The organism is Streptomyces sp. NPDC093089 (genome assembly GCF_044754405.1).
Classification (GTDB): Bacteria; Actinomycetota; Actinomycetes; order Streptomycetales; family Streptomycetaceae; genus Streptomyces.
Window position 1 is genome coordinate 458,437 of sequence record NZ_JBIVPA010000004.1, and the last position, 57,146, is coordinate 515,582.

At 71.3% G+C, this 57,146-nt stretch carries 52 protein-coding genes (2 of these 52 only partly in view); 29 read left to right on the top strand and 23 right to left on the bottom strand.

All coding sequences use genetic code 11. From position 1 onward, the window contains the following. Together pglZ and brxL are read left to right on the top strand one after the other, a co-directional pair. Window positions 1–1,497: the 3' portion of a BREX-1 system phosphatase PglZ type A gene (pglZ, locus tag ACIQFX_RS12045; RefSeq protein WP_402461306.1), read on the top strand. The gene continues 999 nt to the left of window position 1, outside the view; 1,497 of the gene's 2,496 nt are visible here — the last part of the coding sequence; the start codon falls outside the window, past its left edge; its stop codon occupies window positions 1,495–1,497. A 13-nt stretch (window positions 1,498–1,510) separates the two neighbouring features. Continuing rightward, window positions 1,511–3,655 carry a BREX system Lon protease-like protein BrxL gene (brxL, locus tag ACIQFX_RS12050; protein ID WP_402461308.1) on the top strand — a complete coding sequence of 715 codons (2,145 nt, stop codon included), beginning with the start codon at window positions 1,511–1,513 and terminating at the stop codon, window positions 3,653–3,655. A 732-nt stretch (window positions 3,656–4,387) separates the two neighbouring features. Here the strand turns inward: brxL and ACIQFX_RS12055 are convergent. From ACIQFX_RS12055 to ACIQFX_RS12070, 4 genes are all read right to left on the bottom strand, one after another. Beyond that, entirely contained in the window at window positions 4,388–5,056 is a 669-nt protein-coding gene (locus ACIQFX_RS12055; protein ID WP_402461310.1) for a DUF998 domain-containing protein, read from the bottom strand. A 238-nt stretch (window positions 5,057–5,294) separates the two neighbouring features. Next, a complete protein-coding gene (locus tag ACIQFX_RS12060) occupies window positions 5,295–5,447 on the bottom strand; it encodes a hypothetical protein (RefSeq protein WP_402461312.1) in 153 nt (50 codons plus the stop codon). Continuing rightward, window positions 5,448–6,401 carry a hypothetical protein gene (locus ACIQFX_RS12065; protein ID WP_402461313.1) on the bottom strand — a complete coding sequence of 318 codons (954 nt, stop codon included), beginning with the start codon at window positions 6,399–6,401 and terminating at the stop codon, window positions 5,448–5,450. A gap of 461 nt (window positions 6,402–6,862) precedes the next feature. Next, window positions 6,863–7,702 (bottom strand): hypothetical protein, encoded by an 840-nt coding sequence (locus tag ACIQFX_RS12070; protein ID WP_402461315.1) that lies wholly within the window; start codon window positions 7,700–7,702, stop codon window positions 6,863–6,865. Window positions 7,703–8,005: 303 nt separating this feature from the next. Here ACIQFX_RS12070 and ACIQFX_RS12075 point away from each other — a divergent pair, with 303 nt between their 5' ends. Beyond that, window positions 8,006–8,677, top strand: a complete 672-nt coding sequence (locus tag ACIQFX_RS12075) for a hypothetical protein (protein ID WP_402461317.1) — start codon at window positions 8,006–8,008, stop codon at window positions 8,675–8,677. Between the two features lie 255 nt (window positions 8,678–8,932). Next, complete coding sequence (locus tag ACIQFX_RS12080; protein WP_402461318.1) at window positions 8,933–10,465, top strand: long-chain fatty acid--CoA ligase; 1,533 nt, start codon at window positions 8,933–8,935, stop codon at window positions 10,463–10,465. 186 nt (window positions 10,466–10,651) lie between these two features. On the opposite strand, the gene ACIQFX_RS12085 is transcribed toward ACIQFX_RS12080, so the two are convergent. Continuing rightward, window positions 10,652–11,536: a BTAD domain-containing putative transcriptional regulator gene (locus tag ACIQFX_RS12085; protein ID WP_402461320.1), complete on the bottom strand. Its 885-nt coding sequence runs from the start codon at window positions 11,534–11,536 to the stop codon at window positions 10,652–10,654. 340 nt (window positions 11,537–11,876) lie between these two features. On the opposite strand from ACIQFX_RS12085, the gene ACIQFX_RS12090 reads away from it, so the two are divergent. The 15 genes from ACIQFX_RS12090 to ACIQFX_RS12160 all read left to right on the top strand — a co-directional run bounded on the left by ACIQFX_RS12090 (window position 11,877) and on the right by ACIQFX_RS12160 (window position 30,787). After that, window positions 11,877–14,081, top strand: a complete 2,205-nt coding sequence (locus tag ACIQFX_RS12090; protein WP_402461322.1) for a TOMM precursor leader peptide-binding protein — start codon at window positions 11,877–11,879, stop codon at window positions 14,079–14,081. Window positions 14,082–14,305: 224 nt separating this feature from the next. Beyond that, window positions 14,306–16,279, top strand: a complete 1,974-nt coding sequence (locus ACIQFX_RS12095) for a histidine kinase (RefSeq protein WP_402461323.1) — start codon at window positions 14,306–14,308, stop codon at window positions 16,277–16,279. Window positions 16,280–16,350: 71 nt separating this feature from the next. After that, entirely contained in the window at window positions 16,351–16,959 is a 609-nt protein-coding gene (locus ACIQFX_RS12100) for a DNA-binding response regulator (protein WP_367828037.1), read from the top strand. Window positions 16,960–17,075: 116 nt separating this feature from the next. Beyond that, window positions 17,076–17,852: an alpha/beta fold hydrolase gene (locus ACIQFX_RS12105; RefSeq protein WP_402461325.1), complete on the top strand. Its 777-nt coding sequence runs from the start codon at window positions 17,076–17,078 to the stop codon at window positions 17,850–17,852. A gap of 98 nt (window positions 17,853–17,950) precedes the next feature. Next, entirely contained in the window at window positions 17,951–18,532 is a 582-nt protein-coding gene (gene cysC, locus ACIQFX_RS12110; protein ID WP_402461328.1) for an adenylyl-sulfate kinase, read from the top strand. Further along, on the top strand, window positions 18,529–19,467 hold the full coding sequence (gene cysD / locus ACIQFX_RS12115) for a sulfate adenylyltransferase subunit CysD (RefSeq protein WP_402461329.1): 939 nt from the start codon (window positions 18,529–18,531) through the stop codon (window positions 19,465–19,467). The genes cysC and cysD overlap by 4 nt, the downstream gene beginning before the upstream one ends. Before the next feature lie 2 nt (window positions 19,468–19,469). After that, a complete protein-coding gene (locus tag ACIQFX_RS12120) occupies window positions 19,470–20,810 on the top strand; it encodes a sulfate adenylyltransferase subunit 1 (RefSeq protein ID WP_402461331.1) in 1,341 nt (446 codons plus the stop codon). Beyond that, a complete protein-coding gene (locus ACIQFX_RS12125) occupies window positions 20,807–21,910 on the top strand; it encodes an aliphatic sulfonate ABC transporter substrate-binding protein (protein ID WP_402461333.1) in 1,104 nt (367 codons plus the stop codon). Before ACIQFX_RS12120 ends, ACIQFX_RS12125 begins: the two co-directional genes overlap by 4 nt. Window positions 21,911–21,949: 39 nt before the next feature. Beyond that, window positions 21,950–22,831, top strand: a complete 882-nt coding sequence (locus ACIQFX_RS12130; RefSeq protein ID WP_402461335.1) for an ABC transporter ATP-binding protein — start codon at window positions 21,950–21,952, stop codon at window positions 22,829–22,831. Then, entirely contained in the window at window positions 22,818–23,714 is an 897-nt protein-coding gene (locus tag ACIQFX_RS12135; RefSeq protein ID WP_402461337.1) for an ABC transporter permease, read from the top strand. Before ACIQFX_RS12130 ends, ACIQFX_RS12135 begins: the two co-directional genes overlap by 14 nt. 395 nt (window positions 23,715–24,109) lie before the next feature. Continuing rightward, window positions 24,110–24,436 carry a TcmI family type II polyketide cyclase gene (locus ACIQFX_RS12140; protein ID WP_366310151.1) on the top strand — a complete coding sequence of 109 codons (327 nt, stop codon included), beginning with the start codon at window positions 24,110–24,112 and terminating at the stop codon, window positions 24,434–24,436. Beyond that, window positions 24,433–25,707: a beta-ketoacyl-[acyl-carrier-protein] synthase family protein gene (locus ACIQFX_RS12145; RefSeq protein WP_402461340.1), complete on the top strand. Its 1,275-nt coding sequence runs from the start codon at window positions 24,433–24,435 to the stop codon at window positions 25,705–25,707. Before ACIQFX_RS12140 ends, ACIQFX_RS12145 begins: the two co-directional genes overlap by 4 nt. Continuing rightward, window positions 25,704–26,924, top strand: a complete 1,221-nt coding sequence (locus tag ACIQFX_RS12150; RefSeq protein WP_402461342.1) for a ketosynthase chain-length factor — start codon at window positions 25,704–25,706, stop codon at window positions 26,922–26,924. Before ACIQFX_RS12145 ends, ACIQFX_RS12150 begins: the two co-directional genes overlap by 4 nt. 49 nt (window positions 26,925–26,973) lie before the next feature. Beyond that, window positions 26,974–28,758, top strand: a complete 1,785-nt coding sequence (locus tag ACIQFX_RS12155) for an ABC transporter ATP-binding protein (protein ID WP_402461343.1) — start codon at window positions 26,974–26,976, stop codon at window positions 28,756–28,758. Window positions 28,759–28,849: 91 nt separating this feature from the next. After that, the gene (locus ACIQFX_RS12160; RefSeq protein WP_402461345.1) at window positions 28,850–30,787 is read left to right on the top strand and encodes a multicopper oxidase family protein; all 1,938 of its coding nucleotides are present in this window, start codon (window positions 28,850–28,852) and stop codon (window positions 30,785–30,787) included. A gap of 77 nt (window positions 30,788–30,864) precedes the next feature. Here ACIQFX_RS12160 and ACIQFX_RS12165 read toward each other — a convergent pair whose 3' ends face one another. The 3 genes from ACIQFX_RS12165 to ACIQFX_RS12175 form a co-directional block, all read right to left on the bottom strand. Then, window positions 30,865–31,266 carry a GNAT family N-acetyltransferase gene (locus ACIQFX_RS12165; protein ID WP_402461347.1) on the bottom strand — a complete coding sequence of 134 codons (402 nt, stop codon included), beginning with the start codon at window positions 31,264–31,266 and terminating at the stop codon, window positions 30,865–30,867. After that, window positions 31,250–32,521 carry an adenylosuccinate lyase gene (gene purB / locus ACIQFX_RS12170; protein ID WP_402461349.1) on the bottom strand — a complete coding sequence of 424 codons (1,272 nt, stop codon included), beginning with the start codon at window positions 32,519–32,521 and terminating at the stop codon, window positions 31,250–31,252. Before purB ends, ACIQFX_RS12165 begins: the two co-directional genes overlap by 17 nt. 65 nt (window positions 32,522–32,586) lie before the next feature. Further along, on the bottom strand, window positions 32,587–32,850 hold the full coding sequence (locus tag ACIQFX_RS12175) for a hypothetical protein (protein WP_402461350.1): 264 nt from the start codon (window positions 32,848–32,850) through the stop codon (window positions 32,587–32,589). A gap of 248 nt (window positions 32,851–33,098) precedes the next feature. Between ACIQFX_RS12175 and ACIQFX_RS12180 the strand changes: the two genes are divergently transcribed. Beyond that, window positions 33,099–34,280: a glycosyltransferase gene (locus ACIQFX_RS12180; RefSeq protein ID WP_402461352.1), complete on the top strand. Its 1,182-nt coding sequence runs from the start codon at window positions 33,099–33,101 to the stop codon at window positions 34,278–34,280. Window positions 34,281–34,577: 297 nt separating this feature from the next. Here the strand turns inward: ACIQFX_RS12180 and ACIQFX_RS12185 are convergent, their stop codons facing one another. Both ACIQFX_RS12185 and rfbA read right to left on the bottom strand, forming a co-directional pair. Continuing rightward, on the bottom strand, window positions 34,578–35,651 hold the full coding sequence (locus ACIQFX_RS12185; RefSeq protein ID WP_402461354.1) for a nucleotide disphospho-sugar-binding domain-containing protein: 1,074 nt from the start codon (window positions 35,649–35,651) through the stop codon (window positions 34,578–34,580). Window positions 35,652–35,751: 100 nt separating this feature from the next. Then, on the bottom strand, window positions 35,752–36,621 hold the full coding sequence (gene rfbA, locus ACIQFX_RS12190; RefSeq protein WP_402461355.1) for a glucose-1-phosphate thymidylyltransferase RfbA: 870 nt from the start codon (window positions 36,619–36,621) through the stop codon (window positions 35,752–35,754). A gap of 206 nt (window positions 36,622–36,827) precedes the next feature. Here rfbA and ACIQFX_RS12195 point away from each other — a divergent pair, with 206 nt between their 5' ends. Beyond that, the gene (locus ACIQFX_RS12195; RefSeq protein ID WP_402461357.1) at window positions 36,828–37,841 is read left to right on the top strand and encodes a Gfo/Idh/MocA family protein; all 1,014 of its coding nucleotides are present in this window, start codon (window positions 36,828–36,830) and stop codon (window positions 37,839–37,841) included. 123 nt (window positions 37,842–37,964) lie between these two features. Here ACIQFX_RS12195 and ACIQFX_RS12200 read toward each other — a convergent pair whose 3' ends face one another. The 4 genes from ACIQFX_RS12200 to ACIQFX_RS12215 all read right to left on the bottom strand — a co-directional run bounded on the left by ACIQFX_RS12200 (window position 37,965) and on the right by ACIQFX_RS12215 (window position 40,240). Then, entirely contained in the window at window positions 37,965–38,417 is a 453-nt protein-coding gene (locus ACIQFX_RS12200) for a nitroreductase/quinone reductase family protein (RefSeq protein WP_402461358.1), read from the bottom strand. An 89-nt stretch (window positions 38,418–38,506) separates the two neighbouring features. Then, window positions 38,507–39,103: a dTDP-4-dehydrorhamnose 3,5-epimerase family protein gene (locus ACIQFX_RS12205; protein WP_402461360.1), complete on the bottom strand. Its 597-nt coding sequence runs from the start codon at window positions 39,101–39,103 to the stop codon at window positions 38,507–38,509. A gap of 18 nt (window positions 39,104–39,121) precedes the next feature. Further along, window positions 39,122–39,784 (bottom strand): sulfotransferase family protein, encoded by a 663-nt coding sequence (locus ACIQFX_RS12210; RefSeq protein ID WP_402461362.1) that lies wholly within the window; start codon window positions 39,782–39,784, stop codon window positions 39,122–39,124. Between the two features lie 18 nt (window positions 39,785–39,802). Continuing rightward, on the bottom strand, window positions 39,803–40,240 hold the full coding sequence (locus ACIQFX_RS12215; RefSeq protein ID WP_376490740.1) for a carboxymuconolactone decarboxylase family protein: 438 nt from the start codon (window positions 40,238–40,240) through the stop codon (window positions 39,803–39,805). A gap of 298 nt (window positions 40,241–40,538) precedes the next feature. Between ACIQFX_RS12215 and ACIQFX_RS12220 the strand changes: the two genes are divergently transcribed. The 6 genes from ACIQFX_RS12220 (at window position 40,539) to ACIQFX_RS12245 (ending at window position 46,758) form a co-directional block, all read left to right on the top strand. Next, the gene (locus ACIQFX_RS12220) at window positions 40,539–41,849 is read left to right on the top strand and encodes an amidase (RefSeq protein ID WP_402461364.1); all 1,311 of its coding nucleotides are present in this window, start codon (window positions 40,539–40,541) and stop codon (window positions 41,847–41,849) included. Further along, entirely contained in the window at window positions 41,846–42,085 is a 240-nt protein-coding gene (locus ACIQFX_RS12225) for a hypothetical protein (protein WP_402461366.1), read from the top strand. The genes ACIQFX_RS12220 and ACIQFX_RS12225 overlap by 4 nt, the downstream gene beginning before the upstream one ends. 2 nt (window positions 42,086–42,087) lie before the next feature. After that, window positions 42,088–43,590, top strand: a complete 1,503-nt coding sequence (locus tag ACIQFX_RS12230; RefSeq protein WP_402461368.1) for a glutamine synthetase family protein — start codon at window positions 42,088–42,090, stop codon at window positions 43,588–43,590. A gap of 127 nt (window positions 43,591–43,717) precedes the next feature. Continuing rightward, window positions 43,718–44,512, top strand: a complete 795-nt coding sequence (locus tag ACIQFX_RS12235; protein WP_402461369.1) for a DUF3050 domain-containing protein — start codon at window positions 43,718–43,720, stop codon at window positions 44,510–44,512. A gap of 57 nt (window positions 44,513–44,569) precedes the next feature. Then, entirely contained in the window at window positions 44,570–44,878 is a 309-nt protein-coding gene (locus ACIQFX_RS12240; protein ID WP_402461371.1) for a 4Fe-4S dicluster-binding protein, read from the top strand. After that, window positions 44,875–46,758 (top strand): hypothetical protein, encoded by a 1,884-nt coding sequence (locus tag ACIQFX_RS12245; protein WP_402461373.1) that lies wholly within the window; start codon window positions 44,875–44,877, stop codon window positions 46,756–46,758. Before ACIQFX_RS12240 ends, ACIQFX_RS12245 begins: the two co-directional genes overlap by 4 nt. A 74-nt stretch (window positions 46,759–46,832) precedes the next feature. On the opposite strand, the gene ACIQFX_RS12250 is transcribed toward ACIQFX_RS12245, so the two are convergent. From ACIQFX_RS12250 to ACIQFX_RS12275, 6 genes are read right to left on the bottom strand one after another with little or no spacing between them, the layout of a single operon-like run. Beyond that, window positions 46,833–47,573: an antibiotic biosynthesis monooxygenase family protein gene (locus tag ACIQFX_RS12250; RefSeq protein ID WP_402461375.1), complete on the bottom strand. Its 741-nt coding sequence runs from the start codon at window positions 47,571–47,573 to the stop codon at window positions 46,833–46,835. A gap of 56 nt (window positions 47,574–47,629) precedes the next feature. Then, window positions 47,630–49,114, bottom strand: coding sequence for an FAD-dependent monooxygenase (locus tag ACIQFX_RS12255; RefSeq protein ID WP_402461376.1), 1,485 nt, complete (start codon window positions 49,112–49,114; stop codon window positions 47,630–47,632). Then, entirely contained in the window at window positions 49,095–50,303 is a 1,209-nt protein-coding gene (locus tag ACIQFX_RS12260; protein ID WP_402461378.1) for an FAD-dependent monooxygenase, read from the bottom strand. The genes ACIQFX_RS12255 and ACIQFX_RS12260 overlap by 20 nt, the downstream gene beginning before the upstream one ends. Next, complete coding sequence (locus tag ACIQFX_RS12265) at window positions 50,300–51,259, bottom strand: aromatase/cyclase (protein ID WP_402461380.1); 960 nt, start codon at window positions 51,257–51,259, stop codon at window positions 50,300–50,302. The genes ACIQFX_RS12260 and ACIQFX_RS12265 overlap by 4 nt, the downstream gene beginning before the upstream one ends. A gap of 27 nt (window positions 51,260–51,286) precedes the next feature. After that, complete coding sequence (locus ACIQFX_RS12270; protein ID WP_402461381.1) at window positions 51,287–52,759, bottom strand: FAD-dependent monooxygenase; 1,473 nt, start codon at window positions 52,757–52,759, stop codon at window positions 51,287–51,289. Between the two features lie 56 nt (window positions 52,760–52,815). Next, window positions 52,816–53,844, bottom strand: coding sequence for a methyltransferase (locus ACIQFX_RS12275; RefSeq protein ID WP_402461383.1), 1,029 nt, complete (start codon window positions 53,842–53,844; stop codon window positions 52,816–52,818). Window positions 53,845–54,064: 220 nt separating this feature from the next. Between ACIQFX_RS12275 and fabG the strand changes: the two genes are divergently transcribed. Together fabG and ACIQFX_RS12285 are read left to right on the top strand one after the other, a co-directional pair. Then, a complete protein-coding gene (gene fabG / locus ACIQFX_RS12280; protein WP_402461385.1) occupies window positions 54,065–54,850 on the top strand; it encodes a 3-oxoacyl-ACP reductase FabG in 786 nt (261 codons plus the stop codon). Window positions 54,851–54,893: 43 nt separating this feature from the next. Then, window positions 54,894–55,511, top strand: a complete 618-nt coding sequence (locus ACIQFX_RS12285) for a DsbA family protein (protein WP_402461387.1) — start codon at window positions 54,894–54,896, stop codon at window positions 55,509–55,511. A gap of 20 nt (window positions 55,512–55,531) precedes the next feature. On the opposite strand, the gene ACIQFX_RS12290 is transcribed toward ACIQFX_RS12285, so the two are convergent. The 3 genes from ACIQFX_RS12290 to ACIQFX_RS12300 all read right to left on the bottom strand — a co-directional run. Beyond that, window positions 55,532–56,410, bottom strand: coding sequence for an NmrA/HSCARG family protein (locus ACIQFX_RS12290; protein ID WP_402461388.1), 879 nt, complete (start codon window positions 56,408–56,410; stop codon window positions 55,532–55,534). A gap of 90 nt (window positions 56,411–56,500) precedes the next feature. Next, on the bottom strand, window positions 56,501–56,770 hold the full coding sequence (locus tag ACIQFX_RS12295) for an acyl carrier protein (protein WP_402461389.1): 270 nt from the start codon (window positions 56,768–56,770) through the stop codon (window positions 56,501–56,503). A 49-nt stretch (window positions 56,771–56,819) separates the two neighbouring features. After that, window positions 56,820–57,146, bottom strand: partial view of an SDR family oxidoreductase gene (locus tag ACIQFX_RS12300; protein ID WP_402461390.1) — the 3' end only. Its footprint extends 402 nt past the window's final position; the window shows 327 of its 729 coding nt (coding positions 403–729); its start codon lies off the right edge, out of view; the stop codon is at window positions 56,820–56,822.

The window sequence follows — 57,146 nt, forward strand, 5'->3', positions numbered from 1 at the left end:
GCCTCCGACCTGCTGACCGCGCTCAGCGTGCTCGACCTGTCGATGCAGTCGTTCGACGAGGGCCTGGACCGTTACCGGAATGACTGGTTCCGTATCGATCAGCTCTACCGGCAGTTCGCCTATGCGGCCCGCACCGCCGAGCACGCCGGACCGCTGGAGAGACTGCGGGAGCAGGTCGAGTCCTTCTACGCGAAAAAATTCCTGTACACACTGGGCACCGCATGGCAGCAGCAGGTCGATGGCGTCGACCGGTGGCGCTCCGCTGTGCTCCGACCGCAGACTTCGTTCTTCGCCGACCACGTCAAGCCCATCACGCGGGACGGTCGGCGTAAGGCCGTCGTCATTATTTCCGACGCCCTGCGCTACGAGATTGCCGACGAGCTCGGTTCGCGTATCCGCCAGGAAGACCGTTTCGACGCGACCCTTGATGCCGTTCTGGGCGTCCTGCCGAGCTATACCCAGCTCGGGATGGCCGCGCTCTTGCCGCACGCCACGATCGGACATTCCGGCAAGGGTGATCGCGTCGCCGTGGACGGCCAGCAGTCCGCAGGAACCGACAACCGCAGCAAGATCCTCGCCGGTGTGCGGGGTGCGGCGGTTCCTGCCGAAAACCTGCTCGGCATGACCCGTGATGAGATTCGCGAGCTGTACCGGCAGCACCAGGTGCTGTACGTCTACCACAACCGCATTGACGCGACCGGCGACAAGCAGGGCACCGAGCGGCAGGTTTTCGAGGCTGCCGAGAAGACGCTGGAGGAGCTCGTCGACCTGGTCAAGCGCCTTGCGAGCGCCGACGCCACCAACATCTTCGTGACTGCCGACCATGGCTTCCTTTTCCAGGACTCCGCGCTCGACGAGGCGGGCTACCTGTCCGTCGCACCGCAGGGCGACAACATCGCCGTGCAGGCGCGCCGCTACGTGCTGGGCACAGGGCTGAAACCTGATCCGGCGTTCAAGACGTACACCTCTGCGCAGCTCGGGCTCGACAGTGACTACGAGGTGCAGATTCCCAAGTCGATCCATCGGCTTCGGCTCAAGGGCTCGGGTGCGAGGTTCGTGCACGGCGGCGCGGCCCTCCAGGAGATCGTCGTGCCGGTGCTCGCCATCAACAAGAAGCGTAGGAGCGACACTCGGCTGGTCAATGTGGAAATCCTGCCTGAGTCGGACAAGATCACCACTGGTCAGCTGGTCGTCAAACTCTTCCAGGCCGAGCCGGTTAGCGAGAAGGTCCAGCCGCGCATCCTGCGAGCCGGCCTGTACTTCGGCGAGACCCTCATCTCCAACCATGCCCCGCTGGTGTTCAACCAGGATTCGGCCGACCGGCGCGACCGGTATCAGAGTGCCGTCATGCTGCTCAGCCAAGATGCGAACGACTACAACAACCGGGCGGTCGAGTTCCGCCTGGAGGAGCTGATTCCCAACACGAACCAGTGGCGCGTCTACGGCAAGGCGATGTATACGCTGAAGCGCTCATTCGCGTCGGACTTCGACTTCTAGGAGGGGTGTGGCGATGAGCGGAGTGAGCGAGGTCAGCCCGGCGGAACCGGTCGGCCTAGACGCGCCGGCCGATGCAGATCCCAGACCGAGCGAGCTGGACAGCAAGATCAACCGACTCTTCCCGGGCGCCGTCGTGCGCAAGGACTTGGTCAAGGCCGTCAAGGGCAACGCCATCGTGCCGTCCTACGTGCTGGAGTACCTGCTCGGGCAGTACGCGGCCTCTGATGACGCGGCCACCATCCAGGCAGGCATCGACACGGTGCGCAGGATCTTGGCCGACCACTACGTGCACCGGAACCAGTCCGAGCTGGTGAAATCCACGATCCGCGAGCGCGGGCGGCACAGGATCATCGACAAGGTCACGGCCACGCTCAACGAGAAGGACGACGTCTACGAGGCCGAGTTCGCGAACCTTGGCATCAAGGGCGTGCTCGTTGAGCCCGCCACGATCAAGGCGCACCCGAAGCTGCTCGTCGGAGGCGTGTGGTGCATCAGCAACATCGAGTACTTCCACAGCGCCGACCCTCGAGTTGTGCCGTGGATTCTCGGCTCGATCAAGCCCATCCAGTTGTCGAACTTCGACGTCGAGGGCTATCTGATGGCCCGGCGCGAGTTCACCACCGACGAGTGGATGGACCTGCTCGTGCAGTCCATCGGGTTCGACCCTGAGCTGTTTGGGAGGAGGGCCAAGCTCATCCAGCTCGTGCGACTCATCCCGTTCGTCGAGCGAAATTACAACCTTGTCGAGCTCGGCCCCAAGGGCACTGGAAAGTCCCACATCTTCTCGGAGTTCTCGCCCCACGGCATGCTCATCTCCGGTGGCGAGGTCACAGTGCCGAAGCTGTTCGTCAATAACGCCAACGGGCGTATCGGCCTGGTCGGCTACTGGGATGTCGTCGCGTTCGATGAGTTCGCTGGCAAGAAGAAGCGTGCCGACAGGGCGCTCGTCGACATCATGAAGAACTATATGGCGAACAAGTCCTTCTCCCGCGGTGTTGAGACGCTCGGGGCTGAGGCGTCGATGGTATTCGTCGGCAACACCTCGCACACTGTGCCGTACATGCTTAAGCACTCCGACCTGTTCGACGAGCTGCCCGAGAGCTACCACGACTCCGCCTACCTCGACCGGCTGCACCACTACATCCCTGGTTGGGAGGTCGACACCATCCGCGGGGAGATGTTCTCGGATGGCTATGGGTTCGTCGTCGACTACATCGCTGAAGTGCTCAAGTCGATGCGGTCCCAGGACTACTCGGACCGCTACCAGCAACACTTCTCGCTCTCATCGGACATCTCAACGCGTGACCGCGACGGGATCCACAAGACATTCTCCGGGCTGATGAAGATCCTCTACCCGCACGGGGAGGCAACGCACGAAGAGATCGAGGAGATCCTGCGGTTCGCGATCGAGGGGCGGAAGCGCGTCAAGGACCAGATCCTGCGGATTGACTCGACGATGGCCGACGTCAAGTTCGGGTACCTGGACAGGAACGGAGCCTGGTACGCGGTCTCGACCCTGGAGGAGGACGAATACCCGGCTTACTACCACCGCGAGCGCCGCGGGCGTTCTGAGGTCGCTGATAGCACGATCGAACCGTCGCCGGGCGCGGCGGTGCCCGCTGTCCAGGGTGGGACTCCGGATGAGCACGCGCATGTGGTGGCTCCGCTGTTCGAGGGGCACCGCGAGTTCCAGGAGAACCAACGCGGCGTATCCTTCGACACGCTGCTCGCCCCCTACCTGCGCGGAGCAGGGCAGATTACGATCACAGACCCCTACATTCGCCAGTTCCACCAGGCCCGCAACCTTATGGAACTCATCGAGGGGATCGCCGTCCTCAAGGACGCCGCCGACGAGGTCAACGTCAAGCTCATCACCTCAGAGAGCAACGGCGGCGAGGACAAGGTCCGCAAGCAACTTGAGCTCCTGCTCAAGGTTAAGCAGGGCGCAGCAGCCGGCGGCGTCAACCTCGACGTCTCGTTCAGCAACACGATCCATGACCGCTCGATTGTCACCGACACTGGCTGGAAGATCGTGCTTGGCCGCGGCCTCGACATCTTCCAGTACGTCACCGGTGACGCGTTCGACCTCGCTACCAGGCTCCAGGGGTATCGCCAGGTCAAGGCGTTCGGTGTGACCTACATTCGCGAGGGCACGTGATTGAGGTGTTGACTGCGCTGGAAACAGCGAGCCTTCGCCCGAACGAAGGAGTGGTCGCCGACCGCTGTGTCTGAGCCCTGACGGACAGCGAGTGATCGCGGACCGGCGGACGTGGGCTCTGGGAGCCGTCTGGGAGCCGACCCGCTCCCCGGCTCCCTTCCATACCCGCCGAGACCAACCGGGACCATGCCTCTGACCAGGGCAAACGCCATCCGCGCTGGCAAGCGCAGCAACCGAACCTCGTTCGGGACAAAGAGGTTGCGGTTTCAAAGCCGCGAAGCACTTTTACTGACTGTCCAGGGAAGCACGCGGCCGGGCATCCCGTCGCATCATCGTCCCGAAAACGCCGGAAGTTTGAGCCGCCGGCCTGCAGCCGAACACGGAGCAGCAGGTCAGAGCCACCCCACTCCCCCATCCATCAAGTGCCTTCTAAGTACTTGGCCGCAGGTTCGAGTCCTGCCGGGGGCGCAAGAAAAGGACCCTCCTCGGGAGGGTCCTTTTTGCTGGTCGGGGTACTTCTCGATCGGGGACGAGGGGGCGCAGGCCGCCGAGCCGCGCGGCTCCGGTGCCGCCTCGACCGACATCGGCCTACGGTGCGCCCGTACGCGAAGTGGATGCGGGGGATTCCCTGCGTCCAGGTCTGGCCGGCGGGTCTCGGCGTCGGCTGCCGCGGCTCGCGCCTGATCCTGGCGGCGGGGAACGGCATCCCCGCCTTCCGTGTACGTGCCGTGTCTAGCGGTTCGTCGGGGTGGTGGACAGGCGGGCCGTCAGCGCGGCCAGCCAGAGCAGGCCGAGGGCCGCGCCGGCGGTGAACGCGGCGACGGTGGCGGCCGAGGCCGTGAAGCCGGCGAGGACGACCGCGGGGACGATGCGGGAGGCGACGGCCCAGTGTCGGTGGCCGCGGGCGGCGAGGGGGCGGGCCAGGACGAGGAACGCGGCGCACAGGGCGAGGTAGCCGACCGTCCCCGCCGGCATGTGCACGGAGCCGTGCCCGCTCATCACGGTCGCGTCGGGGGCGCCGACGGGGAAGCCCGCGCCCGCGTCCGCCGGGAAGGCCGCGGCGGCCCAGAAGGACGCCCCGAAGCCCCCGGTCAGGACCGGGCCCCAGGTGCCGCCCGCACCGCCGCCCAGTATCCGGCGCAGGCCTGCCGCGCCCGCGATCAACAGGGCGCCCGCGACCAGGAAGTTCACGGTCTGAACCCAGCCCGCCTCGCCGAGGGCGAGCTGGCTGATCGCGTTGCGGCCGAAGTCGAAGCCGTCGCGGAGCAGCCCCTGGGCGATTCCCACCCCGAGGAACAGCGGCCCCGCGACGACCGCTCCGGCCGTCAGGGCACGCGCCGCCGACCACGCGGCGGGCGCGGTGCGGACGGTGTGGGAACGGGCGCTGAGCGTCTGGGTCATGGCGGGCCGCCTTCCTCGTTCGGATCCTGTCGCACGTATGACCGGGAGGGGGCGGCGAAGTCATCGCCGCGGGCGGAGTGAACCGCGTCATGTCACGCCAGTCGGTTCGGTGGGGCCGCGGATCACGTAGGGGGTTGGGAGCCTGTACCGCCCGGGTTGTGGCCGGCCGGGCCAGGACGTCGGGGCGTTATGCTCGCCGTCGACGTCCTGGCCGTCGGGGGCGTTGTGCTCGCCGTCGTCAGGCGCGGCTCGCCCCGTACAGCGTGAGCATCAGCGTCACCACGGCGACGCCGACCAGGAGCGCGGCGCCCAGCTGTTCGTCGCGCCGGGCTTCACGTACGACGAAGAAGCCGACGAGGGCGATCAGGGCGAGAGTCGGGAGGTCGGGCACTCACGCCTCCCGCGTTTCCGCGCCGTCCCGGCCGTGGCACGGCCGGCGTCCGAGGCGCTTGAGCTTGCGGCGTACCCGCTCGCCCAAGGCTTCGGCGTCCCCTTGCGCCTGCGCCTGCCGCTGCGCCTGCGTCTGTGTCTGTGTCTGTGTCTGCGAGACAAGGGCCAATACCGTGGCGGCCGCCTCGGTCCAACTCGACGTGCTCGGGTGGGACCAGGCGAGTGCGACGGCCCTCTCGGTGGGGGTCAACTGGTCCAGGACGGCGAGCACGTGCGGGTTGTCGGGGAGTGTTCCCGCGAGGACGTCGGCGGGGTCGGGGCCTCCTGCGACGAGGTCGGCGAGGGTCAGCCCGTTCTCCAGGATCGGCACGTCGAGGCTGAGGAGCCGCTCCCCGGCGCAGCGTCGGCGCCACAGCGGCGTCAACTGTCGGTGGATCTCCCTCACCTCGCGCATCAGTTGGGCGAGGGCCCCGCGGCGGATGGTGCCGTGTGTGTACAAGGTGCTCGCCCAGTCGCCGAGGAGTGCCGTGGTCACCGGTTCCTGCCAGCGGGCACCCCGCCAGAAGCCCAGGTCGACGGCCATGAACTTCTCTACGAGTTCCGTGTTGCCGAGCACGGCCTCGTTGCGCGCTTCCACGGCACGCGCAGCGAGCCTGGCTTCGCGGGCTTCGACACGGGCTTCCGGAGACTTCGACTTCTCGGCGCCCCGCCTGTCGGAGACAGCACGGTGCCGCCCCCAGTCGGCTTCTCCCTCGGTCCAGGTGTGCACGATGTCCCACGGTTCGAGTTTGGAGTTCTCCCGGAACAGTCGCCCCGCGAGCAGACGCCCCCCGTCCTGCTCGTTGCCGAAGTAGAAGTAGGAGCTGTCGCGGACTCCCCCATCGCCGCCGTACGCGAGGAGGTCGTCCTCGCCCAGTGCGGGGAGGCCGTGGACGGACCGCGGATCAACGGGCACGGGCTTCGGCTCGGGAAGGTCCCGCCACCGCCTCACCAGGCCGTATCGGGCCCAGAAGGCGTCAAGGTCCTCCGGGTCTTCCGCATGCTCCGGGTCTTCCGCATGCTCCGTGTGCTCCGTGTGCCCTGCGTGCTCCGTGTGCTCTGCGTGTTCCGTGTGCCCTGCGTGTTCCGTGTGCCCTGCGTGTTCCGTGTGCCCTGCGTGTTCCGTGTGCCCTGCGTCCCCTGTTACCTCGAACGCCTGCGGCTGCGCCTGCGCCTGCGGTTCCTCGGGAGCTTCCGATGTCATGGGTGGTGCCTCCAGCGGGTGGGTGTCGACCCTGTCTCCTCTCGGGCTCGGCAGCACCCTGAACCGGCAGTTCTGACGTCGGGAAGTCGAGTGATCTGCCTCACAGGCCTGGTGGGTCGCGCTGAGGCCGGAAAGGACCCTCCCTTCGGAGGGTCCTTTCCTAGGGGGGCGGGTCAGGCGGGGTGGGGGTAGGTGCGGGTGGGGAGGCGGTGGGGGGAGTGGGGGGAGAGGGCCAGGGTGAAGCCGTGGTTGGCGGCGATGGCGCGGGTGTGGTCGGCGGAGAGGGAGCCGTGGCGTTCGAGGGTGAGGGTGGGCATGCCGGGGCGGCCGTAGCCGGGGGTGTGGTGGAAGGAGAGGACGGTGGTGGAGGTGGTGGCGTGGTGGGGGTGGCGGCGGCGGGCGGCGGCGTCGTCGGCGTGGGCGAGGATGCGGACGTCGGGCTCGTGGCCGAATTCGGCGATGACGCCGTCGGCGGTCCAGTGGGCCGGTTCGTGGTCCGCGCCGGTGGCGTGGCGGGAGCGGTTGACCGAGGTGACGGAGAGGAATCCGGTGCCGGTGCGGTCCAGGGCCTCGGCGAGGAAGGCGTTGGAGGGGCAGGAGTAGCCGGGGACGATCAGCTGGACGGTGCCGACGCCGTGCTCGACGGCCGCGAGGTGGGGCGGGATGTGCGCGGCGGCGGGGCCCCGGACGCCGAACGGGCCGAGGTGGAGCAGCTCGTCGACGAGGTCCTCGACCTGGCGGCGCGGGAGCGGGACGGGGAGCCGGGTCCAGTCGAAGACCGAGCCGACGCGTTCGCGGACGGTGGTGACGCTGCCGACCTGATCGGCCGGGCGCCCCTTCATCCGGTTGACGCGCTCGACGACCTCACGGTCGGGGCGCGCCGTCAGGGCGTAGAAGTTGCCGAAGCCGTGCACCACGGCGGCCCCTTCGGCCAGCGCCTCCGCCGCCCTCCGCACGTCCTCGGCCTCACCCAGGACCAGGCCCCGCGTCGTGCTCGTCCGCTGTTCGCCCATCGCACACCTCCGACTGTTTCCGTTCGTTGATGACCGGGCAACGATCCGGACTCCCGCCGGTCACCGGCGGGGCGGGGCCCGGGGTCGGGACCGAGGAGCGTTCACCATCAGTTCATTGCAATGAACGAGTGGCGGGTTGTTGCATTACCTTCAGAGTCGTTGCAATGAATTTACTGCAACGACCTGCGTTTATTCGGTTTCTACGCAACGAAGTCATTGCCAGATCTTCAAACGCAACGCAGCTTTTCCCTTATCAGAAACAGCGGGCCGATGGGGTGCCCGCTGGACGAGAAGGAGAGAACGATGCAGAACTTCGCCACCGCCGCCGAGATCGTCGCCGTCGTGGACATCGCCGCCGGGAACATCCGGTTCGTCGCGGGTGACAAGGGTGAGGCGACCGTGGAGGTCCGGCCGGCCGACGCCTCCAAGGGCCGCGACGTGAAGGCCGCCGAGGAGGTCGAGGTCGGGTACGCGGACGGCGTGCTGCGGATCGCGACCCCGGCCGCGCGGAACCGGGTGCTGGGCAACTCCGGGGTCGTCGAGGTCGGCGTCCGGCTGCCCGCCGGGTCGCGGGTCGAGGCCAAGACGGCCGCCGGTGAACTGCTGGGTACCGGCCGGCTCGGGAACGTCGTGTTCGAGGGGGCCGCCGGCCCGGTGCGGCTCGACGAGATCGCGGGCGGGCGGATCGTGCTGCAGGCCGGGAGCATCGCGGTGGGCCGGCTCGGCGACACGGCCGAGATCAGGACGCAGAAGGGCGATATCGACGTCGCGGAGGCGGTACGGGGCACGGTCACGCTCCGCACGGAGGCCGGCGGCATCACCGTCGGCGCGGCCCGCGGCACGTCCGCGACCCTCGACGCCCGCACCGCCTTCGGCCGTATCGCCAACGGCCTCGGGAACACCGAGGGAGCCGACGCCGGACTGCGCATCCACGCCGACACGTCGTACGGCGACATCACCGCCCGGTGCGTCTGACGGCGGGCACGTGCCGTCAGGCGATGCGTCCGGCGGCATCCGCACCCCGCCAGCACCCGGGTGCGCCCGACGGCGGGCACGCGCCGCCACCCGGTGCGCCCGACGGCATCCGCACCCCGCCGCACCACTCGCCTGGCGGCGCGCGTGTCCTCGCGGTGCCCCTCTGACCTGCGGAGGGGCGCCGTTGAGGGTGGAATGGGGGTGGCGGACAGCCTGCCCGGGAGCAACGCCCGAATCATCGGAAAGAGGTCGACGGTGACCAATCTGGCCCTGAACCTGGCTCGGACCGCGGCGGAGCGGCCGGACGGTACGGCGATCCGGCTGGACGAGGTGGCGCTCGACTACCGGGCGCTGGAGGAGCGCAGTGCCCGGGTGGCGGGGTGGCTGGCGGGGCAGGGGGTCGGGGCGGGTGACCGGGTGGCGATCCTGCTGCCGAACATCCCGCACTTCGCCGTCGTCTACTACGGCGTGCTGCGGGCCGGCGCGGTCGCGGTGCCGATGAATCCGCTGCTGAAGTCCGGGGAGATCGGCTACGGCGCGGGCGACTGCGGGGCGCGGCTGATCCTGGCGTGGGGTCCGGCCATGACCGAGGCGGGCGCCGCGGCGGCGGAGCTCGGCATCCGGTGCGTCGACGTGACGGACCCCGGTTTCGCGGCCGAGAAGGCCGCGGCCGAGCCCCGCGGGGAGGTCGTGGAGCGGGGCGACGACGACCTCGCGGTGCTGCTCTACACCTCGGGCACGACCGGTCGGCCCAAGGGTGCGCGGCTGACGCACGGCAATCTGGGCTCCAACACGGCGGCCGTGGCACGGGTGCTCGGGATGTCGGCGTCGGACACGGTCTTCGGCGGGCTGCCGTTCTTCCACGTGTTCGGCCAGACCTGCGGGCTGAACGCGGCGGTGCTGACCGGCGCCCGGATCACCCTGCTGCCGCGCTTCGACGCCGCGAAGGCGCTGGAGATCCTCGCCCGGGACCGGGTCACGGTGATGGAGGGGGTGCCCACCATGTTCCTCGGACTGCTGGCCGCCGCCGAGGCCGCCGGTTCCACCGGGCTGACGGGCGAGGAGGGGCTCCGGCTCTGCGTGACCGGCGGGTCGGCGATGCCGGTGGAGGTGCTGTACCGCTTCGAGTCCGCCTTCGGCTGTCCCGTCGTCGAGGGGTACGGCCTGTCGGAGACCGCCCCGGTGGTGACCTTCGGGGCACTGGACGGCCCGCGCAAGCCGGGGTCGATCGGCACCCCGATCGAGGGCGTGCGGGTCCGGCTGCTCGACGACGAGGGCAAGGAGGTCGCGGGGGGCGGGGTCGGCGAGATCGCCGTGAAGGGCCCGAACGTCATGGCCGGCTACTGGAACCGTCCCGAGGCCGACGCCGCCGCCTTCACCGACGGCTGGTTCCGCACCGGGGACCTCGCGCGCCGCGACGAGGACGGCTTCTACTTCATCGTGGACCGCAAGAAGGACCTGGTGATCCGCGGCGGGTACAACGTCTACCCGCGCGAGGTCGAGGAGGTCTTCTACGAGCACCCGGCCGTCGCCGAGGCCGCCGTGGTGGGCGTGCCGCACGAGGTGCACGGCGAGGAGGTCGCGGCCGTCGTGTCCCTGAAGCCGGGCGCCCAGGTCACGGCGGACGAGCTGCGCGCGTTCGTGAAGGCCCGGGTGGCCCCGTACAAGTACCCCCGGATCGTCCGGCTCGTGCCGGGGCTGCCCAAGGGGCCGACGGGCAAGATCCTGAAGCGGGAGATCACGGTCCGGGAGATCACGGTCGAGGACTCGGCGGATCAGCCGGGGTAGGAGTGGCCGGGCCGGAGTGGCGGAGTCCGGAACAACCGGAAGTCAGCTCAACCGAAGCCGGAGTAACGGAGTCCGGAGCAACGGAGCAGCCGGAGGGCGCGCTCGCGCTCGGTCGCCCGCCTCCCCCACCAGGAGCCGTGTGCGGGGGTGACGGCTCCTGTGGGTGGGGAGGCTACGGGGTCCGGGTCAGGAGGCGCGGGCGAGGCGGTTGGCGGCGAACTCCTCGGGGGACCAGGAGACGGACCAGACGTCGAGGGCGGGGTCGCCGGAGAGGATGGCCGTCTGGAGGCCCTGGAGGCGGGGGCAGGGTTCGACGCCGAGCTCGTGGTTGAGCACGGACCGGAGGCGGTGGAAGGCCTCCAGGGAGCGTCCGACGCGGCCGGCGCGGTAGAGGGCGATCATCAGGTAGGCGCAGAGGTTCTCGTTCATGGGGTTGCGGGCGACGACGCGGGTCAGCTCGCCGAGGAGGTCGGCGTGGCGGCCGAGGGCGAGGTCGGACTCGATGCGCCGTTCGAGGGCGCCGAGCCGGCTCTCCTCCAGGGACACCGCCTCGATCTCCAGGACGCTGCCCTTGCGGACGTCGACGAGGGCGGGTCCGCGCCACAACTGCAGTGCCTGGCGCAGTTCTTCCGAGGCGCGGCGGTGGTCGCCTGCCTCGGAGGCGTTGCGGCCGGCGCGGACGTGGCGCTCGAAGACCTCCACGTCGGTGGTGCAGGTGCCGTCCTCCAGGAGGTAGCCGCTGTGACAGGTGCCGAGTATCTGGCGCACGCCGGGGCGGTCGGAGTCGGCGGCGGCCAGGGCGTTGCGGAGCTGGAGCACGTACGTCTGCAGGGTGGTGGCGTGGCTGCGCGGGGGGCGGTCGCCCCACAGTTCCTCGATGAGCGCCGGTACGGTCACGACCCGGCCCGCGTTCAGGGCGAGGAGCGCGAGTACCTGACGCTGCTTGGGGGCGCTCGCCGTCACGGGGGTCCGGTCGAGATGCAGGGACAGCGAGCCGAGCAGTCCGATGCTCAGCGGTCCGGGCTGCTGACCGGCGTTGACGGGGTCGAACCTTGTAGGACCTTCGGACATTGCGTTCCTCCAGGCATCGCACCTATCGATCTCGGTCTCCAGCATGCCGAGAGCGCCGGGAGTTGCCCACTGAGCTGCGCATCTCTCCCATGTGAAGAATTCACATGGGGAACATGAATCGGCGCATGGCGGCCCTCGCCGGGGTCGCTGTTGACTTCGGGGCACCGCAGCGACGAACCGGCTGCGGCAGGCGGCAGAGAGAGGCGACGACATGCAGACCACTCCCGGCTTCGACGACCTGGTCATCGAGAACCTCGACGGCTCCCCCTCCGACGGGGAGAACCCGGCCCCTTGGTGTTACACCCTGCCCGTCGACGCGGCGCGATAGAGCGGCGCCACCGTGCAGGCTGACGGACGGATAGGTTTCCGGCGCCACTTCCGCGCCGAGATCGTCCCGGGCGAGGCGGTCTACCTCGTCTCCCCGCGGGGCACGACGGCGCTCTCCGGAGCGGCGATCCAGAAGATGGCCCCGCTGCTCGACGGCTCGTTGACCCTCCCCGAGCTGCGGGCGGCCGTGGACATCCCCACCGAGCAGCTGGACGGCATGCTCGGCCGGCTCGCCTCCGCGGGTCTGGTCGGCTTCCACGCCGACCGTCCGAAGGACGAGGCGGCCGGGGCCTACTGGGACCTCGCCGGGGTGGGCGATCCGGTGGAGGCCGAGGTGAGCGTCGTCGCGATCGGCGGCGCCGACGCGGCGGCGGCCGAGCGGGCCTGCCGCGCGGCGGGTCTGACGTGCGGCCCCGACGCGCCGTTCGCGCTGGTCGTCTGCGACGACTACCTCGACCCGGAGCTGGCCGTGTTCAACGCCGCCCGGATCGCGGACGGCCGGCCGTGGCTGCCGGCCAAGCCCTACGGGGCGCAACTGTGCATCGGTCCGGTGTTCCGGCCGGGCGACGGGCCGTGCTGGTCGTGTCTGGCGGTACGGCTCCGCTCGCATCGGCGCGGTGAGTCGCAGGTGCGGCGGGCGCTGGGCCTCGACGGGCCGGTGCGGGTGCCGGAGGCGTCGCTGGCGGCGACGCGTGAGCTGGGGTTGCAGACGGCGGCGCTGCAGGCGGCGAAGTGGCTGGCGGGGATGCGCGACGAGAGCCAGAGCGCGGTGTGGTCGCTGGACACGCTGACGCTGAGCGCGACCCACCATCCGGTGGAGCGCAGGCCGCAGTGCGCGGACTGCGGTGATCCCGGGCTGGTCGCGGATCTGGCGCGGCGGCCGGTGGTGCCGGTGTCGCGGCCGAAGGGCGTCGCGGCGGGCAACGGGCACCGGGCGCTGTCGGCGGAGCAGATGTGGGAGCGGTTCGGGCATCTGGCCGATCCGGTGACGGGGATCGTGGAGCGGGTGGTGCGTGATCCGCGGAGTCCGTCGTTCCTGCACTGCTACCAGGCGGGGCCGAACCTGGCGTTCGCCGGGGCGGATCTGCCGTCGTTCCGCGCGGGGTTGCGGATGCAGAGCGGTGGCAAGGGGCGCACCGATCTGGACGCGCGGGTGAGCGGCCTGTGCGAGGCGGTGGAGCGGTACAGCGCGTCGCGGTTCCGTGACGAGGCGACGGTGCTGGGGAGTTACCGGGAGCTGGCGCCGGACGCGGTGCATCCGGGGGCGTGCATGCTGTTCGACGAGCGGCAGTACCGGGAGCGGGAGCGGTGGAACGCGCCGGGCATTCCGTTCCAGTACGTGCCGGAGCGGTTCGACGAGGACGCCGAGATCGAGTGGACGCCGGTGTGGTCGCTGACCGAGGGCCGGCACCGGCTGCTGCCGACGAGCCAGTTGTACTTCGACGCCGACGGGGTCGGTTCGGTCGTGGCGGACTCGAACGGGAACGCGGCGGGCGGGACGCTGGAGGACGCGATCCTGCAGGGTTTCCTGGAGTTGGTGGAGCGGGACGCGGTCGCGCTGTGGTGGTACAACCGGACGCGGCACGCCGGGGTGGACCTGGAGTCGTTCGGCGACGCGTGGATCTCCGCTCTGCCGGAACGATTCAGCGAGCTCGGCCGCGAGCTGTGGGTGCTCGACCTCACCGCCGACCTGGGGATTCCGGTGATGGCCGCGGTGTCGCGCCGGGTCGACGGTCCCGCCGAGGAGATCATGCTGGGTTTCGGCGCGCACCTGGACCCGGCGGTCGCGCTGAGCCGTGCCGTCACCGAGCTGGGCCAGCTGCTGCCGGCCGTGACGGGCGGGTACGCGAAGGGGCTGCCGCAGCACCTGCTCGACTGGCTGCGCGGGGCGACGGTCGCCGACCAGCCCTACCTCCTGCCGGACGCGGAGCTTCCGGCGCGGACGCCGGCGGACTACGCGCACGTGCCGCGCGCCGATCTGCGGGACGACCTGGAGCACCTCTGCGCGCTGGCCGGGGCCCAGGGCCTCGAGGTGTTCGTGCTCGACCAGACGAGGCCCGACCTCGGGCTGCCGGTGGTGAAGGTGGTCGTGCCGGGTCTGCGGCACTTCTGGGCGAGGTTCGCGCCCGGCCGCCTGTTCGACGTACCGGTGCGGCTCGGAAGGCTGAAATCCCCTACGGCGTACGAGGATCTGAACCCCGTTCCGCTGTTCCTCTGAGCTTCTCCCGAGGCGCGCGCCAAGGGGGCAAAAAGCCCTGGAAGGAGGCCGGGGGCATCACCGCTGGTGGCGGTCGGGGCCCGTCGAAGAAGTCGGAAAAGTGAAAATTGTGCTCATGACAAGCCGTTACTTCCCAGGTATGATCACCCGCGGTATTCAGGGGGGTACTCGGGCGGTCGCCTGTGCTCTCGTCCACCGCTGGTCGGACCAGGAGGCGCGCGCTGATGCTCGACGCACCCCAGGGCGAGGACGACCCTCACGACGCGTGCGGGGTGCAGGCATCCCGCATGGCGCTCCAGGTGACGCTCGGGACGCTCGCCGGCCACACGGTCGTCACCGTGATGGCCGTCCGCGAGGAGAACCCCGGCCCCGCGCGCCTCGCGTTACTCGCCCTCGGCATGGTGGCCGTCCTCGCCCTCCAGTACGCGCACTCCACCCGAAGACCGCGCGACTGGCCCGTCCGCACCCGCGCGCTGACGCTGTCCGCGCAGGCCGTGGTCACCTTCCTGCCGCTCGTCTGGCTCGGGATGCCGTGGGGCGCGATGGCCGGACTGCTCGCGGGCTCGGTCCTCCTCGCCGTCCCCGGCCGGCTCCGCTGGCCGCTGTACGCCTCCGTCATCGCCGCCATCGTGGCCGCGGTCGTCGCCATCGCCGGACCCGGCAAGGCGGCCTACGGACTCGGCGCCACACTGCTCGCCAGCCTCATCATCTACGGGGTCAGCTCCCTGTCCGACCTGGTCGCGGAACTACGCGACACGCGGCGCGAGTTGGCCGGCATGGCCGTCATCCAGGAACGGCTGCGGGTCGCCCACGACCTGCACGACCTGCTCGGCTACAGCCTCTCGGCCATCGCCCTGAAGAGCGAACTCGGCTACCGGCTGCTCCCGACCGCGCCCGACCGGGCCAGGTCCGAGGTGGCCGAGGTGCTCGGCATCGCCGGCGAGGCCCTGGCCGACGTGCGGGTCGTCGCCACCGGCTACCGCGACATGTCCCTGGCCGACGAGGCCGAGTCCGCGCTGTCGGTGCTGGCCGCCGCGCAGATCGAGGCCGAGGCCGACCTCGCCTGCGGTCCGCTGCCGCGCGACGTCGACACCGTCCTCGCCATCGTGCTCCGCGAGGCCGTCACCAACGCCCTGCGCCACAGCAAGGCGCAGCAGTGCACGATCCGCGCGACCCGCAAGGGCGGCACGATCTCCCTGCTGATCCGCAACGACGGTGTCGGGGAGGCCGGCCTCGACACGCTCCCCGCGGGCGGCAGCGGGCTCGGCAACCTGACGACCCGGCTGCGCGGCATCGGCGGCGAGCTGAGCGGCGGCCCGGCCGAGGACGGCTGGTTCGAGGTCGTCGCCCGCACCCCGGTCGTCCCCCGACCCGAAGAGCACCGCGCGGAGCCCGAGCCCGAGGACCAGCTCAAGGCCGCCAGGCCGTGGGCGCCGCGGATGGCGCGGGCCATGCTCCTGGCCGTGCTGGCCGGCTACACGCTGATCACCGTGATCAACGTGGCGGCCACCACCCCGTCCGGGGCCGCCTTCCTGGCCTTCCTCGGCTGCCTCGCCGTCGTCGTGACCGTACAGGTGCTGCTCTCGCTGCGCCCCGCGCACACCTGGCCGGCGTACGGGCGGTCGATCGGCCTGGGCGTGCTGGCCGTGGGCACGTACGCACCGCTGCTCTGGCTCGGCGGGCCGTGGGGTTCGATGGCCGGGTTCCTTGCCGGATCGTTCCTCTTCACCGTGGGCGGAAGGCTCCGATGGGTGCTCTACGCGGCCTCGGTGGCCGTGATCGCGCCGGTGGGGGCGACCGCCGGGGACTCGCTCTACGAGATGGTCTACGAGACGGACTCGTCGCTGATGGCGGGCCTGGCCGTCTACGCCTTCACCGCGCTCTACCGGCTGGTCAGCGAACTCCACGAGGCCAGGGGCGCGTTGGCGCGGATGGCCGTCGCCCGCGAGCGGCTGATCGTGGAGCGCGAGCTGCACCAGGTGCTCGGGTCGAGCCTCTCCGAGGTCACGATGAAGTGCGCGCTCATCCACCGGATGCTGCCCCGGTCGACGGAGCCCGCGCAGGAGGAGCTGACGACCGTCCTCGAGATCTCGCGTCAGGCGCTCGCGGACGTGCGGCTCGTGGCGCGGGGGTACCGCAGTCAGCCGGAGGAGCACGAATCGCCGTACGCGGTCGCGCGTTCGGGTGCCACGCATTGACGGTTCGCGGGTAGGTTAAGGCGCATTACATACCTTCAAGGAAGGTAAAAGGGGGACAAGTGGAGAATCGGGTGATCAGAATTCTCCTCGCCGAGGACATGCACATGGTGAGAGGGGCCCTGGTCGCGCTGCTCGAACTGGAGCCCGACCTTGAGGTCGTCGGCGTGGTGGACCGAGGGGACCTGATCGTCCCCACCGCCCTCGAATGCCGGCCGGACGTAGCCGTCATGGACGTCGACCTGCCGAACATGGACGGGCTCACGGCCGCGGAGACGCTGCACGACCTGCTTCCGGACTGCCGGACGCTCATCATGACCGGGCTCGGACGCCCGGGTCTGCTCCGCCGGGCGATGGCAGCGCGCGTCTCGGGGTTCCTGCTCAAGGACTCCCCGGCCGAAGGGCTCGCACAGGCGGTCCGGGAGGTGTTCGCGGGACGCAGGGTGATCAACCCGCAGATCGCCATGAGCGCCTGGGACATCGGCGAGAACCCGCTGTCCGAGCGCGAGACCGAGGTCCTGGGCATGGCCGCCCAGGGCGACGAGCCCAGTGAGATCGCCGCGAAGCTGCATCTGTCGATCGGCACGGTACGCAACTACCTGACGACGACCGTGATGAAGCTGAACGCGCGCAACCGGCTCGACGCCGTCCGCATCGCCACCGAGGCCGGTTGGCTCGCCTGACGGCGGAGGCGGGCCGCCACCCGCGACCGGTCCTCGACCGGTGATCCAGCGACGCGCTCGAAGATGCCGACATACGGCGAGGTGAGAGCACCTCCGGTCGGCATGAGGAGTGCGAGATGCGCAAGGTCGTTTCCCGGGACGGCACGACGATCGCCTACGAGAAGGCGGGCGAAGGCCCGCCCCTCGTGCTTCTCAACGGGTCGTTCCGCGACCACACGATCTTCGACGCCCTGGTGCCCGAACTGACGCCCCACTGCACCACGTACGTCTACGACCGGCGGGGCCGCGGCCTGAGCGGCGACGCGCCCGAGTACGCCGTCGAGCGCGAGATAGAGGACCTGGAGGCGGTCATCCAGGCGGCCGGCGGCGAGGCCGTGGTGTTCGCCGGGTCCTCCGGCGCGAACCTCGCGATCGAGGCGGCGCTCGCCGGCGCCCCCATCACCAAGCTCGCCCTGCACGAGCCCTTCTTCCGGGTCGACGGCTTCCCGAAGCCCGTGTGGAACTTCGCGAAGACGCTCCGGGTCCTCCTCACCGAGGACCGCCGCGACGAGGCGGTCGAGCACTTCCTCGGCGGCTTCCTCGGCTTCACCCCCGACACCATCGCCGAGTGGCGCAAGGGCCCGATCTGGGCGATGAACGAGGCCAACGCCCACACCCTCGCGTACGACACGCTGATCTGCGGCGACTACACCGTCCCGGTGGACCGGCTCGCGACCTACGAGACCGAGACCCTCGTCCTCAACAGCGACGGCACCAGCGCCTGGCTGCGTGCGGCGGCGCAGGCGACGGCGGCGGCGCTGCCCAACGGCCGGGGCCTCGAACTGCCCGGCTCCTGGCACCGGATCGACATGGACGTGCTCGGCCGGACCCTGGCCGAGTTCGCCACCGCCTAGGGGACGTCGTGCCGGGCGCCGCGAGCCCGGCCGGTCGGCACGACACGCCCTGGGTCCTGTCCGGAAAGCAGCACCTCACCTTCGGGGAGAACATCGCCGTGACCACAGCTCACGTCCAGGAGGCCGGCGGGGACACCGCGGCCCGGGCCCGCGGTGCCACCGTGTGGCTGACCGGGCTGCCCAGCTCGGGCAAGACCACCCTCGCCCTCGCCCTCGCCGGCCGCCTGCGGGCCGAGGGGCACGAGGTCGAGGTGCTCGACGGTGACGAGATCCGCGCGTTCCTGTCCAAGGGGCTCGGCTTCACGCGGGAGGACCGGTACGCCAACGTCACCCGGATCGGCTTCGTGGCCGAACTGCTCGCCGCGCACGGCGTGAAGGTGCTGGTGCCGGTCATCGCGCCGTACGCCGACTCCCGCGCCGCCGTCCGCGCGCGGCACGCCGCCCGGGGCACCGAGCTCGTCGAGGTCCACGTCGCCACCCCCGTCGAGCTCTGCTCGGCGCGGGACGTGAAGGGGCTCTACGCCAAGCAGGCCGCGGGCGAGATCTCCGGCCTCACCGGCGTCGACGACCCGTACGAGGCACCGGAGAACCCGGAGCTGCGCATCCGGACGCAGGGCCGCTCGGTGGCCGAGTCCGCCACCGAGCTGCACACCTTCCTGACCGAGAGGGGCCTGGCATGACGACCGCGACCCGCCGTCCGACCGAGGCGTCGGAGAACCCGTTCGCACTGTCGCACCTGGACGCCCTGGAGGCGGAGTCGGTGCACATCCTGCGTGAGGTGGCGGGCGAGTTCGAGCGGCCGGTGATCCTCTTCTCCGGCGGCAAGGACTCCATCGTCATGCTGCACCTGGCGCTGAAGGCCTTCGCGCCCGCACCGGTGCCGTTCGCGCTGCTGCACGTCGACACGGGCCACAACTTCCCCGAGGTCCTCGCCTACCGCGACCGTGTGGTGGCCGAGCACGGGCTGCGCCTGCACGTCGCCTCCGTCCAGGAGTTCATCGACGCGGGCCGGCTGCGGGAGCGCCCCGACGGGACCCGCAACCCGCTGCAGACCGTCCCGCTGCTCGACGCCATCGAGTCCCACCGCTTCGACGCGGTGTTCGGCGGCGGCCGCCGCGACGAGGAGAAGGCCCGCGCCAAGGAGCGGGTGTTCTCGCTGCGCGACGAGTTCGGCGCCTGGGACCCGCGCCGCCAGCGCCCCGAACTGTGGGCGCTCTACAACGGCCGCCACGCGCCCGGCGAGCACGTCCGCGTCTTCCCGCTGTCCAACTGGACCGAGCTGGACGTCTGGCAGTACGTCGAGCGCGAGGGCATCGAACTGCCGGCGATCTACTACGCGCACGAGCGGGAGGTCTTCGCCCGCGACGGGATGTGGCTGACCGCGGGCGAGTGGGGCGGGCCCCGGGAGACCGAGCGGGTCGAGAGGCGGCTGATCCGCTACCGCACGGTCGGCGACATGTCCTGCACCGGCGCCGTCGACTCCGGCGCCGCCACCAACGCGGACATCATCGCCGAGATCGCCGCCAGCCGCCTCACCGAGCGCGGCGCCACCCGGGCCGACGACAAGCTCTCCGAGGCCGCCATGGAAGACCGCAAGCGCGAGGGGTACTTCTAGCCGTGACCACGTCCGTGACCACCACTCAGGAGGCCCCCGCCGCCTCGCTGCTGCGCTTCGCCACCGCCGGGTCCGTCGACGACGGCAAGTCCACCCTGGTGGGCCGCCTCCTGCACGACTCCAAGTCGGTCCTCACCGACCAGCTGGAGGCCGTCGAGGCCGCGTCCATCAAGCGCGGCCAGGAGGCGCCCGACCTGGCGCTGCTCACCGACGGCCTGCGGGCCGAGCGCGAGCAGGGCATCACCATCGACGTGGCCTACCGCTACTTCGCGACCGCCCGCCGCCGGTTCATCCTCGCCGACACCCCCGGGCACGTGCAGTACACCCGCAACATGGTCACCGGCGCCTCCACCGCCGAACTCGCCGTCGTCCTCGTCGACGCCCGCAACGGCGTCGTCGAGCAGACCCGCCGCCACGCCGCCGTCGCCGCCCTGCTGCGCGTCCCGCACGTCGTCCTCGCCGTCAACAAGATGGACCTCGTCGACTACGCCGAGCCCGTCTTCGCCGCCATCGCCGAGGAGTTCACGACCTACGCGGCGTCCCTCGGGATCCGGGACGTGGTGGCGATCCCGCTGTCCGCGCTCGCCGGCGACAACGTCGTGGAACCGTCCGCGCACATGGACTGGTACGGCGGCCGGACCCTCCTGGAGCACCTGGAGACCGTCCCCGTCGGCAGCGACCCGAGCCAGGAGCCCGTGCGCTTCCCCGTCCAGTACGTGATCCGCCCGCAGACCGCCGAGCACCCCGACTACCGGGGCTACGCCGGCCAGCTGGCCTCCGGGGTGCTGCGGGTCGGCGACCCGGTCACCGTCCTGCCGTCCGGGCGCACCACCACCGTCGCGGGCCTCGACGCCCTCGGCGAGGAGGCGGACACCGCCTGGGCGCCCCAGTCGGTCACCGTCCGGCTCGCCGACGACATCGACGTGTCCCGCGGTGACCTGATAGCCGCCGGCGGCCGGGCACCGGTGCCCACCAAGGACATCGAGGCGAGCGTCTGCCACCTGGACGAACGCCCGCTGCGGGTCGGCGCCAAGGTGCTGGTCAAGCACACCACCCGTACGGTGCGGGCGCTGGTCAAGGACATCTCGTACCGCATCGACATCGGCACCCTCGAACAGCGCTCCGGCGCCGAGGGGCTGAACGGCAACGACATCGGCCACGTGGTGCTGCGCACCGCCGAGCCGCTGGCGCTCGACAGCTACACCGACAACCGGCGCACCGGATCGTTCCTGCTGATCGACCCGGCCGACGGCACCACGCTCACCGCCGGCATGGCGGGCGAGGCCTTCGGGACCGCGGGCGCGGCCGGCGACCGGGACCGGTTCCGGTGCGAGGGGGCGTGAGGCGGGCGGCCGCCCGGGCCGCCGTCGCGCTCCTGGCCGTCACCGCACTGCTGTCGTCCTGCGGTTACGGGTCCCGGGCCGGCGGCCCCGACCCGGCGGTGGAGCCCGTGGCGGGCACCGCGGGCCCGCGGCTCTCCGCCGACACCGTGCGGATCGGCTACTTCGCGAACCTGACCCACGGCACCGCCCTGGTGGGCCTGCGCAAGGGCCTGTTCCAGAAGGAGCTGGGCGCGACCCGGATCCGCACCCAGGTCTTCAACGCCGGCCCGTCCGCGATCGAGGCGCTCAACGCGGGCGCGGTCGACCTCGCCTGGCTCGGCCCCTCCCCCGCGATCAACGGCTACACCCGCTCCGGCGGCACGTCCCTCCGGATCGTGGCCGGTTCGGCCTCCGGCGGCGTGAAGCTCGTCGTGAACCCGGCGCGGATCGCCTCGCCCGACGACCTGCGGGGCAAGCGGATCGCCACTCCCCAACTGGGCAACACCCAGGACGTGGCCCTCCTCCACTACCTGGCGGGCCGGGGCCTCCGGGTGGACGCCGCCTCCGGCGCGGGGGACGTCTCCGTCGTCCGCACGGACAACAAGGTCACCCCGAACGCGTACTCCTCCGGCGCCGTAGACGGCGCGTGGGTGCCCGAGCCGACCGCCTCCCGGCTGGTCGCGCTCGGCGCGAAGGTGCTGCTCGACGAGCGGTCGCTGTGGCCGGACGGCAGGTTCGTCATCACCCACCTCGTCGTCTCGCAGCGGTTCCTGGCCGCGCACCCGGACGTCGTCGAGGCCGTGCTGCGCGGCTCGGTGGCCACCCACGCGTACATCAGGGACCACCCCGAGCGGGCGAAGGCCGAAGCGGACGCCCGGATCCGGCAGGACACCGGCAAGGCGCTCCCGCCCGCCGTCCTCGACCCGGCCTGGCGGAGCATCGAGTTCCTCGACGACCCGCTGGCCGGGACCCTGCGGGCCGGGGCGGACCACGCGGTCGCCGCGGGCCTCCTCGAACGGCCCGACCTCGCCGGGATCTACGACCTGGCCCCGCTGAACAGGGTGCTGAGGGCGGCGGGGCGGCCCGCCGTGCCGGACGCCGGACTCGGCACGCCCAGGTAGCACCCCCGTACCCCGACCATCCCGCAGGAGGTGTCCGGCATGACCACGGCACTGACCACCCCGCAGAACGCTCCGGAGGACGCCCCGAAGGGCTCCCCGGCCGGCGTCCAGGAGACCGCCCCCGTGACGGATCCCGCGACGGATCCGGGAGCCGGCGCCGGGACCGCGGGCGGGCGGCCCGCCGTCCGGCTCGCGCACGTCTCCAAGTCCTTCGGCCGCCCCGGCGCGGCCGCCCCCGTGCTCGACGACATCAGTCTGGACGTGGCCCCGGGCGAGTTCGTCACCCTGGTCGGTGCCTCGGGCTGCGGCAAGTCCACGCTGCTCAACCTGGTCGCCGGGCTCGACGAGCCGGGCTCCGGGACCATCGAGGTGCCCGGCGCCCGCCCGGCGCTGATGTTCCAGGACCACGCGCTGTTCCCGTGGCTGACCGCGGGCGGGAACATCGAACTGGCCCTGCGGCTGGCCGGCGTCCCGCGCGCGGAGCGGCGGCCCGAGGCCGAGCGGCTCCTGGAGCTCGTCCGCCTGGGCGGCGCGCACGGCAAGCGGATCCACGAGCTGTCCGGCGGGATGCGGCAGCGGGTGGCCCTGGCGCGTGCGCTCGCCCAGGGCGGCGGGGTGCTGCTGATGGACGAGCCGTTCGCCGCGCTCGACGCCATCACCCGCGACGTGCTGCACGACGAGCTCAGCCGGATCTGGCGGGAGCGCGCGCTCACCGTCCTGTTCGTCACCCACAACGTCCGCGAGGCCGTCCGGCTCGCGCAGCGCGTCGTCCTGCTCTCGTCCCGCCCCGGCCGGATCGCGCGGGAGTGGCGGATCGACCTGCCGCGGTCGCTGCGCGCCGAGTCCGCCCGGGCCGCGGAACTGACCAACGACATCACCGAGCACCTGCGTGGGGAGATCCGCCGCCATGTCCCGCAGTGACACCCTCCCCACCCCGCCCCCGGTGGACGACTCCGCCGGGGTCGGCGCCGGTCTCGACGCCCTGGAGGCCGTGCGGGCGCCGCGCGCCACGCCCGGCCGGGTGCTGCGGGAGAAGGTGCTGCCGCCGGTGCTCGGCGCGGTCCTGGTGCTCGGCGCCTGGCAGTTGGCGTACAGCCTGCGCCTGACCGGCCCGGACAAGCTGCCGAGCCCGGCCGCCGTGTGGGCCGCGCTCGGCGACCTCTGGTACGAGGGCACGCTGTTCTCGATCATCTGGACCAGCGTCTGGCGCGGGTTCTCGGGCTTCCTCGCGGCCGTCGCGATCGGCACGCCGATCGGTCTGCTGGTCGCCCGGGTGAAGCCGGTGCGGGCCGCCTTCGGGCCGGTGCTCTCGGGGCTCCAGTCGCTGCCGTCGGTGGCCTGGGTGCCGGCCGCGGTGATCTGGCTGGGCATCGACGACTCCGCCATGTACGCGGTGATCCTGCTCGGCGCGGTGCCGTCGATCGCGAACGGGCTGATCGCCGGCGTCGACCAGGTGCCGCCGCTGTTCCTGCGGGCCGGCCGGACGCTCGGCGCGACCGGGCTGAGCGGTGCCCGGCACGTCCTGCTGCCGGCCGCCCTGCCCGGCTACCTGGCGGGGCTCAAGCAGGGCTGGGCGTTCTCCTGGCGTTCGCTGATGGCCGCCGAGCTGATCGCGTCCTCGCCCGACCTGGGGCTGGGCCTGGGCCGGTACCTGGAGAACCAGCGGGAGTTCTCCGACATGGCCGGCGTGCTGCTCGGCATCCTCCTGATCTTCGTCGTCGGCGTCGCCGTGGACCTGCTGGTCTTCGCTCCCGTCGAGCGGCGGGTGCTGCGCGCCCGGGGGCTGCTGGTCGCCGCCGATTAATTCCTGCGTTCCGATCGAAAAGGGGCGGTTCCTTCGGGGAACCGCCCCTTTCACGTTGCCTCTTCAACCTCTCCAGCGGAATTCGATACACCTCCGACCCCTCCTTGAGGGACATCGCACAAGGTGGCGGTGGGTGGTTCCCGGCGAATGGAGATTGACATGGGCGCGAGGCTCAGGTCCGCCATGCGATCCCTATCGAAGAACTTCGGTGAGGGCCTGATGTGGATGGGTTTTGCGTGGAGCGGAATGTATCCCCCCTACGACGGGAGGGACTTCGGGATCCCGCTTACCGACCAGCCCTGCCAGCCACCGCTGTCGGAAGAGGAGCTCGCCGCATGGGCGGCACTGGTCAAGCATCTGCGATAGGCGCAGCAAATCATCGAGGAGGCGGTCGAATGCACAGCAATCTGATAGTGGCCAGAATGGATTCTCGTTCGAGTGCTGACGTGGCGCGGCTTTTCGCGGCTTTCGACGAGACCGACATGCCGCACCGCATGGGGACTCGGCGACGTCAGCTTTTCATGTACAACGGTCTTTACTTCCACCTTCAGGACTTCGACGACGACAACGGCGGCGAGCTCATCGAACAGGCGAAGAGCGATCCGCGCTTCGTCGGGATCAGCCAGGACCTGAAGCCGTTCATCGAGGCCTACGACCCGGCGACCTGGCGTTCGCCGGCGGACGCCATGGCGAAGCGCTTCTACACCTGGGAGTCGGCGTGACCGGCCGGCGCGTGGTCATCACCGGCGTCGGCGTGACGGCTCCGGGCGGCATCGGGACCAAGAACTTCTGGAGTCTGCTCAGCGAGGGCCGCACGGCGACGCGGGGGATCACCTTCTTCGACCCGACGCCGTTCCGTTCCCGGATCGCGGCCGAGATCGACTTCGACCCGTACGAGCACGGCCTCACCCCGCAGGAGATCCGGCGGACCGACAGGGCCGCGCAGTTCGCGCTGGTCACCGCCCGCGAGGCGATGGCCGACAGCGGTCTCGAACTGGGCACGGTCGAGCCGCACCGGGTGGCCGTGGCGGTCGGCAGCGCCGTGGGCGCCACCATGGGCCTCGACGAGGAGTACCGGGTCGTCAGCGACGGCGGCCGGCTCTCCCTCGTCGACCACGAGTACGCGGTCCCCCACCTCTACAACTACTTCGTCCCCAGCTCCTTCGCAGCCGAGGTCGCCTGGGCGGTCGGCGCCGAGGGCCCCTCGACCGTGGTCTCCACCGGCTGCACCTCGGGCATCGACTCGGTCGGCTACGCGGCCGAGCTGATCCGCGACGGCTCGGCGGACGTGGTCGTCACCGGTGCCACGGACGCGCCGATCTCGCCGATCTCCGTGGCGTGCTTCGACGCGATCAAGGCGACCACGCCGCGCAACGACGACCCGGAGCACGCCTCCCGGCCCTTCGACCTCACCCGCAACGGCTTCGTCCTCGGCGAGGGCGCAGCGATGTTCGTCCTGGAGGAGCTGGAGTCCGCGCGTCGGCGCGGTGCCCACATCTACGCCGAGATCGCCGGCTACGCCAGCCGCTGCAACGCCTTCCACATGACCGGGCTGCGTCCCGACGGCCGGGAGATGTCCGAGGCGATCCGCTCGGCGCTCGACGAGGCGAAGCTCGCCCCGGAGGCCGTCGACTACATCAACGCGCACGGCTCGGGAACCAAGCAGAACGACCGCCACGAGACGAGCGCCTTCAAGCGCAGCCTCGGCGAGCACGCCTACCGAACCCCCGTGAGCTCGATCAAGTCGATGGTCGGGCACTCGCTCGGCGCGATCGGCTCGATCGAGATCGCCGCCTCCGTCCTTGCCATGGAGAACAACGTGGTGCCACCGACCGCCAACCTGCACAAGCCCGACCCCGACTGCGACCTCGACTACGTGCCGCTGACCGCGCGCGACTGGCGCACCGACGCGGTACTGACCGTCGGCAGCGGCTTCGGCGGTTTCCAGAGCGCGATGGTCCTCGCCCGACCGGACAGGAACACGACGGCATGAGCACCCAGGTCGTGGTGACCGGCATCGGCATCGTCTCCCCCAACGGCTTCGGCACGGAGGAGTACTGGGACGCCACCCGCGCGTCCAGGAGCGGCATCCGCCGCATCACGCGCTTCGACCCGGAGCGCTACCCGTCCAAGCTCGCCGGCGAGGTGGACGGCTTCGAGGCCAAGGAGCACCTGCCGAGCAGGCTCATCCCGCAGACCGACCGGATGACGCAGCTCGCCCTCGTCGGCGCCGAGCACGCCCTGGGCGACGCCGGGGTGAGCACGGAGGACGCGGACGAGTACGGCATGGGCGTGATGACCGCCAGCACCTCCGGCGGCTTCGAGTTCGGCCAGGACCAGCTGCAGAACCTGTGGAGCCAGGGCAGCCAGTACGTCAGCGCGTACCAGTCCTTCGCCTGGTTCTACGCGGTGAACACCGGCCAGATCTCGATCCGGCACGGGCTGCGCGGTCCGAGCGGCGTCGTCGTCAGCGACCAGGCGGGCGGGCTCGACGCCCTGGCGCACGCGCGCCGGCTGGTCCGCAAGGGCAGCGACCTGATCCTGTCCGGCGGTGTCGACGCCGCCATCTGCCCGTGGGGGTGGGTGGCCCAGCTGACCACCGGGGACATGAGCACGGACGAGCGGCCCGACCGGGCGTACCTGCCCTTCGACGCCGAGGCGTCCGGCTACGTGCCCGGCGAGGGCGGCGCCCTGCTGATCCTGGAGGACGCCGAGGCGGCGCGCCGGCGCGGCGCGACCCGGGTCTACGGGGAGATCTGCGGCTACGGGTCGACGTTCGACCCGGCGCCGGACAGCGGGCGGGAGCCGACTCTGCGGAAGGCGATCGAGGTCGCGCTCGCCGACGCGGGCCTGTCCGCGGGCGACGTCGACGTCGTCTTCGCCGACGCGGCCGGCACCCCGGAGCTCGACCGGATCGAGGCGGCGGCGATCACCGGGGTCTTCGGGCCGCGGGCGGTCCCCGTGACGGCGCCCAAGACCATGACGGGCCGGCTCGGTTCCGGGGCGGCGCCGCTGGACGTGGCCACCGCCTTCCTGGCCATGCGGGACGGGGTGATCCCGCCGACGGCGAACGTCACCCCCTCCCCCGACTACGACCTCGACCTGGTCACCGAGGAGCGGGTCGCGCCCGTGACCACGGCGCTCGTGCTCGCACGGGGCCGCGGCGGCTTCAACTCCGCCGTCGTCGTGCGTTCCGTCGACTGGAACTGACCTCAAGAGCCGAACGAGCCGCACAAGCCGAAAAGAGAAGGAGACCAGGGTGAGCACCACCGGGTCGGCCACCGCTCATCTCCCCGCCCAGAAACGCCGCATCCTCCGGCTGTTCCGCCCGTACCGGCGGAGCCTGCTGTTCGTCGCGGCGCTGGTCGTGGGATCGTCCCTGGTCTCCCTCGTCAACCCGTTCCTGATCCGCGAGATCATGGACGTGGCACTGCCTCAGGGCCGGACCGGGCTGCTGTCCGCACTCGCCCTCGGCATGATCGTGGTGTCGATCGCGACGAGTACGTTCAACGTCTGGCAGACCCACGTGTCCGCCAAGATCGGCCAGCTCGTCATGCACGACCTGCGCACCGCCGTGTACGGGCACCTCCAGCGCATGTCGCTGGCGTTCTTCACCCGGACCCGGACGGGCGAGGTGCAGTCGCGCATCGCGCACGACATCGGCGGGATGCAGGTCACCGTGACGACCACGGCCACGGCGCTGGTGTCGGACGTGACCATCGTCATCGCCACGACCACCGCGATGGCGGTGCTCGACTGGCGGCTCACGATCGCGTCGCTGGTGATCCTGCCGGCGTTCGTGTGGGTGAGCCGGCACGTCGGCGACGAGCGGCGGACCATCACCCGCGACCGGCAGCGGCAGTTCGCCGACCTGTCCTCGATCGTGCAGGAGTCGCTGTCGGTCAGCGGGATCATGCTCGGCCACACCATGGGGCGTTCGCGGTCGCTGACGGACAACTTCGCCCAGCAGTCCCGGAAGCTCACCGAGATCGAGGTGCGGGCGAGCACCTCGGGCCTCTGGTACCAGTCGACGATCTGGATCGTCATGGCGTCCATGCCCGCGATCATCTACTGGGTGGCGGGTCTGACCGGCAGCGGCGGCCACATGGCCATCACGATCGGTGCGCTGGTCGCGTTCACCACGCTCCAGCAGGCCCTGTTCCGGCCGGCGCAGCGGCTGCTGACCATCGGGATCGACCTCCAGAGCTCGCTGGAGCTCTTCGGCCGGATCTTCGAGTACCTCGACCTGCCGGTCGACGTCGCCGAGCCGGAGCGTCCCGTCGAGCCGAAGGAGCTGCGGGGCGAGGTGCGCATGCGGGGCATCGGCTTCTCGTACGCGTCGGCGGAGCGGCCGACGCTCGCCGGGGTGGACGTGACGGTGCCCGCCGGGCACAGTCTCGCGATCGTCGGGGAGACCGGTTCGGGCAAGACGACGCTCAGCTACCTCATCCCGCGGCTGTACGACCCGACGGAGGGCACGGTCACGATCGACGGCGTCGACGTGCGCGACCTGTCGTTCGCGACGCTCGCCGCCACGGTCGGGGTGGTCTCCCAGGAGACGTACCTGTTCCATGCGACGGTGGCCGACAACCTTCGGTTCGCGAAGCCGGAGGCGACCGACGAGGAGTTGGTCGCGGCGGCCCGGATCGCGCAGATCCACGACTACCTGATGTCGCTGCCGGACGGGTACGACACGGTGGTCGGCGAGCGCGGGTACCGGTTCTCCGGCGGGGAGAAGCAGCGCCTCGCCATCGCCCGCGCCATCCTGCGCGACCCGCCGATCCTGGTGCTCGACGAGGCCACCAGCGCACTGGACACCCAGACTGAGCAGGCGGTTCAGGGAGCCATCGACGCGGCGAGCGCCGGCCGTACGACCATCACGGTGGCCCACCGGCTGTCCACCATCCGGGACGCGGACGAGATCGTCGTCCTCGACCGGGGCAGGGTCGCCGAGCGCGGCACCCACGACGAACTCCTCGCCCTCGGCGGCCACTACGCGACGCTGGTCAACCGGGACACCGAGATGGCGGTGGCGCTGCGGTAGCAGGTGTCCCAAACACAAGCGGAACAGGATTGGCCGGAAAGCTGCAGCCGAACTCGAGCACGACGTGAGCGGACGTTCCTAGCTTCCCCGCATGGAACCGACACATCCCGAAGGAATCGACCTTCCCGGACCGAACCGGCGTACCGTGCTCCGCTACGGCTCCGTCGCCGGCCTGGCCGCGATGGCCGCCGCGGTCCCCGCCTTCACCAGGTCGGGGGCCGCGGCCGTAGCCGCCCCCGGCGCGCCCGAGCCGTCGGCCGCCGGGCTGATGCTGACCAAGTTCAGGGACCCGCTGCGGATCCCGCAGGTGCTCCGCCCCCGCGAGCGCGGCGACCACGACGAGCTGACCGTGCGCATGCGCACCGCCGACGTCACCCTGCACTCGGAACTGCCGCCGGTGACGATGTGGACGTACGAGGGCGTCTACCCGGGGCCGACGATCGAGACGGTCAGCGGCCGGCCGCTGCGGGTCGCCTGGGAGAACCACCTGACCGGCGACATACCGGTGACCGCCGTCGACTTCGGCCAGGCCAAGGGCCCGATGACCGACCCGCTCTCCAACTACCCCGGCGCGGAGGGCTGTCAGGAGGTGCCCGGGGTGGCGGCGATGCCGCCGTGGGGCGCCGCGCACCTGCACGGCATGCTGACCGGCGGCGGCAACGACGGCTGGATGGAGAACCTGATAGGCCCCGGCGACGTCCAGCTGTCGGCGTACCCGAACGCCCAGGCCGCCACGACGCTCTGGTACCACGACCACACCCACCACCTCAGCCGCTTCAGCGTGTACGCCGGGCTCGCCGGCCTCTTCGTCTCGCGCAACGCGGAGGAGCGGGCGCTCGGCCTGCCCAAGGGCGCGCACGACGTGCCGCTGGTCCTCACCGACCGCAACTTCGCGACGGACGCGTCGGGCGCGCTCACCGGCCGGCTGCTCCACAAGGTGGAGATGGTCGGCGCGCAGCGGCTGATGCGCCCGCACGCGGCCCCGTACACCCTGGTCAACGGTGTGATCTGGCCCTACCTGGAGGTCGATCCGCGCTGGTACCGCTTCCGGATCGTCAACACCGCGAACTCCCGGATCTACCGGCTGATGCTCCTCGCGGACGGCGTGCCCGTGCCGGGCGCGTTCCAGGTGATCGGCACCGACCACGGCCTGATCGACCGGCCGGTGGCGGTGGACGGGGCGATCAACCTGTCCCCCGGCGAACGGGTCGACGTGCTGGTCGACTTCAGTGCGTTCCGCGGGCGGGCGGTGAAGCTGGTCAACACCCTCCAGGGCGTCACGCCCGGTGCCCCCGACCGGCGCAACGACCTCCTCGAACCCGACGTCATGCAGTTCCGCGTCGCCGACCGGAAGCCCTCGAAGCGGTTCACGCCGCCCGAGGTCCTCTCCCCCACCTTCAAGCGGCTCACCCACGACGACCTGCCGCACGACCACGGGCACCGGTGGATCGTGACGGTCGGCCCCGGCACGGGGAACGCGCCGGAGCTCTGGGAGATGGAGGAGATCGACCCGGCGGGCCTGGTCTTCCCCGCCGCCGGCGTCGTCCAGGTCCGGAACGCCGAAGGCACCGTCACCACGCTGCGCCGGACCTCGATGGCGTACGACGACGGCAACACGATCACCACGGCGCACGGCGGCACCGAGATCTGGAAGTACCTCAACCTCACGGCCGCGCCCCACCCCATGCACATCCACCTGGCCCACTTCCAGGTGATGTCCCGGGAGAGCTACGACATCACCGGCTTCGACCGGATCGCCCGCGGCTCGGCCCGGCCGATCGCCTTCAAGGCGACGTCGGTGCTGGAGCCGCACGAGCTCGGGGAGAAGGACGTCGTCCGGGTCGGGACGGCGGGCCAGATCGTGCCCGGCCCGAACGGCACCCCGGGCGAACTGGTCACCGTGGCCGTCCGCTTCCCGGTGGTCGGCCGGGGCGTGCACCACTGCCACATGCTGGAGCACGAGCAGCACATGATGCGCCCCCTCGTGGTGACCCCGGCTGCGCACCTGCACGGCGGCGGGCACCACTAGAGGCGTCTTCGCGAGCATGCCGGTGCCCGCGCCGGGGGACGGACGCGGGCACCGACGGACGGGGGCGGCTCAGGGGTTCAGGGGTTCAGGACCCAGGCCGACGGGTGGGCGGTGAAGCCGATGTGCGGGTAGTACTCGGCCGCCGCGGGCGCGGAGAGCAGGACGATCTTGGCCGTCGGCGCCTCCTTGCGGGTGGCGTCGATGAGTTCGCGGCCGATGCCCGAGCGCTGGTGGTCGCGGACGACGGCGATGTCGGACAGGTAGGTCACGTAGGAGAAGTCCGAGATGCTGCGGGCGATGCCCACGAGCTCGCCGTCGACGCGGCAGGTGACGACCAGGTTGGCGTTGCGCACCATGGCGGCCATGCGCTCGGTCTCCTCGATCGGCCGGCGCTCGCCGAGGCCCGACTCGCGGTAGACCCGCAGAACGTCCCCGAGGTCGAGGTCGGGGCCGTTCTCCCGCTCAATGCTCCAGCTCACGAAGGTTCTCCAACCGCTTGTAGATGACGTCGTGGTGTACCAGGTAGCGCTCGGGCCCGACGGGATCGGCCTCGATCCCCTCGGTCCTGAGCAGGGTGAAGAAGTCCTCGCCGTTCGCGGCGTCCTGGATCATGCGGTAGGTCTTCTCCCGCTCGCTGCCGCCCTCCAGGAGGTCGGCGAGGACGGCGGAGCTGTACGCGAGGCCGTTGGTCTGGTCGATCGCGGACCGCATCCGGTCCGGGAACACCTGGAGGTTCCGGACGAGGTCGGCCGCCGCGGTCACCTGGTAGTGCGCGACGGTGAACGCGTCGGGCAGGACGACCCGTTCGACGGACGAGTGGGAGAGGTCCCGCTCGTGCCAGAGCGCCACGTTCTCCAGCATCGTCCCGGCGTAGCCGCGCAGCAGCCGGGCGAGGCCGGAGAGCCGCTCGCTGGTCGTCGGGTTCCGCTTGTGCGGCATGGCGCTCGACCCCTGGTAGGCGGCCGTACGCGGCTCCTCCACCTCGCGGACCTCGCTGCGGGACAGCAGCCGGACCTCGACGGCGATCTGCTCGACGCAGGCGCCGAGGGTCGCGATCGCCTGGACGAGCTGGGCGTGCCGGTCGCGGGCCACGACCTGGCTGGGCGCCGGCTCCACGCCGAGGCCGAGCGCGGCGCACACGTGCTGCTCGACGAAGGGGTCGATCAGCGCGTACGTCCCGACGGAGCCGGAGATCGTGCCCACCGCGACCTGCTCCCGGGCGTCCACGAGGCGCCGGACCGACCGGTCGACCGCGAAGGCGAAGCCGGCGATCTTGTGGCCGAAGGTGGTGGGTTCGGCGTGCATGCCGTGGGTGCGCCCGATGCACGCCGTGTCCCAGTGCTCGACCGCCTTGTCGACGAGTACCCCGCGCAGCCGCTCCGCCGCGCCGATCAGGAGGTCGCAGGCCCGGGCCAGGGTGTGCCCGAGCGCCGTGTCCACCAGGTCGTAGCTCGTCATCCCGAGGTGCACCCAGCGGGCGGAGTCGTCCGGCAGGTCCTCGCAGAACGCGGACAGGAAGGAGAGGATCTCGTGGTCCCGCTCCCGCTCCAGCTCCGCGACGCGCGCCGCCGCCGGCACCCTGGCCCGCCGGATGTCCTCCAGGGCGGCCTCGGGGACCCGCCCGAGCAGCGCCTGGGCCTCCGAGGCCAGCACCTCGACCTCGGCCCAGGTGGTGTAGCGGGCCTGGTCGGACCAGAGCTCCGCCATCTCGGGCAATGCATAACGAGCGATCACGACCGTCGTACCTCCTCAGGAATGGCCGCGGGCCCGCCGGAAACGACGGCGCGGCGCACCGGATTTCAGGCGACCTTGCGGACGATCTCCACGACGCCGGAGTTCACGAGGGTCCGGATGTCGTCGTCGCCGCCGGCGAGGGCCAGGTCCATGTCGTGCAGCCGCTCGACGATGCCGTGGACGACCTTCTCGGTGTGGGTCTCCTCGGTGCCCTCCCAGATCAGGTCCGGGAAAACGGTCAGATACACCTTGTCGTTGCCCTGCGTGTAGATGTTGACTTCCATGACGTCCCGGAGAGCCATTCGGGCGTTGTAGATCAGCGTGTTCATGGAGACCACCGACTTTCTGTATCCGCTTTTTAAGAGGCTTTCTCGCCTGCACGTCCTGACCATATGGTGGTCAGGACCCGGTGCGGCGGCAACAGGGTCGAGTGTTCACCGTGTTCAACTGCGCGGAATCCGCAATCGAACGCTCTCGCCTTTTCGAGGCTGTTTGACAGAAAAAGCGCGCGCTGTGGAACATCGGTGCTGTTCACAAATACGTCAGGCCGCGTCTCACGAAAAGCATCCGGAGTGCCATGAAAATCCTGTTCATCACCACGGGCAGCCAGGCCACCTTCTACGCCGCCGCACCGCTGGCGACGGCCGCACGGAACGCGGGTCACCAGGTCATGCTGGCCGCCCACGAACCGTGGGTGGATACCGCGGAGGCCATCGGAATTCCCACGTTCTGCTACACGGTCGACCCGATCCGGCACTTCATGCGGATCACGAACCCCGGCAAGGGTCTGCGGTTCCCCCGTGAGCTCGGTGACGAGGAGATGTTCGGCCAGGGCCGCGGCTTCGCCCGCATGGGCCTGGCCGGCGTCGAGTCCCTCCTCGAGCTGTCGAAGGACTGGACCCCCGACGTCATCGTCGGCAGCTCGCAGAGCTACGCGGCGATGCTGCTCGCCGCGCACCTCAAGGTCCCGTACGTCCGCCAGGTCGAGTACCTGGGCATCCCGCTCACCGGCATCGACCCGGGCGCGGAGGCGGAGCTCCGGCCCGAGCTGGAGCGCCTGGGCGTGGACGGGCTGCTCAAGCCCGACCTGCTCCTCGACTCCACCCCGCCGTCGCTGCGGCCGTCCCACGACCCCACGGCCCAGCCGATCCGCTGGATCCCCAGCAACCCGCAGCGCCGCCTGGAGCGCTGGATGTACACGAAGCCGGAAGGCCGTCGTCGTGTGCTCGTCACCTCGGGCTTCCGCAGCCTGATGTTCCGCGACCCGGGCTGGTCCATGCCGCTGCTGGTCAGCGAGCTGAACAAGCTGGGGGCCGAGGTGCTCATCGCCGCCTCCCCCGGTGCCGCCGAGCGCTTCGGCGGGCAGCTGGGCGACGCCCGCGTCGGCTGGATCCCGATGGACGTCGCCGCGTCCACCTGTGACCTGGCGGTCCACCACGGTGGCGCGACCACGGCCACGACCCTGATGGCCAACGGTGTGCCGCAGCTGATCATCCCGGAGAACCCCCCGGAGTTCCCCCCGAACTACCACCGGGAGTCGATCGCCAAGGCGATCACCGGGTTCGGCGCCGGCAAGACGCTGTGGCCGGTGCAGGAGCAGCCCGACCAGGCGCCCGGCGCGACGATCGCGGCCGCCTGCAAGGAGCTCCTGGAGAACCCGAGCTACACCGAGCGCACGCAGTTCCTCGCCAAGGAGATCTCGACCCTGCCGACGCCCGGCGAGATCGTCCCCAAGCTGGAGGCCCTCGTCTCCCGCTGAGGCACCGCACGGTGGACGCACGCCCGTCGCCCCGGGACCGCGGAGAATCCCTCTCCGCGGTCCCGGGGCGATTCGCGTCCCCGCGCGGGGAGTTCCGGGACTCGCCGTCCCGGGGTGATTCGCTTGCCCGCGGGGGGGGGCCGGGGCGACGCGGGCACGGGCGATTCATGTGCCCGTGCCAGGGGGCGGGACCCCGCGGTCCCGGGGCGACGCGCGTGCCCGCGCGTGCGGGGGGGGTCCGGGGTACGCGGAAGGGCCGGACGGTCGTGAGACCGGCCGGCCCTTTCCGTGGTGCGGTCAGGCGGCGACGAGCGCTTCGAGGTCGCGGAGCACCTCGGCCGGCGTCGGCAGCGAGGCGGACTCCGCGGCGAGGAGCCGGGTCCGCTCGGCGTAGCCGGGGTCCGACAGGATCGTCCGGCACGCCTCGGCGATCACCTCGTCGGCGTCGCGTCCGGCGAGGCGGTGCTTGTCGACCATGAGGGCGGCGCCGAAGCCCGCCACCGACTCCGCGACGGCCTTGCCGTACCCGTTGTCGGGGATGATCACCTGCGGCACGCCCGCGTTGACCAGGGTCATCGCGGTGGTCGCACCGCCGTGGTGGACCGCCAGGTCGCAGGTGGGGGCGACCACGTCGAGGGGCAGCCAGCCGATGCGCACGTCGCCGAGCTCGGAGCCGTACTTCTCGGCGGCCTCGGGGAGTGCCGCGATGAGCACCTCGGCGCCGGTCCCGGTCAGTTCGTCCACCAGCTTCCGCAGCGAGCTGCCGGGGGTGTCGAGCATCAGGTTGCGGGTGCCGGCGGTGATGAGCACGCGGCGGCGGCCCTCGGGCTTCGTGTACATCCACGGTTCGAGGCGGCGCTGGCTGACCCGGGGGACCCAGCGCATCGACCGCGCGGCGGGGGCGCCCTCGGGGCGGACGGACGGCGGGCAGAGGTCGATGAAGAGGTCGGGGTCGGGCAGTGCGGCCAGGCCCAGGCGCTCCAGCTCCGGCTGGAGTTCGGCCACGGCGGTGCGGTCGCGGCGGGCCATCGGGGCGATGTGCCAGATGTGGCGGACGTACGGGACCTTCAGCTGGGCGGCGAGCAGCCGCGGGACGTGCGAGAGGCCGCCGACGACCAGGTCGGGGGTCCAGGACCCGGCGAGCTCCAGGAGGGCGTCGAGCCGGACGGCGGCGGTCATGGCCTCCTGGCCGTACCGCATGCGCTCGGGGGTGATGCAGACGGCGGGGAGGCCGACGGAGGCGGCGGCCGCCATCAGGGGTTCGTCGGCGGCGAGGAGGATCTCGTGGCCCGCGTTCCGCGCGGCCGCGGCGAGGGGGGAGACGCCGAAGACGGCCGCCTGGCTGCCACCGACGGTGAACAGTATTTTCATGGAGGTCGAACCTCTTCCGTGAGAATGCGGATCAGTTGGTTCCGGGTCCCTTCCGGGCCTTTCCCAGGCCTTTCCGGGCCCTTTCGGGGCCCTTTCGGGGTCAGCCCGCCTCGGCCATTTCCATGATGTAGCGGCCGTAGGACGACTTCGCGAGGCGGCTGCCCAGTCGGTAACAGGTCTCGCGGTCGATGTAGCCCATGCGCCAGGCGATCTCCTCGAGGCAGGCGATGCGCACGCCCTGCCGGTGTTCGAGGACCTGGACGTAGTCGCCGGCCTCCATGAGCGCGTCGTGGGTCCCGGTGTCGAGCCACACGAAACCGCGGCCGAGCGGGATCAGCGTGGCCTCGCCCCGCTCCAGGTAGACGCGGTTGAGGTCGGTGATCTCCAGCTCGCCGCGCTCCGACGGCTTCAGCTCCCGTGCGATGTCCACGACCTGGTTGTCGTAGAGGTAGAGCCCGGTGATGGCCAGGTTGGTCTGCGGCTTGGCGGGCTTCTCCTCCAGGGCGATCAGCCGGCCCCGGTCGTCGAGCGTGCCGACGCCGTACCGCTCGGGGTCGCGGACCGGGTAGCCGAAGAGGACGCAGCCCTTCAGGTCCTGGGAGGCGCGCTGGAGCATGGGGCCGAACTCGTAGCCGTGGAAGATGTTGTCGCCGAGGACCAGGGCGACGGAGTCGTCGCCGATGTGGTCGGCGGAGACGAGGAACGCGTCGGCGAGCCCCCGGGGCTTGTCCTGCTCCGCGTAGGTCAGGTTGATGCCCAGCCAGGAGCCGTCGCCGAGCAGCCGGCGGAACATCTCCTGGTCATCGGGGGTGGTGATGATCTCGATGTCGGTGATCCCCGCCAGCATCAGTGCCGACAGCGGGTAGTAAATCATCGGCTTGTCGTAGACCGGGAGCATTTGCTTTGATACACCGAGGGTGATCGGATGGAGCCTCGTACCATTGCCGCCGGCCAGGATGATGCCCTTCACCGTGGCGCCTCCTCAATCTATTCGGTGCCAATTTGGCGGATGCCCGCACTTTATATCGGGAGAACGCACAGCCGAAAGACACCTCACTCGGGGCCGGGAAGAGTCAATACCGGCGCCATTGACGAACATTGCGCCGCTTCTCCATGCTGACCTCATCCCGGTTCAGGCACGCGAATTCCTCTTGTCGTATAGGTGGATCTGTGAAAATGGAAGCTCTGACACCCGTTCAGGAATCCGATCGGAAGCCCGGCATCGGCATCGGCGTCATCGGGTGCGCCGACATCGCCGTGCGGCGGGCCCTCCCGGCGATCCAGGAGTCGCCGTTCCACCTGGTGGCGGTCGCGAGCCGTTCCCGGGAGAAGGCCGAGGGCGTCGCGGCCCCGTTCGGCTGCGAGGCCGTCGAGGGGTACGACCGGCTGCTCGAACAGCCCGGCGTCGACGCCGTCTACGTCCCGCTGCCCAACAGCGAGCACGCCGAGTGGGCGCGCCGGGCACTGAAGGCGGGCAAGCACGTGCTGATCGAGAAGCCGGCGGTCTCCACCGAGGAGACGGCGCGGGAACTCGTGGCGCTCGCCGAGGAGCGCGGACTGCTCGTCATGGAGAACTTCGCGTTCCTCCGGCACCCCCAGCACGATCTGGCGCGGTCCCTGCTCGCCGACGGATCCATCGGCGAACTCCGTGCCTTCAACGGCGTGTTCGGCATTCCGCCGACCGACCCGAACGGGATCAAGTACCAGGCGGAGCTCGGCGGCGGGTCGCTGTGGGAGGTCGGCTGCTATCCGGTGCGCGCGGCCCAGGAGTACCTGGGCGGCGCGCCGACGGTGCTGGGGGCCGGCCTGGAGTTCGCCCCGGAGCTCGGTGTGGACGTGTCGGGCGTGGCGCTGCTGCGCGACGACGCCGGCGTCACCGCGAACTGCTCCTTCGGCCTGTCGCACAGCTACCGGTCGACGTACGACCTCTGGGGCACCGAGGGGCGGTTGACGCTGGAGTGGGCCTTCACCCCGTCGCGGGACGCCCGCCCCGTGCTGGTCCTGGAGCAGCGGGACCGGGTGACCCGGATCGCGGCGCCGGCCTCGGACCAGTTCCTCGGGGTGTTCTCGACCTTCCACGACGCCGTCGTCGATCCGGCGGCGCGCGCGAAGCACCACCAGGACCTGGTGCGGCAGGCCGAGTTGATGGCCCGGATCCGCGCGCACGCCTCGGCCGCCGCCGCTCACTGAGCGGCCGGCGGGGCCCGCGGGGCCGAAGGCCGGAAGACGGAAGACGGAAGACTGAAGACGGAAACGAAAGAACGGCAGTCGGTGTCCGCGGACACCGACTGCCGTTCTTTCGTGCGGGCGGCCCTACCTGGGCGTGATCTTGACGATCGGGTACTGCCGCTCGGACTTGCTCTGGTACTTGATCATCCGGGGCTGCGCGGTGGAGATGAGCTTCCACGCGGCCTCCCGCTCCTCGCCCGCGAGCTTGACGGGCGTGACCTTCACCGGCGCGCTGCCGGGGAGTTCGACCGTGGCCCGATCCGGGTTGGCCATCAGGTTGGTGTACCAGTCGGGGTTCTGGGTGCCGCCGCCCGAGGCGATGCTCAGCCAGGCGTCCTTGCCGTCACCGAACCAGGCCACGGGGGTCACCCGCGGCTGGCCGCTGCGGCTGCCGACCGTGTTGAGGATGAGCACGTCCATGCCCATGAACGTGGCCTTGCCGTCGCGAACCTTGCGGATCATTCGGGCGTTCATTCGCTTCTGCATCCACCGGGAGAACGCACCGGGCGTACCCGGCTTGCGCTTGGTCTCCGCCATCTCCACCTCCACACATTTCCCGCGCCTCACGGCGCGATATCACATCCGAATTCTTGCGTTCATCCGCCGCGCCCGCTACCCGATTCCGTTCAGAGGACGAGAAAGGGGCGCGGCAGGCACTGCTCGTAGGTCGGCAGCAGGCCGGCGGCCGCGGCCTCGGCCAGGGTGGGGGCCACCGCGTCCTTGTCCGAGCGGATGGGGGGTTCCGTCAGGTCCCACGGCAGTGCCAGTTCGGGATCGAGCGCGTCGACGTCGATCATCGTCCCGGGCACGTACTCCTGCGAGCAGAGGTAGCTCATGCACGTGTCGTCGGTGAGGGCGAGGAAGGCGTGGCCGACCCCGTCCGGCAGGTAGACCGCCGTTCCCGACTCCGGGCTCTGGTAGGTGACGTCGTAGTGGCCGAACGTCGGTGAGCCCACGCGGAGGTCGACGGCGATGTCGAGCGCGCTCCCCCGGACACACGTGACGAACTTCGCCTGGCCGGGCGGGACCTTGGTGCCGTGGATGCCCCGGAGGGTGTTCCGCCTCGACACCGAGTAGTTGACCTGGCGGACCGAGAACTCCCAGCCGCCGGCCTCCAGCAGGGCGCTGGTCTTCACCGACTCGAAGAAGTACCCGCGCCGGTCGCTCAGCGGCTCGGGTTCGACGCGGTACGCGCCGGGGACCGCCATTTCCGTGATCAACACCGCTTGCTCCTCGCTGACTCAGCCGGCGGAGACCGGGCCGGCTCCGGCCGCCGCGGCGATCCGCTGCCGCATGGCCGCGGAGTCGTTGGCGTGCGGGAACTCCTCCTGGGGGACGTCGACGCCGAGGAAGGCGCACAACGGCTCCCACCCCTGCTTCACGTCGTAGACGAGGACGTTGTCCGCGCCCAGGACGCGCACGACCTCCTCGTTGTGGCGGTGGTACGCCGCGATGGCGTGGTCCTTGTCCTCGAACCGGCCGTCGAAGACGCCGTCCCACACCATCGTGCTGGTGACGTTCAGCAGCCGCGCCTGCCGGGAGCCGGGCTCCGGCGGGTGCTCGGCGCTCTTGAGCACGAACTGGTAGAGCGTGTCGTACGTGCTCTTGTACCAGCCCTCGGCGTCGCGCACCGTGAGGATCACCTTCGCCTCGGGGAACGCCTCGCCGATCTGCCGGTAGTAGACCGCGCAGGGTCCGTCCACCGCGGAGGTGTACCCCTCGTACAGGGCCGGCCAGTCGGCGGCCTCGCCGCCGCAGACGATCTTCTCCCACTGTTCGAGGCGCCGCTCGTCGCCGACGATGTCGAACATGTGGAAGCAGGGGCCGAGACCGAGCCGGTCCAGGGCCACCTGCAGGGACGTCGTGCCGGTCCTGCCGAGACCGGCGTTGATGAGCTTCAGCACGGTGCCGTGTCCCCTTCCTCAGCGAAAGGCCGCGGGTTCCTGGCGGGTGGCCACGTTCACGCGGTTCCAGAAGTTGACCAGGCCGATGTGCATGACGATGGCACCGAGCTGCTCGTCGTTGTAGTACTTGGCGGACTCCTCCCAGACCTCGTCCGGCGCCATGTCGACCGGGTCCGTCATCAGGGTGACGGCCTCGGCCATCGCGAGGGCGGAGCGCTCGGCGTCGTCGAAGACGGTCTGGTTGCGCCAGTCCGACACCTGGGCCAGGCGCTTGTCCGCCTTGTCCGCGATGTCCTCAAGGGTGTAGACGCGGCCGTTGATCTCGCTGACCAGCAGCCGGACCAGGTCGAGGGTCGTCTGCGGCACGCCGACGTTGCCGATGACCTCGGTCAGGTCGAGCAGGGGCTGCAGGGCGCCGGGAACGACCAGCGAAGGGTTGTCCATCCGTGGACTCATCGGGTCTTCTCCTGTGCGATTAAGTAGCGTGTGAGTGCGTGTCAGTACGGTGAATTACCTCGGAAACATGCTGCTCTCCGACCTTCCCCTTCGCAAGAAATCCCGTTCAAGTGCGGAATGCAGCAGATGCAACGCCGAGACAATCCGTAAGTTGCCAGGAATTCAGCCGATGACTTGTAGTGGTCTCGTGTCAGAGTCCACCGCAACGAAGAGCAGGCAGCCGATCTGCCACGGCATTCAGGAAACACGCCAATTACTTCTCGAAGGTCATTCCACGGTCGCCGGGCACGTCGAGGACGTGCTCGGCGCCATCCGTGGGACGGACCCGGAGCTCGGTGCGTACGTCGAGGTGGCCGAGGCCCGTGCGCTGCGGGAGGCCGCGGCGGCCGACCGGCTGCTCGCCCGGCTCGGCCCGGCCGCTTTCCGCGGCAGGCCGCTGCTCGGCGTCACCGTGTCGGTGAAGGACCTCATCCAGACCAAGGAACTTCCCACCCGGCGCGGGTCGTTGCTGCCCAACCACCGTACCGCCGCCGACGCGCCCGCCGTGGCGCGGCTGCGCGCGGCCGGCGCGATCGTGGTGGGGAAGACGACCACCTCGGAGTACGGGTGGAGCGCCAGCACCGTCGGACGGCTCGGCGCCCCCACCCGCAACCCCTGGGCGCTCGACCGGACGGCCGGCGGTTCCAGCGGCGGGTCGGCGGCCGCGGTCGCGGCCGGACTGTGCACCGCCTCGCTCGGCACCGACGGTGCCGGGTCGGTGCGCATTCCCGCCGCGTTCTGCGGTGTCGTCGGCTTCAAGCCGTCGTACGGGCGGATCCCGTACGTGCCGGCGTGCGCCGAACGGCTCTCCCACGTCGGGCCGCTGGCGCGCAGCGTGGCGGACGCCGCCGAGATGATGGCGGTGCTCGCGGGCCCCGACCCGCGGGACCCCGACTCGGGTGCCGCACCGCCCGCCGCCCCGGCGGCGCTCGGCCCGCTGCGCGTCGGCTGGATCGAGTTCCCCGGGACGTCGGGGCCGGTCCGCGACGCCACCGAGGGCGTCCTGCCGGTCCTCGCGGCGCTCGGGCACCGCGTCGAGCGGATCGGGGTCCCGTTCCCCGACCCGTACGGCGCGCTGGTCGACATCCTCGCCGCCGCGGACGCGCACGGCACGGCGCCGCAGGACGAACCCTGGTGCGACGAGGGCCGGCTGGCGGTCGTGCGGTACGGGCGGTCGCTGAGCGGCGCCGCCGTGGCGCGCGCCGAGGCGGCCCGGCTCGCCCTGCGGACCCGGCTCGCCTCGGTGATGGAGACGTACGACCTCCTCGTCATGGCGACCGTCCCGATCGAGGCGTTCGCCGCCGAGGCCATCGCCCCGCCGTGGGCCGCCGACCCCGCGGACCTGCGGTGGCTGTCCTGGGCCCCGGCCGCGTACCCCTTCAACCTGACCGGTCAGCCCGCCCTGTCGCTGCCCGTCGGCCTCACCCCGGCCGGGCTGCCCGTCGGGCTCCAACTCGTGGGCCGCGTCGGCGACGACGGCCTCGTCCTCTCGGCCGCCGGCCTCCTGGAGACCGCGCTCGGCCTCACGCTCACTCCCCCCGGCAGCACGACGGAAGGAAGACGACCATGACGCCCAGGACGCTCGACGACGACCTGATGTCCTCCGCCGCCGCACTCCTCCGGACGGCACTCGCCTCGCTCCCCAAGGACGCCGGGCGCCCCTTCCCCGCGCCCGCCCCCGTCCCGGCCCCCGCGCCCGCGGCCCCGGCCGACGACGACCTCTTCGCCCTCTCGGCCGCCGGGCTCCTGTCGACGGCGCTCGGCCTCACCCTGACCCGTCCCGGCGTCACAGCGAAAGGCAACTGATCATGGCTTCGAGATCGTGGTCCCGGATCGGCGGTGAGAGCGGCGTCGGACGCCCCTCGTTCGTGGCCGAGTTCGGGCTCTGGGACGACCGGCAGGTCGCGGCGGCCGAGCAGGTCGAGCTCCAGCTGGACGACGTCGACCTCGTCCGGGTCGTGTTCTGCGACCCGCACGGCCTCGCCCGCTCCAAGACGGTGCCGGCGGACGTCTTCCGCTCGGTGCTGCGCAACGGCATGGACTTCAGCGCCGGGCCGTTCCTCTTCGACACCGGCCACGCGGTCGCCGTCGAGTTCCTCGCCGACGCCGGCGTGGGCGTCGGCGAGCTGCTCGGCGCGGGCGACTTCGTCCTCGTCCCCGACCCGCGCACCTTCCAGGTGCTGCCCAGGGACGGCGCCAGGACCGCCTGGGTCCTCGGCGACGAGTACCTGCGCGACGGCACCCCGCACCCGCTCTCCGCCCGGAACGTGCTGCGTCGCGTCTGCGCCGCGTACGAGCGGGAGGACCTCGCGCCCGTCATCGGGCTCGAACTGGAGTGGTACCTCACGAAGTTGACCGGCGGCCCGGTCGGGAACGCCGGCAACGGCTTCGGTCGCCAGGGCGCGGCGCCCCAGGTCGAGGCCGTGAACCCGGGCTACCAGTTCAACCTCGACAGCGCCTACGACTCGGTCGCCGACATCGCCGACCCGCTCGCCGCGATGCTCGTCCGGCTCGGCCTGCCGCTGCGGTCGTTCGAGCACGAGTCGGGCCCCGGGCAGCTGGAGACGACCTTCAACCCGATGCTGGCGCTCGACGCCGCCGACGCGATGCTGCTGCTCCGCACCCAGCTCAAGCAGGAGTGCCGGCGCCGCGGCCACCACGCCTCGTTCATGACGCTGCCGCGCCTGGACAGCTTCGACCCCAGCGGCTGGCACCTCCACCAGTCGGTCAGCAGCACCAAGACCGACGTCAACCTGTTCGCCGAGGGCGACGGCCTCCAGGACGCCATCTCCGCCGAGGGCCAGGCCTACATCGGCGGACTGCTGTCCCGGGCCCGCGAGCTCTGCCTGCTGTCCGTACCGACCGTGAACGGGTACCGGCGGCTCTCCCCCGAGTTCACCCTCGCCCCGACCTCCGTCGACTGGCGGTTCGAGGACCGCAGCGCCATGGTCCGGGTCCTCAGCGGCGGCAGCTCGACCCACGTCGAGAACCGCGTCGGCGAGCCCTGCGCCAACCCGTACCTCGCCATCGCCGCCCAGCTGCACGCGGGCCTCGAAGGGATGCTGTCCGGCGTGCCCGCCGACCGCGTCCCGCGCCCGCCGCTGCCCAGGTCCCTGCCCGAGGCCGTCGAGGCCTTCCGCGCGAGCGAGAGCGCCGAACGGCTGCTCGGCGCGCCCCTCAAGGAGTGCCTGGCGAAGCTCAAGGACAGCGAGGCCGCCCGCTTCGAGGCCTGGTGCGCCGCCGAACTCCCCGGCGGCCCCGCGGCCGAGGTCACCGAGTGGGAGCACCGCGAGTACTTCGGCGCCTACTGACCGGCCGCCCCGCAGACACCCCGCACGCCCGACCCGCACACCGCACACCGCACGCCCGACCCGCACACCCGCACACCCGCACACCGCACGCCCGACATCCAGCCCCGATCCGAAGGAGAGAACCATCATGTCGCGGTACGAATGGGATGGCACCCACCCGGCCATCGAGACGCTCAAGGGCGCCATCGAGCCGGCCCGCCAGAAGGTACTGAGCCACCCGATCTACCACCAGCTGGACTCGGTGGACGCGGTCGTCACCTTCATGGAGCACCACGTCTTCGCGGTGTGGGACTTCATGTCCCTGCTCAAGTCCCTCCAGCGGCAGCTGACGTGCGTCGAGGTGCCGTGGCTGCCGTCGGCCTCCACCGGCAGCCGCCGGCTCATCAACGACATCGTCCTCGTCGAGGAGAGCGACGAGCTCGGCGAGGGCTTCATCAGCCACTTCGAGCTGTACGTGGACGGCATGCGCCAGGCGGGCGCCGACACCACGCGCATCGACGCCTTCATCGGCCTGCTGCGCGCGGGCCGCCCCGTCCCGGCCGCCCTCGACGAGGCGGGCGTGCCGCGCTCGGTGGCCGAATTCGTGGGCACGACCTGGGACTTCATCGACCACGCGCCGGTGCACTGCCAGGCCGCGGCCTTCGCGTTCGGCCGCGAGGACCTGATCCCGGACATGTTCGACCAGGTGGCCGCGCTCGACGCCGGCCACGGCACGCTGTCCACCTTCGTGGACTACCTCCGCCGCCACATCCAGGTGGACGCCGAGGAGCACACCCCGATGGCCATGCAGATGCTGGCCGACCTGTGCGGCGACGACGCCGCCAAGTGGGACGAGTGCGAGGCCACCATCGACCGCGCGCTCGCGGCCCGGACCCGTCTGTGGGACGGCATCTCCGGCGCGATCGACACGAACACCCGTTGAGGTTACGACTCTTGTGAGGGGAGCACATTCATGGCGAGGGTGAAGGACACTCCTTCCGTGACCACCACGGGACGCGCGGAGCGGATCGCTTCGCGGACCCGGGACGAGAACTGGAAGAAGGCTCCGCGTCGCATCGAGACGTCGGAGTGCATCACCTGCGACACCTGCCTGCGGAGCTGCCCGTCCGAGTTCGGGGCGGTCTTCGACGACGGACTGAACGTCGTCATCGTGCCCGAGCTCTGCTCGGGCTGCCCCGTGTGCGTGATGGTCTGCCCCGTCGACTGCATCTACGTGGACGAGGACTGGACCGCGACCGAGGCCCGCATGTGGGAGCACATCGACCTGACCGCGGGAGGTACGGCATGACCTTCCCCACCGAGCGGGACGGCACCCTCCCCCGCCGGGCGGCGCTCGCGAAGGCGCGGCAGAGCCGGCGGCCGAGCCGGCGCGGCCGCGCGGCCGGGGCCGCGGACGAACCCGACTACAAGGTGCCGGAGGACGCCGGGTTCCCGGCGCTGCTGCGGCAGACGTGGCAGCGGGCGGTCGACGCCCCCGACCTGGCCACGGCCGTCGACACCCTCCTCACGCTCGCCGGGCACGTCCCGGCGGACATCCAGCTGCGGGCGCTGCCCGTGGCGGACGAGACCGCGCTGAAGGTGCTCGTCGGCCGGTCGTGGCGGGACGACGCCCGGGCCGCCGAGCGGTCCGAGGGCGCGGCGACCGCGTTCCTCGGCGAGATCGGTCTCGACAAGAGCGGCCGGCTGGTCGTCCGGGTCCCGTCGAAGGGCCCGCTGAGCGGCGAGGCCGAGCTGGTCGACGGCGTCCTGCGGGTGCCGTGGACCGCCGAGGACCTCGCGGACTACCAGGTCGAGCTGGCCCTGGCCGACGACCGGTGGCACGCCTCGGTCGCCGACTGCCGCCAGTACCTGCTCGCGGCGGGCTCGGACGGCCGCCGCGAGCTGCTCGACAACCTCACGGAGGCGGCCCTGCGGACCGCTCCGTTCATCCTGTACGCGGGTGAGCGGCAGTACACCAACTTCCGCGACCGCAACACGCTGACGGGCAAGACGCTGCGGCCGGGGCACCCCGACTGCGCGCTGAGCACGCTGGCGGCGGTCCCGCTGGAGCTGTGGTCGGACAGCGACGTGCTGCTGGTCGTCTGCCTGACGCTCCTCGTCCGCTCGTCCGGCTACGGCCGGATCGAGGAGGCCAACGGGACGCAGCTCACGCTCGACCACGTGGCGCTCCTCTTCGAGCGGACGCGGACCGCGTACAACGCGGCCGACACCACGCTGCCCCCGGTGCCGGCCCCGGCCTCGCACGGGGTGGCCGCGCTCGGCGGGCTCGCCGACGCGCTGGCCGCCCGGCGGCGGGAGCTGATGGGGAGGGTCCGGCTCTACCGGGAGATCTACGGCCCGCTCATGCACAAGATCGAGCGGGTCGCCGGGCCCGTCAAGGACGACGCGGAGCAGTTGGAGGCCGCGCTGTGCGCCCGGGTGCGGGAGCGGCTGCCGCTCTCCGGTTCCACGCTGGCCGAGCTGACCGCGGAGCTCGCGGCGGCGCCCGGCTGGCTGGCCGAGCCGCACGGGGAGTTCGGCTCGGGCCTGGAGTCCCTGGTGTACGAGACCGTGCGGGCGGCGACGGCGGTGTTCGACGCCGACTTCGCGATGAGCCGCGGGATGCGTTCGCTGCCGGCGCTGATCGAGGCGCTGCGCGCGGAGGAGTTCCCGAAGATCGCCGCGTGGGAGATCCCGCACTTCTTCTGCTGCGTCGTGCCGTCGCCGGAGTCCCGGCGGCTGTTCGGCGGCTCCGTGTCGCACCTGGCGGACACCGCGTGGGCCATCTCCTCGCGGATGCAGTACAACTCGTGGCACTTCCTCGTCGGGAACCTGCCGAAGGTGCCCGAGATCGCGGCCCGGGACCACTTCGTGCCGCCGGCGATCCCGGACATCGCGTACTACTCCGACCAGCACCACAACGGCCACGTCGCGGCCAAGGTGCGGTTCACCGTGCGCAGTCCGCAGGCGGTGGAGGTGCTGGGCCGGACGTTCAACGGGTTCATGGACCTGCGGCTGCTGCGCTGCGAGGGGCTGCCGTTCGACGAGCAGGACCTGCTCGCGGCGGACCGGGTGTCCGCGTTCATCGCGCGGGCGACGAGCCTGGCGGCCGCGATGGTGGCGGACGGCGCGCACATCGAGGTCGCGTCGTTCGACTCGCAGTGGCACTGGGACATGATCGCCGCCTAGCGCGGAGGCACCGGCAACCACGTGGGGCCCCTGGCGAAAGCCAGGGGCCCCACGTGGTTGCGGCGTCCGGGAGGTCAGACCGTCGCCGGCTCGGCGGAACGGGTGTGGACCGCGCGGTAGCTGTTCCAGTCGATGCTGGTGATCAGGGAGTACTGCTTGCTCTGGAAGGCGCTGCGGGCGGCGGACCAGTCGGCCTCGGCCTGGTTGCGGTGGGCGTCGTAGGCCGCCTTGTCGGCCCACTGGGAGTAGACGATGACGAAGTCGTTGTCGGTGCCGACGGTCGCCAGGGTGCCCTCGCCGCCGTCCAGGTTGCGGGAGCGGATGCCGCGCAGCACGCTCTGCGAGCGGTAGCCGGGGACGTCCACCAGCCAGTCGTGGGTGGTGCCGTAGGCCTTGACCAGGGCGGCCTGCTGGGCGGGCTTCACGCCGAGGATCTCGACGACGGTGTAGTCGTCGCGCTCCGGGGAGACCTCGGTGGCGTCACCGAGCTCGGGGTGGCGCTGGGTGAACTCCACCTCGTTCTGCATGAGGCGCACGTAGGTGGTGATCTCGCGGAAGACCGGAACGGTGTGGTGCTTGAACTCGCTGTCGTTGTAGCGGGACTCCAGGTCGTCCATGCCGCGCCACTGGATGAAGTTGAGGGTGCCCGGGTTCTGCTCGCCGCGGTGCACGGTGCTGGAGATCCAGCCCGGGTAGGCGGCGACGTCGACGATCTTCTTCATCTCCGTGACGAGCGTGTCCACGCGGTCGCGGGAGTCGGTCTTGAACAGGTTGAGGACGGTCAGGTGCCCGGCCTCGGGGCTGATGATCGGCATGGTGGCTCCTTGGATAAGAAGGGCGGACGCCCCGCGGCGCGGGGCGTCGAGGTGTCCTAGCGGGCGTCGCCGGGCGCGCCGAACCAGCGGTTCAGGGCGTCCGTGAGGCCGGCGGCCCCGTCGGTGGCGATCCAGGCGGTGTAGCCGTCGGGGCGGACGAGGACGGCGTCGACGTCCGCGAGCGCGCCCTCGGGGCGGGCGGCCGCGGTGACGACGTCGACCCGGTCGCTCCACGGACCGGCCGCGGCGGCGGTGGCGGCGTCGCCGTCCAGGACGAACAGGACGGCGCGCCCGCCGTGCAGGGCCTGGTAGGCGGTCGCCCCGCCGGCCGGGCCGGTGAGGGCGAAGTCCGGCAGGCGGCGGCCGAGCAGCGGGTGCTCGCCGGCGCCGGCGTCGTACGTGATGTCGAGGCCGGTGACCATGCCGACGAGGTGCTTGCGGACGTCGTCGTACGCGAGGAGCTCGGCGAAGACGGCCCGCATCGGGTCCATCTCGGGGCCGCCGAGGTACAGGCTGCGCTGGGTGAGCGTGTTGGCCAGGATGCGGGCCGCGACGGTGTGCCGCTCGGTGTGGTACGTGTCGAGCAGGCCCTCCGGGGCGGTGCCCTTGATCTCGGCGGCGAGCTTCCAGCCGAGGTTGACGGCGTCGCCGAGGCCCGCGCTGATGCCCTGCGCGCCGATCGGCATGTGGGTGTGCGCCGCGTCGCCGGCGAGGAAGACCCGGCCCTTGCGGTACTGGGCGGCCTGGCGGCTGGAGTCGGTGAAGTAGCTGAGCCACACGGGCTTGCCGGTGCTGATGTCGTCGCCGGTGACGCGCTTGAAGGCGTCGGCCACCTGCTCGAAGGTGGGCGGCTCGGTGGTCGGGCGGACGCCCGCGCCGCGCTCGAAGACCACGACGCGCGTGGTGTTGGGGCCGACGGGGAGGACGACGACCATGCCCGCGTCGCCGAGCTCGCCGGTGGGGCGGAGCCGCACCTGGACGTCGGTGACGTCGGCCATCAGCATCTCGAGGGTGGCCTCGTGGCCGGGGAAGTCGATGCCGGCGAGCTTGCGGACGGCGCTGCGGCCGCCGTCGGCGCCGACCGCGTAACGGGCGCGCAGGGTGCGCGGTCCGTCCGGGGTGTCGGCGGTGATCTCGACGCCGTCGGCGCCCCCGGTCACCCCGGTGACCTCCCAGCCGCGGCGGATGTCCGCGCCGAGGCCGGCCGACCACTTGTGGATGATCGCCTCGGTGAGGGCCTGCGGCACGCCGCGGACGCCGAAGTTGCCGCCGGGTATGACGGTGTAGTCGAGCGGCATGCCGCCGAAGTGGCCGATCGGGATGACGCCCATGTCGCCGAACGCGCCGAGGAGTCCGCGCTGGTCGAACTCCTCCATGGTCCTGGCGGAGAAGCCGAGTGCGCGCGACTGGCGCATCGGCTCGGTGAGCCGCTCCAGTACGACGGCGTCGACGCCCGCGAGCCGCAGTTCGCCCGCGAGCATGAGCCCGGTGGGGCCGGCCCCCACGATGATGACGTCCGTGTCAAAGTCCTGCGCTGTCACTGTCTTTCCCTGCCTTCCATGCGTGTCCGTACTTCCCGTGTGTTCTTCGGATCCGGTGGTCGAGGTTGCTCGCCCTCGCCGTCAGGTGGGCGCGGACCGGGTCGAGGCCGATCAGTTCGGAGAGCACCGTGCGCAGCGGCTCGATCCCGGGGCCGTCGAGCATCAGCTGCTCCTGGGCCGCGACGTGCTGGAGCACCCGTGCGCCGACGGGGTGCCGGGTGTGGTGGTAGGTGTCGAGGGTCTCGGGCGCGGCGCCGTCGTGGACGGCGGCGGCGAGCCGGGGTCCCAGGTCGGCGGCGTCCTGGAGCCCGGTGTTGAGGGCCTGGCCGCCGACGGGCGGGTGCCAGTGGGCGGCGTCGCCGGCGAGGAGGATCCGGCCGTGGCGGTAGGTGTCGGCCTGTCCCTTGGCGTTGTCGAAGGCGTCGAGCCAGACGGGGGTGCCGGTGGAGATGTCCTCTCCGGTCACCTGCCGCCAGGCGTGGACGACCTCGTCGAAGGCCGGTGGTCCGGAGCGCGCGGCGGGCCGCGTGCCGAACGCGTGGACCATGACGCGGGTGACGCCGTCGCGGGTCATGGCGACCGCGAAGCCGCCGGGGAGGCGTTCGAACCGGCGGTCGCGGACGGTCAGGCCCGTGACGTCGGCCCGGAGGAGTTCCTTGGTCGCCGGTGCGGAGGTGGCGGGGATGCCGGCGAGGCGACGGACGGTGCTGTGGGAGCCGTCGCAGCCCACCACGTACGCGGCGCGGAGGGTCAGGGGCCCGTCGGGGCCGTCGACCGTGCAGCGGACGTGGTCGGACTCCTCGGTGAGCGCGGTGAGTTCGTGGGCGCGGAGGACGGTCGCGCCGAGCTCCGCCGCGCGCTCGCCCAGGGCGGCCTCGGTGCGGTACTGGGGCACCTTCCAGTTGCCCCCGTACGCGCTGTCGACCGGGGTGAGCGCGAACCCGAGCCCGCCGAAGTGGGTGCGCGGCTCGTGCGCGGCCCCGGCGAGCAGCGCGTCGAAGCCGCGCTCGTGGAGGATTTCGGCGGTGCGCGTGCTGAGCTGGCTGGCCCGCGACTCGGTCATCGGCCGGGCCAGCCGCTCCACGACGACCGTCTCGACCCGGGCCCGCCTCAGTTCGCAGGCCAGCAGGAGCCCGACGGGGCCCGCGCCGACGACGACGACCCGCGCGTCCGCCCGGGGCGGTCTCACTGCGCCGTGCGCCCGCCGCCGACACCCTCGGCGTACGCCTTGGCGAGGCGCAGGGTGGCGAGGCTGTTGCCGCTCAGCGCGGTCTGGACGTACTCCCGCGCGGTCTGGACGGTGACGCCCTCGCCGAGCACGGTGGTGATGTTGTCGGTGTTGATCCGCACGGTGTGGCGCGAGGTCACGGTGACGCCGCCGCCGGGGCGGTCCTCGATGAGCCAGCGGCCGGTGTGCAGGGTCATGAGCGCGGGCAGGACGATCTGCTTGTACACGATGGTCGTGGCGCTCTTGCAGACGCGGACGGACTTGGTGGTGTGGGTGGAGCCGTCCTTGGTGCGGGTGTCCATCTCCAGGATCTGGAGGCCGGGCTCGTCCTCGTCGAGGGTGACCCGGGCGACGTGCGGGAGGCGCTCGCGCCAGAACTGGGCGTCGTTGAGGAACTCGTAGACGTCCTTGCCGCTGCCCTCGACGGTGACGGTGTCGTCGAAGACGAGGAGGTCGTCGGGGCCGGCGGCCTCGGCGCTCGCCTTGAGGGCCTGGAGTTCCGAGGCGCTGTTGCGGTCGACGGCCCGGCTGATCCAGTCGAGGTCGGCCGGGTCGTCGGTGGCCGCGTGGAAGTCGTGCAGCAGGCGGACCCGGCAGGAGTCGGCGGTGAGGGGCTCGACGATCCAGGCGCCGCCCATGCCGCCGACGGGGTGCTGCGAGCGCTCCTGGCGGAAGGTCACGCTCCGGCCGGCCGCGTCGTGGACGCGGCGGGAGGTCCAGGTCTTGGCGGTGCCGTTGGCGGTGGCCCAGAGCCGGATGAGCTCGTCGTCGCCGTCGCGCTCGACGACCTCGGCGTGCACGGTCGGGGGGAAGGTCTCCGGCCACCGGGTGACGTCCGCGATCAGTGCGTACACCAGTTCGGCGGGGGCGGAGACGGTGATCTCGTGTTCCGTTTCACGTACCGCGTTCTCGGTCACGTTTCTTCTCCTCTCGGTAAGGGGCCTCTAGCGGGCGTCGCCGAACCAGCGGCGCAGGGCTGCCCGGAGCTCGCCGCCGTCGGGGGCGGTCCAGGCGATGTAGCCGTCGGGGCGGACGAGGACCGATTCGGTCGGCGCGCCGGCCTCCTCGGGTCCCGCGGGGAAGCCCGTCACCCGGACCACGTCGACGCGGTCGGACCAGCCGGCGGCGGTCTCCGCCGCCGCGCCGGTGGCGTCGGCGGTGATGAGGACGCCGCGGGCGGTGTGCAGCAGCCGGGCGGTCCGGTCGTGCCCGCCGTCGGCGAGCTCCAGTTCGCGGTCGGCGAGGCGGGTGCCGAGCAGCGGGTGCGCCGCGTCCTCGGCTCCGCTCGCGTACCGGATGTCGAAGCCGCTGACCATGCCGGACAGGTGCCGGGCCACCGGCCGGAGCGCGATGAGCTCGGCCATGACGGACCGCATCGGCTCGACCGACTTGCCCGTGAGGTTGAGCGTCCCCTGGGCGAGGGTGTTGCGCAGGAGCCGGACGCCCACCGGGTGGCGTTCGGCGTGGTACGTGTCGAGCAGGCCGTCGGGGGCGGTGCCCCGGACGGTCGCGGCCAGCTTCCAGCCGAGGTTGAAGGCGTCCTGCACGCCGACGCTCAGCCCCTGCCCGCCGGCCGGCAGGTGGATGTGGGCGGCGTCGCCGGCCAGCAGCACCCGGCCGCGCCGGTACTCGGTGGCCTGGCGGGTGGCATCGGTGAAGGCGCTCACCCAGCGGGTCTCGCCGTGGTGGATGGAGTCGCCGGTCAGGCGCTGCCAGGCGTCCGCGACCTGGGGGAAGGTGACCTCGCGGCCGCGGTCGGGCGAGGCGCCGTTCTCGCAGACGATGATGCGGGTGTAGCCCTCTTCGAGCGGGGCGGCCATGACCATGCCGTTGGGGCGCAGTTCGCCGATCATGCGGGGTTTGATGTCGCAGCCGCGCACGTCGGCCAGGTACATCTCGCGGGTGGCGTCGGAGCCGGCGAACTCGAAGCCCGCCCGGCGCCGGACGGTGCTCCGTCCGCCGTCGCAGCCCACCAGGTAGCGGGCGGTGTGCTCCTCGGGTCCCTCCGGTCCCCGCACGGTGACGGTGACGCCGTCCCCGTCCTCGGTGAAGCCGGTGAACTCGTAGCCGCGGCGCAGGTCGGCGCCGAGCTCGACGGCCCGGTTCTCGAGCATCTCCTCGATCTTGTACTGGGGTGCGCCGCGCACGCCGAAGTGCGAGCCCTCGAGCACTCCGTAGTCGATGGGGAGGCCGCCGAAGTGGCCCTGCCGGGTGACCTCGATGTTCTCCAGGCGTTCGAGGATCCCGCGCTGGTGGAACATCTCGGTGGCGCGTGCGGTGAAGCCGATGCCGCGCGACTCCCAGCTCCGCTCCCCCCGCTGTTCGAAGACGACGACGTCGGCGCCGCCGAGGCGGAGTTCGGCCGCGAGCGTCAGTCCCGCGGGCCCCGCACCGATCACGATCACATCGGTATCCATGTTTTCCTGTCCTGAGCCTCGACCTCTGGGGATGGGGGAAGCGGCGGTGCGCGGAATCAGACCGCGATCGCCTCGATGACGGAGATCGGCGCGCTGGTGGGGACGGCGCGGGTGACCTGGAAGCCGGCCTTCGCGAACAGCTCGGTGTACTCGGCGAGCGTGCGGTCCTGGGCGCCCAGCATCAGCATCAGCCAGAGGTCGATGGTGTGGCCGAGGTGGTTCTCGTTGTTCTCGGGGAGCACGTACTCGATGACGAGGAGCTTGCCGCCGGGGGCGATCGCCTCGCGCGCGTTGCGCAGGGCGGTCACGGCGTCCTCCTCGGAGAAGTCGTGGATGATGTGCTTGAAGACGTAGGCGTCGGCGCCCGACGGCAGCTTGTCGAGGTAGCCGCCGTGCTCGATGGTGAAGCGGTCGGCGACGCCGGCCTCCTCGAAGAGCGCCTGCGAGTCGACGGTGGCGACCTCGGAGTCGTACAGCACGCCCTTGACGTCCGGGGCCTGCTGGAGGATGCCCGCCAGGAGGTTGCCACGGCCGGCGATGACGTCGACGACGGTGCCGAACTGGGTGAAGTCGTAGGCGTCCAGGATGGGGCCGGTCTCCGAGAGGGAGAGGCCGCCGAAGGCCTGGAAGAAGACGTTGGCGTACTCGGGGGTGGCGTGGAAGAAGTCGAGCGCGCCCATGCCGCGGAGCTTCGGGAGGTTGGGCTCGCCGGTCTCGACGGTGGTGGCGAGGTGGCCCCACTCCTCGTGCAGGAGCGGGTGGCTCATCAGGACGGCGAAGCCGCGCATCGAGTCCGGGGCGTCCTCGCGGAGCTTGTCGGAGAGCGGGGTGTTCTCGTAGCGGCCGTCGGAGCCGACCGCGAAGACGCCGTGGCCGGCGAGCGCGCGCAGGATGCGGTGGGTCGCCTTGGCGTCGGCGCCGACGCGCCCGGCGATGTCGCCGGCGGACAGCGGCCCGTCGGCGAGGACGTCCGCGACACCGAGCTTGGCCGCGACGGAAAGGGCCTGGGTAATGACGGCGCCCTGGATCAGGTTGAGCAGGGCGTACGAGTCGGACTGGTCGCGGACCTCGGTCTTTTCGGACATGACTTTCCTTCCGGAGCGCCTTTTTCGTGGATTTCCAGACGATAGGTCGGCGCTTCTCGGACCCGCAACCAGACACTTTTGAAATTGTTGACTCGAACGTTCAACCGGTGAATCGGTGCGGTTGAACGGAGAGCGACCTCCACCGCTCCTCGACCGGGATTCCGGCCCTGCTTGCCAGATTGTCACGGCCCCACATACATCCCGATAAGGAGCAGGCGGAATGGCCGACAACGGACAGCAGGTAGCGCTGATCACCGGCGGAACGAGCGGCATCGGCCTGGCCGTCGCGGAGAATCTCGCGGGCCAGGGGCACAGGGTCTTCGTCTGCGCGCGGAACGAGGAGAACGTCCGGGAGACGGTCGCCAAGCTCCGGGCCGCCGGTCACGACGCCGACGGCCTGGCCGCCGACGTCCGCAAGCCCGCCGACGTCGACCGCCTGGTCGGCGAGGTCGTCGAGCGGTACGGCCGGATCGACATCCTGGTCAACAACGCCGGCCGCAGCGGCGGCGGCGAGACCGCGGAGATAGCGGACGAGCTCTGGTACGACGTCATCGACACCAACCTGAACAGCGTCTTCCTGATGACGCGCGCGGTCCTGAAGAAGGGTGACCCGGTCGGGCGCGGCTGGGGTCGCATCATCAACATCGCCTCCACGGGCGGTAAGCAGGGTGTCGTCCTGGGCGCCCCCTACTCGGCGTCCAAGCACGGTGTCATCGGATTCACCAAGGCGCTCGGCCTGGAGCTCGCGAAGACCGGTGTCACGGTCAACGCCGTCTGCCCCGGCTACGTCGAGACGCCGATGGCGCAGCGGGTCCGCCAGGGCTACGCCGCGCACTTCGAGACCTCCGAGGCGGCGATCCTGGAGCGCTTCGAGGCGAAGATCCCGCTGGGCCGCTACTCCACCGCCGAGGAGGTGGCCGGCCTCGTCTCGTACCTCGTCTCCGACGCGGCGGCCCCCGTCACCGCGCAGGCCATGAACGTCTGCGGCGGCCTCGGCAACTACTGATCGCGCCGACGGACACGAGCACGGACACATCGAGGAGCCGACGTTGCCGCACACCACCCCGACCCCGGTCGACTTCTGGTTCGACCCGACCTGCCCCTGGGCGTGGCTGACCTCCCGCTGGATCCACGAGGTCGCGCGGCACCGGCCCCTCGACGTCCGCTGGCACATCATGAGCCTGACGGTGCTCAACGAGGGGCGCCCCGACCTGCCCGAGCGCTGGCACCGGGACCTGGCGCTGCGCATGGAGCCGGTCCGGGTCCTGGCCGCCGCCGAGAAGGAGTACGGCCCCGAGGTCCTCGGCCCGCTGTACACCGAGCTCGGCACGCTGTTCCACCTGGGGAAGGCGCCCAAGGAGCGGGCCACCTACGCGGCGGCGCTGGCCGCCGCCGGCCTGGACCCGGCCCTCGCCGAAGCGGCCGGGTCCGACGCGTACGACGCCGCGGTGCGGGCTTCGCACCAGGACGGCATCGGCCGCGTCGGCACCGATGTCGGGACCCCCGTCGTCGCGGTGGGGGACGTGGCGTTCTTCGGTCCCGTGGTGACGCCGACCCCGCGCGGCGAGGCCGCCGTGCGGCTCTGGGACGGTGTGCTCGCGGTGGCGGGGACCGACGGGTTCTTCGAGCTCAAGCGCACCCGTACCCGCGATCCGATCTTCTCCTGAGAGCACCGCGAGCCGTGTCGTCAGCGTCGGGCCCCCACGAGGGGAGCGGTCCAGTTGTCGCTCAGCCATGCCTCCAGGGAGACCAGGTCCGGCCTGATGCGGCGGAGTTCGGGCAGGTCGGCGTGGTAGCCGTCGCGCTCGAACCAGTCGAACATGTTGGCGAGGTCCTCGCGGTGGGCGCGCAGCGGCTCGATGGGCAGCTGCTGGTAGCGGGTCGGCACCCCGGACGCGGCCTCGAACGCCGCGGCCATCTGCGGTCCCGTCAGGTCCTCGCCGGCGATCTCGACCACCCGGCCGAGCCAGGCCTCCGGGTTCTCGAAGGCCTCCCCGGCGAAGACGCCGATGTCGCTGGTCGCGATGAGCTGCACGGACGTCTCCGGGTCCAGCCACATGGACAGGACGAGCTCGCCCTCCACCGGGCGCGGCGCGATGTCGAGGAGGATGTCGTGGAACATGACCGGCCGCAGCACCGTCGTCGGCAGGTCGAGCGTCCGCAGGTACTCCTCGACCTCCAGCTTGCTCTCGAAGTGCGGGACCCGGGTGTCCCGGTCCGCGCCGCCGACCGAGCTGTAGACGAAGTGCTTCACGCCGGCCAGGACCGCCGCGTCGGCGACCGCCTTGCCCTGCCGCACCTCCGCCTCGCAGCCGCCGGGGCCGCGGAAGGTCTGGACGCTGAAGACGCCGTCGACGCCCTCCATCGCCGCGAGCAGCGACGCCGGGTCGTCCAGATCGCCCCGGACGAGGACGGCGCCCGCCTGCGCCAGAGCCCGCGCCTCCTCCTTGCCCGGGTCGCGGACCAGGGCGTGCACGGTGGCGCCGCGCCGCAGGAGTTCGCGGGCCACCGCCCCGCCCTGCCGGCCCGTACCGCCGAGCACGAGGATCGTTCCTTCAACCGCCACTGTCTTCCTCCGTGTGTGTCGCCCGCCGGGTCCCCGCCCGGCGTGACGTTCCGATGGGGTGGCCGCGAGCGGCCGCGATCCCGCGCGGGATCAGGCCGCCGACATGACCTTCAGCTGGAGCAGCGAGTTCACGAACTCGACCAGGTCCCCGGCGGTGTTGACGAGGCCGATCTCGTCCTCGTTGAGCTCGATGCCGAAGTCCCGCTCGATCCGGCTGTACGTCTCCAGGAGCGCGAGGGAGTCGTAGCCCAGCTCGTCGAAGGGGCTGTCGGGGGCCTGGTCGAGCGGCAGCGCGTCCTCGGCCTCGCCCGCGCACTGGCGCATGATGGTCTGGAGGTCGCCGATCGTTATCTGCAGCACAGTCGTTCCTCTTTCTCTGTGGGTGACTCTCGGTCGGAGCCGCGCCGCGCTACCACGGCACGGTTCCGTCGTCCGCAAGGCACGCGCCCGACGGGCCGGCCTCGTCGAGCAGGGCGAGCCGGACCGCGATCCCCGCTCCTTCGGTGGGTGTGCGGTGGCCGCGGTGATGGTTGATGTCCGTCGCCACCACTCCTGGGAGGGCGGCGTTGACCTTGATCGGGGTCCCGCGCAGCGCCTTCGCGTAGGCGACCGTCAGCGCGTTCAGCGCGGTCTTCGAGGACTGGTAGGCGATCATGTCGAGGCCCGCGAGCGGCGAGCCCGGGTTCGCGTTCAGGGTCAGCGAGCCCACGTGGCTGGACAGGTTGACGACGCGGCC

Bases quoted from the DNA above. Each gene is read 5' to 3' on its own strand.
- ACIQFX_RS12200 (WP_402461358.1), bottom strand. From the start codon at position 38,417: ATGGCGGAGACCAAGCGCAAGCCGGGTACGCCCGGTGCGTTCTCCCGG.
- ACIQFX_RS12055 (WP_402461310.1), bottom strand. From the start codon at position 5,056: ATGACCCAGACGCTCAGCGCCCGTTCCCACACCGTCCGCACCGCGCCC.
- ACIQFX_RS12195 (WP_402461357.1), top strand. From the start codon at position 36,828: ATGGAAGCTCTGACACCCGTTCAGGAATCCGATCGGAAGCCCGGCATC.
- ACIQFX_RS12140 (WP_366310151.1), top strand. From the start codon at position 24,110: ATGCACAGCAATCTGATAGTGGCCAGAATGGATTCTCGTTCGAGTGCT.
- brxL (WP_402461308.1), top strand. From the start codon at position 1,511: ATGAGCGGAGTGAGCGAGGTCAGCCCGGCGGAACCGGTCGGCCTAGAC.
- ACIQFX_RS12235 (WP_402461369.1), top strand. From the start codon at position 43,718: ATGTCGCGGTACGAATGGGATGGCACCCACCCGGCCATCGAGACGCTC.
- ACIQFX_RS12230 (WP_402461368.1), top strand. From the start codon at position 42,088: ATGGCTTCGAGATCGTGGTCCCGGATCGGCGGTGAGAGCGGCGTCGGA.
- ACIQFX_RS12175 (WP_402461350.1), bottom strand. From the start codon at position 32,850: ATGAACACGCTGATCTACAACGCCCGAATGGCTCTCCGGGACGTCATG.
- fabG (WP_402461385.1), top strand. From the start codon at position 54,065: ATGGCCGACAACGGACAGCAGGTAGCGCTGATCACCGGCGGAACGAGC.
- ACIQFX_RS12215 (WP_376490740.1), bottom strand. From the start codon at position 40,240: ATGAGTCCACGGATGGACAACCCTTCGCTGGTCGTTCCCGGCGCCCTG.
- ACIQFX_RS12095 (WP_402461323.1), top strand. From the start codon at position 14,306: ATGCTCGACGCACCCCAGGGCGAGGACGACCCTCACGACGCGTGCGGG.
- ACIQFX_RS12075 (WP_402461317.1), top strand. From the start codon at position 8,006: ATGCAGAACTTCGCCACCGCCGCCGAGATCGTCGCCGTCGTGGACATC.
- ACIQFX_RS12270 (WP_402461381.1), bottom strand. From the start codon at position 52,759: ATGGATACCGATGTGATCGTGATCGGTGCGGGGCCCGCGGGACTGACG.
- ACIQFX_RS12105 (WP_402461325.1), top strand. From the start codon at position 17,076: ATGCGCAAGGTCGTTTCCCGGGACGGCACGACGATCGCCTACGAGAAG.
- ACIQFX_RS12185 (WP_402461354.1), bottom strand. From the start codon at position 35,651: ATGAAAATACTGTTCACCGTCGGTGGCAGCCAGGCGGCCGTCTTCGGC.
- ACIQFX_RS12250 (WP_402461375.1), bottom strand. From the start codon at position 47,573: ATGCCGATCATCAGCCCCGAGGCCGGGCACCTGACCGTCCTCAACCTG.
- ACIQFX_RS12150 (WP_402461342.1), top strand. From the start codon at position 25,704: ATGAGCACCCAGGTCGTGGTGACCGGCATCGGCATCGTCTCCCCCAAC.
- ACIQFX_RS12180 (WP_402461352.1), top strand. From the start codon at position 33,099: ATGAAAATCCTGTTCATCACCACGGGCAGCCAGGCCACCTTCTACGCC.
- ACIQFX_RS12070 (WP_402461315.1), bottom strand. From the start codon at position 7,702: ATGGGCGAACAGCGGACGAGCACGACGCGGGGCCTGGTCCTGGGTGAG.
- ACIQFX_RS12160 (WP_402461345.1), top strand. From the start codon at position 28,850: ATGGAACCGACACATCCCGAAGGAATCGACCTTCCCGGACCGAACCGG.
- ACIQFX_RS12225 (WP_402461366.1), top strand. From the start codon at position 41,846: ATGACGCCCAGGACGCTCGACGACGACCTGATGTCCTCCGCCGCCGCA.
- cysD (WP_402461329.1), top strand. From the start codon at position 18,529: ATGACGACCGCGACCCGCCGTCCGACCGAGGCGTCGGAGAACCCGTTC.
- ACIQFX_RS12275 (WP_402461383.1), bottom strand. From the start codon at position 53,844: ATGTCCGAAAAGACCGAGGTCCGCGACCAGTCCGACTCGTACGCCCTG.
- ACIQFX_RS12135 (WP_402461337.1), top strand. From the start codon at position 22,818: ATGTCCCGCAGTGACACCCTCCCCACCCCGCCCCCGGTGGACGACTCC.
- ACIQFX_RS12085 (WP_402461320.1), bottom strand. From the start codon at position 11,536: ATGTCCGAAGGTCCTACAAGGTTCGACCCCGTCAACGCCGGTCAGCAG.
- ACIQFX_RS12245 (WP_402461373.1), top strand. From the start codon at position 44,875: ATGACCTTCCCCACCGAGCGGGACGGCACCCTCCCCCGCCGGGCGGCG.
- ACIQFX_RS12130 (WP_402461335.1), top strand. From the start codon at position 21,950: ATGACCACGGCACTGACCACCCCGCAGAACGCTCCGGAGGACGCCCCG.